This is a genomic window from Brevundimonas sp. 01N35, from assembly GCF_056399785.1.
On record NZ_JBFTRZ010000009.1, the window covers coordinates 54,540 to 110,666 of the forward strand.

51 protein-coding genes and 3 tRNA genes (2 of these 54 running past the window's edge) are annotated in these 56,127 nt (G+C 67.4%); 20 read left to right on the forward strand and 34 right to left on the reverse strand.

The genetic code is table 11. The features are described 5' to 3' along the window. On the reverse strand, positions 1-139 hold the 5' portion of the coding sequence (locus tag AC1DJ5_RS10825) for an MFS transporter (protein ID WP_441455508.1). The gene continues 1,205 nt to the left of window position 1, outside the view; 139 of the gene's 1,344 nt are visible here — the first part of the coding sequence; it begins with the start codon at positions 137-139; its stop codon lies beyond the left edge, outside the window. A 211-nt stretch (positions 140-350) separates the two neighbouring features. Between AC1DJ5_RS10825 and cyoA the strand changes: the two genes are divergently transcribed. The 7 genes from cyoA to AC1DJ5_RS10860 all read left to right on the forward strand — a co-directional run bounded on the left by cyoA (position 351) and on the right by AC1DJ5_RS10860 (position 7,253). Continuing rightward, positions 351-1,556, forward strand: a complete 1,206-nt coding sequence (gene cyoA / locus AC1DJ5_RS10830) for a ubiquinol oxidase subunit II (protein WP_477020589.1) — start codon at positions 351-353, stop codon at positions 1,554-1,556. Positions 1,557-1,569: 13 nt separating this feature from the next. Then, on the forward strand, positions 1,570-3,591 hold the full coding sequence (gene cyoB / locus AC1DJ5_RS10835; RefSeq protein ID WP_477020590.1) for a cytochrome o ubiquinol oxidase subunit I: 2,022 nt from the start codon (positions 1,570-1,572) through the stop codon (positions 3,589-3,591). Then, positions 3,588-4,235 carry a cytochrome o ubiquinol oxidase subunit III gene (cyoC, locus tag AC1DJ5_RS10840; RefSeq protein ID WP_441455512.1) on the forward strand — a complete coding sequence of 216 codons (648 nt, stop codon included), beginning with the start codon at positions 3,588-3,590 and terminating at the stop codon, positions 4,233-4,235. The genes cyoB and cyoC overlap by 4 nt, the downstream gene beginning before the upstream one ends. Beyond that, a complete protein-coding gene (gene cyoD, locus AC1DJ5_RS10845; RefSeq protein WP_477020591.1) occupies positions 4,232-4,609 on the forward strand; it encodes a cytochrome o ubiquinol oxidase subunit IV in 378 nt (125 codons plus the stop codon). Before cyoC ends, cyoD begins: the two co-directional genes overlap by 4 nt. Before the next feature lie 69 nt (positions 4,610-4,678). Continuing rightward, positions 4,679-5,392 carry an SURF1 family protein gene (locus tag AC1DJ5_RS10850; RefSeq protein ID WP_477020592.1) on the forward strand — a complete coding sequence of 238 codons (714 nt, stop codon included), beginning with the start codon at positions 4,679-4,681 and terminating at the stop codon, positions 5,390-5,392. Beyond that, positions 5,389-6,720 carry an ATP-binding protein gene (locus tag AC1DJ5_RS10855; RefSeq protein WP_477020593.1) on the forward strand — a complete coding sequence of 444 codons (1,332 nt, stop codon included), beginning with the start codon at positions 5,389-5,391 and terminating at the stop codon, positions 6,718-6,720. The genes AC1DJ5_RS10850 and AC1DJ5_RS10855 overlap by 4 nt, the downstream gene beginning before the upstream one ends. After that, the gene (locus AC1DJ5_RS10860) at positions 6,717-7,253 is read left to right on the forward strand and encodes a response regulator transcription factor (RefSeq protein WP_477020594.1); all 537 of its coding nucleotides are present in this window, start codon (positions 6,717-6,719) and stop codon (positions 7,251-7,253) included. Before AC1DJ5_RS10855 ends, AC1DJ5_RS10860 begins: the two co-directional genes overlap by 4 nt. A 60-nt stretch (positions 7,254-7,313) precedes the next feature. Here AC1DJ5_RS10860 and AC1DJ5_RS10865 read toward each other — a convergent pair. After that, positions 7,314-7,389, reverse strand: a tRNA-Lys gene (locus AC1DJ5_RS10865). Positions 7,390-7,584: 195 nt separating this feature from the next. On the opposite strand from AC1DJ5_RS10865, the gene AC1DJ5_RS10870 reads away from it, so the two are divergent. Further along, the gene (locus AC1DJ5_RS10870; protein ID WP_477020595.1) at positions 7,585-8,994 is read left to right on the forward strand and encodes an amino acid permease; all 1,410 of its coding nucleotides are present in this window, start codon (positions 7,585-7,587) and stop codon (positions 8,992-8,994) included. After that, positions 8,995-9,348, forward strand: a complete 354-nt coding sequence (locus AC1DJ5_RS10875; RefSeq protein WP_477020596.1) for an Hpt domain-containing protein — start codon at positions 8,995-8,997, stop codon at positions 9,346-9,348. It begins immediately after the preceding gene. Positions 9,349-9,380: 32 nt separating this feature from the next. Here AC1DJ5_RS10875 and AC1DJ5_RS10880 read toward each other — a convergent pair whose 3' ends face one another. Both AC1DJ5_RS10880 and AC1DJ5_RS10885 read right to left on the reverse strand, forming a co-directional pair. Beyond that, on the reverse strand, positions 9,381-9,713 hold the full coding sequence (locus tag AC1DJ5_RS10880) for a chorismate mutase (RefSeq protein ID WP_477020597.1): 333 nt from the start codon (positions 9,711-9,713) through the stop codon (positions 9,381-9,383). 4 nt (positions 9,714-9,717) lie between these two features. Further along, positions 9,718-10,545: a ferredoxin--NADP reductase gene (locus tag AC1DJ5_RS10885; RefSeq protein ID WP_477020598.1), complete on the reverse strand. Its 828-nt coding sequence runs from the start codon at positions 10,543-10,545 to the stop codon at positions 9,718-9,720. 70 nt (positions 10,546-10,615) lie between these two features. Between AC1DJ5_RS10885 and AC1DJ5_RS10890 the strand changes: the two genes are divergently transcribed. Together AC1DJ5_RS10890 and AC1DJ5_RS10895 are read left to right on the forward strand one after the other, a co-directional pair. Then, entirely contained in the window at positions 10,616-12,934 is a 2,319-nt protein-coding gene (locus AC1DJ5_RS10890; protein ID WP_477020599.1) for a S9 family peptidase, read from the forward strand. A 239-nt stretch (positions 12,935-13,173) separates the two neighbouring features. Further along, positions 13,174-14,490: an amidase gene (locus AC1DJ5_RS10895; protein WP_477020636.1), complete on the forward strand. Its 1,317-nt coding sequence runs from the start codon at positions 13,174-13,176 to the stop codon at positions 14,488-14,490. Positions 14,491-14,846: 356 nt separating this feature from the next. On the opposite strand, the gene AC1DJ5_RS10900 is transcribed toward AC1DJ5_RS10895, so the two are convergent. Together AC1DJ5_RS10900 and AC1DJ5_RS10905 are read right to left on the reverse strand one after the other, a co-directional pair. Then, on the reverse strand, positions 14,847-16,298 hold the full coding sequence (locus tag AC1DJ5_RS10900) for an amidohydrolase (protein WP_477020600.1): 1,452 nt from the start codon (positions 16,296-16,298) through the stop codon (positions 14,847-14,849). 85 nt (positions 16,299-16,383) lie between these two features. Continuing rightward, positions 16,384-19,476 (reverse strand): TonB-dependent receptor domain-containing protein, encoded by a 3,093-nt coding sequence (locus AC1DJ5_RS10905; protein ID WP_477020601.1) that lies wholly within the window; start codon positions 19,474-19,476, stop codon positions 16,384-16,386. Between the two features lie 359 nt (positions 19,477-19,835). Between AC1DJ5_RS10905 and ggt the strand changes: the two genes are divergently transcribed. Both ggt and AC1DJ5_RS10915 read left to right on the forward strand, forming a co-directional pair. Beyond that, the gene (ggt, locus tag AC1DJ5_RS10910; protein WP_441455527.1) at positions 19,836-21,575 is read left to right on the forward strand and encodes a gamma-glutamyltransferase; all 1,740 of its coding nucleotides are present in this window, start codon (positions 19,836-19,838) and stop codon (positions 21,573-21,575) included. A 34-nt stretch (positions 21,576-21,609) separates the two neighbouring features. Next, on the forward strand, positions 21,610-24,078 hold the full coding sequence (locus AC1DJ5_RS10915) for a zinc-dependent metalloprotease (RefSeq protein ID WP_477020602.1): 2,469 nt from the start codon (positions 21,610-21,612) through the stop codon (positions 24,076-24,078). 175 nt (positions 24,079-24,253) lie between these two features. Here the strand turns inward: AC1DJ5_RS10915 and AC1DJ5_RS10920 are convergent, their stop codons facing one another. The 19 genes from AC1DJ5_RS10920 to AC1DJ5_RS11010 form a co-directional block, all read right to left on the reverse strand. Next, positions 24,254-25,381, reverse strand: a complete 1,128-nt coding sequence (locus AC1DJ5_RS10920) for a P1 family peptidase (RefSeq protein WP_477020603.1) — start codon at positions 25,379-25,381, stop codon at positions 24,254-24,256. Then, positions 25,378-27,006, reverse strand: coding sequence for an ABC transporter ATP-binding protein (locus tag AC1DJ5_RS10925; protein ID WP_441455532.1), 1,629 nt, complete (start codon positions 27,004-27,006; stop codon positions 25,378-25,380). The genes AC1DJ5_RS10920 and AC1DJ5_RS10925 overlap by 4 nt, the downstream gene beginning before the upstream one ends. 2 nt (positions 27,007-27,008) lie before the next feature. Then, complete coding sequence (locus AC1DJ5_RS10930; RefSeq protein WP_441455533.1) at positions 27,009-27,869, reverse strand: ABC transporter permease; 861 nt, start codon at positions 27,867-27,869, stop codon at positions 27,009-27,011. Continuing rightward, the gene (locus tag AC1DJ5_RS10935; protein ID WP_441455535.1) at positions 27,866-30,436 is read right to left on the reverse strand and encodes an ABC transporter substrate-binding protein; all 2,571 of its coding nucleotides are present in this window, start codon (positions 30,434-30,436) and stop codon (positions 27,866-27,868) included. The genes AC1DJ5_RS10930 and AC1DJ5_RS10935 overlap by 4 nt, the downstream gene beginning before the upstream one ends. 64 nt (positions 30,437-30,500) lie before the next feature. Beyond that, positions 30,501-31,820: an omega-aminotransferase AptA gene (gene aptA / locus AC1DJ5_RS10940; protein ID WP_477020604.1), complete on the reverse strand. Its 1,320-nt coding sequence runs from the start codon at positions 31,818-31,820 to the stop codon at positions 30,501-30,503. A 185-nt stretch (positions 31,821-32,005) separates the two neighbouring features. Continuing rightward, a complete protein-coding gene (locus AC1DJ5_RS10945) occupies positions 32,006-34,201 on the reverse strand; it encodes a TonB-dependent receptor (RefSeq protein WP_477020605.1) in 2,196 nt (731 codons plus the stop codon). Positions 34,202-34,493: 292 nt separating this feature from the next. Further along, positions 34,494-35,063, reverse strand: a complete 570-nt coding sequence (locus AC1DJ5_RS10950; RefSeq protein WP_477020606.1) for a cupin domain-containing protein — start codon at positions 35,061-35,063, stop codon at positions 34,494-34,496. A 5-nt stretch (positions 35,064-35,068) separates the two neighbouring features. Continuing rightward, positions 35,069-35,776: a M20/M25/M40 family metallo-hydrolase gene (locus tag AC1DJ5_RS10955; protein ID WP_477020607.1), complete on the reverse strand. Its 708-nt coding sequence runs from the start codon at positions 35,774-35,776 to the stop codon at positions 35,069-35,071. 10 nt (positions 35,777-35,786) lie between these two features. After that, positions 35,787-36,356, reverse strand: a complete 570-nt coding sequence (locus AC1DJ5_RS10960) for a M20/M25/M40 family metallo-hydrolase (protein WP_477020608.1) — start codon at positions 36,354-36,356, stop codon at positions 35,787-35,789. A 10-nt stretch (positions 36,357-36,366) separates the two neighbouring features. Next, entirely contained in the window at positions 36,367-37,488 is a 1,122-nt protein-coding gene (gene leuB, locus AC1DJ5_RS10965; RefSeq protein WP_441455543.1) for a 3-isopropylmalate dehydrogenase, read from the reverse strand. Beyond that, positions 37,472-38,236, reverse strand: a complete 765-nt coding sequence (locus tag AC1DJ5_RS10970) for a glucose 1-dehydrogenase (protein ID WP_477020609.1) — start codon at positions 38,234-38,236, stop codon at positions 37,472-37,474. The genes leuB and AC1DJ5_RS10970 overlap by 17 nt, the downstream gene beginning before the upstream one ends. A gap of 12 nt (positions 38,237-38,248) precedes the next feature. Next, the gene (locus tag AC1DJ5_RS10975) at positions 38,249-39,697 is read right to left on the reverse strand and encodes an aldehyde dehydrogenase family protein (RefSeq protein ID WP_477020610.1); all 1,449 of its coding nucleotides are present in this window, start codon (positions 39,695-39,697) and stop codon (positions 38,249-38,251) included. Positions 39,698-39,944: 247 nt separating this feature from the next. Continuing rightward, positions 39,945-40,034: transfer RNA gene (locus tag AC1DJ5_RS10980), tRNA-Ser, on the reverse strand. 95 nt (positions 40,035-40,129) lie between these two features. After that, on the reverse strand, positions 40,130-41,086 hold the full coding sequence (locus AC1DJ5_RS10985) for an NUDIX hydrolase (protein WP_441455548.1): 957 nt from the start codon (positions 41,084-41,086) through the stop codon (positions 40,130-40,132). A gap of 7 nt (positions 41,087-41,093) precedes the next feature. Further along, positions 41,094-41,687, reverse strand: a complete 594-nt coding sequence (locus AC1DJ5_RS10990; protein ID WP_477020637.1) for a YfbR-like 5'-deoxynucleotidase — start codon at positions 41,685-41,687, stop codon at positions 41,094-41,096. 156 nt (positions 41,688-41,843) lie between these two features. Continuing rightward, positions 41,844-42,734 carry a methyltransferase type 11 gene (locus tag AC1DJ5_RS10995; protein ID WP_441455550.1) on the reverse strand — a complete coding sequence of 297 codons (891 nt, stop codon included), beginning with the start codon at positions 42,732-42,734 and terminating at the stop codon, positions 41,844-41,846. Between the two features lie 93 nt (positions 42,735-42,827). Continuing rightward, a complete protein-coding gene (locus AC1DJ5_RS11000; RefSeq protein WP_477020611.1) occupies positions 42,828-43,688 on the reverse strand; it encodes an AAA family ATPase in 861 nt (286 codons plus the stop codon). A gap of 62 nt (positions 43,689-43,750) precedes the next feature. Then, positions 43,751-43,957, reverse strand: coding sequence for a hypothetical protein (locus tag AC1DJ5_RS11005; protein WP_441455552.1), 207 nt, complete (start codon positions 43,955-43,957; stop codon positions 43,751-43,753). Then, positions 43,954-44,388: a hypothetical protein gene (locus tag AC1DJ5_RS11010; RefSeq protein WP_441455554.1), complete on the reverse strand. Its 435-nt coding sequence runs from the start codon at positions 44,386-44,388 to the stop codon at positions 43,954-43,956. Before AC1DJ5_RS11010 ends, AC1DJ5_RS11005 begins: the two co-directional genes overlap by 4 nt. Positions 44,389-44,555: 167 nt before the next feature. On the opposite strand from AC1DJ5_RS11010, the gene flbT reads away from it, so the two are divergent. Then, positions 44,556-44,981, forward strand: a complete 426-nt coding sequence (flbT, locus tag AC1DJ5_RS11015) for a flagellar biosynthesis repressor FlbT (RefSeq protein WP_477020612.1) — start codon at positions 44,556-44,558, stop codon at positions 44,979-44,981. Next, entirely contained in the window at positions 44,941-45,303 is a 363-nt protein-coding gene (gene flaF / locus AC1DJ5_RS11020; RefSeq protein ID WP_477020613.1) for a flagellar biosynthesis regulator FlaF, read from the forward strand. Before flbT ends, flaF begins: the two co-directional genes overlap by 41 nt. Before the next feature lie 296 nt (positions 45,304-45,599). On the opposite strand, the gene AC1DJ5_RS11025 is transcribed toward flaF, so the two are convergent. From AC1DJ5_RS11025 to AC1DJ5_RS11055, 7 genes are all read right to left on the reverse strand, one after another. Continuing rightward, positions 45,600-46,376, reverse strand: coding sequence for an exopolysaccharide biosynthesis protein (locus tag AC1DJ5_RS11025; RefSeq protein ID WP_441455557.1), 777 nt, complete (start codon positions 46,374-46,376; stop codon positions 45,600-45,602). A gap of 80 nt (positions 46,377-46,456) precedes the next feature. After that, entirely contained in the window at positions 46,457-46,645 is a 189-nt protein-coding gene (locus tag AC1DJ5_RS11030) for a DUF3008 family protein (RefSeq protein ID WP_441455558.1), read from the reverse strand. Positions 46,646-46,696: 51 nt separating this feature from the next. Then, complete coding sequence (locus AC1DJ5_RS11035) at positions 46,697-47,863, reverse strand: isovaleryl-CoA dehydrogenase (RefSeq protein WP_477020614.1); 1,167 nt, start codon at positions 47,861-47,863, stop codon at positions 46,697-46,699. A 42-nt stretch (positions 47,864-47,905) separates the two neighbouring features. Next, positions 47,906-48,757 carry a lysozyme gene (locus AC1DJ5_RS11040; protein WP_477020615.1) on the reverse strand — a complete coding sequence of 284 codons (852 nt, stop codon included), beginning with the start codon at positions 48,755-48,757 and terminating at the stop codon, positions 47,906-47,908. Positions 48,758-48,785: 28 nt separating this feature from the next. After that, positions 48,786-50,201 (reverse strand): magnesium transporter, encoded by a 1,416-nt coding sequence (gene mgtE / locus AC1DJ5_RS11045; protein WP_441455562.1) that lies wholly within the window; start codon positions 50,199-50,201, stop codon positions 48,786-48,788. A 60-nt stretch (positions 50,202-50,261) separates the two neighbouring features. Continuing rightward, a tRNA-Leu gene (locus AC1DJ5_RS11050) sits at positions 50,262-50,346 on the reverse strand. A 235-nt stretch (positions 50,347-50,581) separates the two neighbouring features. Continuing rightward, on the reverse strand, positions 50,582-50,884 hold the full coding sequence (locus AC1DJ5_RS11055) for a FliM/FliN family flagellar motor switch protein (protein ID WP_477020616.1): 303 nt from the start codon (positions 50,882-50,884) through the stop codon (positions 50,582-50,584). Between the two features lie 11 nt (positions 50,885-50,895). Here AC1DJ5_RS11055 and lipB point away from each other — a divergent pair, with 11 nt between their 5' ends. Next, entirely contained in the window at positions 50,896-51,612 is a 717-nt protein-coding gene (lipB, locus tag AC1DJ5_RS11060) for a lipoyl(octanoyl) transferase LipB (protein ID WP_477020617.1), read from the forward strand. A gap of 8 nt (positions 51,613-51,620) precedes the next feature. Here the strand turns inward: lipB and AC1DJ5_RS11065 are convergent, their stop codons facing one another. Next, positions 51,621-52,004: a DUF805 domain-containing protein gene (locus tag AC1DJ5_RS11065; RefSeq protein WP_477020618.1), complete on the reverse strand. Its 384-nt coding sequence runs from the start codon at positions 52,002-52,004 to the stop codon at positions 51,621-51,623. Beyond that, the gene (locus AC1DJ5_RS11070) at positions 52,004-52,549 is read right to left on the reverse strand and encodes a DUF805 domain-containing protein (RefSeq protein ID WP_477020619.1); all 546 of its coding nucleotides are present in this window, start codon (positions 52,547-52,549) and stop codon (positions 52,004-52,006) included. Before AC1DJ5_RS11070 ends, AC1DJ5_RS11065 begins: the two co-directional genes overlap by 1 nt. A 195-nt stretch (positions 52,550-52,744) precedes the next feature. On the opposite strand from AC1DJ5_RS11070, the gene AC1DJ5_RS11075 reads away from it, so the two are divergent. The 4 genes from AC1DJ5_RS11075 to AC1DJ5_RS11090 all read left to right on the forward strand — a co-directional run. Further along, positions 52,745-54,223 (forward strand): hypothetical protein, encoded by a 1,479-nt coding sequence (locus AC1DJ5_RS11075; protein WP_441455570.1) that lies wholly within the window; start codon positions 52,745-52,747, stop codon positions 54,221-54,223. A 136-nt stretch (positions 54,224-54,359) separates the two neighbouring features. Next, positions 54,360-54,851, forward strand: a complete 492-nt coding sequence (gene msrB / locus AC1DJ5_RS11080) for a peptide-methionine (R)-S-oxide reductase MsrB (protein ID WP_441455572.1) — start codon at positions 54,360-54,362, stop codon at positions 54,849-54,851. Positions 54,852-54,900: 49 nt separating this feature from the next. Further along, complete coding sequence (locus tag AC1DJ5_RS11085; RefSeq protein WP_477020620.1) at positions 54,901-55,488, forward strand: hypothetical protein; 588 nt, start codon at positions 54,901-54,903, stop codon at positions 55,486-55,488. Between the two features lie 127 nt (positions 55,489-55,615). Continuing rightward, a protein-coding gene (locus tag AC1DJ5_RS11090) for a DedA family protein (protein ID WP_477020621.1) crosses the window boundary here: on the forward strand, positions 55,616-56,127 show its 5' portion. It continues 145 nt past the right edge of the window; only the first 512 of its 657 coding nucleotides appear in the window; its start codon is at positions 55,616-55,618; the stop codon falls past the right edge of the window.

Here is a 56,127-nt window from a genome sequence, read left to right on the forward strand (position 1 = left end):
AGTCGAAGAATTCCGAGGTGCGACCGATGATCACCCCGATAGCGATTTCTCCGGCGTCGATTTTGCCGTTTCGCGCGTTGATCTGGCTGGCGTCCCGCTCGAGGGACTCTGAAGAAGGCGCGCCGCTGGTGGCGTTCATGACCGATGACGTTCCCTGGACCCGAGCGCGACACGCGCGCCCACACGGTAAGAATGGCGAAAGCCGTGATTTGCTCCCTAACGTCTGCGGACGGGATAGGACGGATTGTCCAATGTCGGGTTTGGGCCTGCGGCGCTACGGGCCAAGCACGATGACCGTGCCAGAGCCATCTTCTTCGACTGGAACCGACGTGCGCCGCCTGCGACCTCTCTTGCTGTTGCCCCTATTGGCCCTGTTGCCGGGCTGTGAAGCCGTGGTGCTTTCGCCCGCCGGGGATATCGCCGCGCAGCAGCGCGATCTGCTGCTGGTGTCGGTGGCGCTGATGTTGATCATCATCCTTCCGGTGATGGCGCTGACCGTCTTCTTCGCCTGGAAATATCGCGTCTCCAATAAGGAGACTCGCTACGAGCCGGACTGGGACCACTCGACCCATCTGGAGTTGGTGATCTGGGCCGTGCCGCTGCTGATCATCATCTGCCTGGGAGCCGTCACCTGGTCGGGCACCCACCTGCTGGACCCCTATCGGCCGCTGGACCGGCTGAACAAGGGACAGGCCGTGGTCGCCGAGGTCGAGCCGCTGCAGGTCAACGTCGTCGCCCTCGACTGGAAATGGCTGTTCATCTACCCGGAGTACGGCATCGCCACGGTCAATGAGATGGCCGCGCCGGTGGACCGGCCGATCCGTTTCCACATCACTTCGTCGGCGGTGATGAACTCCTTCTACATTCCCGCCCTGGCCGGCCAGATCTACGCCATGCCGGGGATGGAGACGAAGCTGCACGCCGTCATCAACCGCCCAGGCGACTATGTCGGCTTCTCGGCCAACTATTCCGGCGACGGCTTCTCCAACATGCGCTTCGCCTTCCACGGGCTGGATCAGGCCGGCTTCGACCAGTGGGTCGCGGGCGTGCGCGCCGCCGGTCAGGGGTTGGACCGCGAGACCTATCTGGAGCTTGAAAAGCCCAGCGAGAAGGTCCCCGTCCTCCATTACGGTTCGGTCGATCAGGGCCTCTTCGACGCCGTGCTGAACATGTGCGTCGAGCCGGGCAAGATGTGCATGGGCGAGATGATGGCCATCGACAAGAAGGGCGGCCTGGGCTTGACCGCCGTCCACGCCACCCTGCCGCTGGCTTACGACAAATACGCCCGACGCGGCGACGCCGCCTTCGGCTCAGGCGAGTCCTACGTCATGGCGATCTGCACTCCGCTGGAGGCCGAGAAGGCCGCCGTCGACGCCGCCCGCCGCCGTCAGGAACTGGCTGTGCAGATGACCCGATCGACCTCGGCCGCCCAGATGCTGGGCGCGGGCCTGCCGCGCCCCGGCCAGTCCGCCCTGACCGAAATCGCAGAAGCCGCCCGTCCCTCCTTGACCCCTGCGCCGACCGTCGCCGACGCAACGCCCGCGTCGCAATCCTGAGCGCCTGACCGACATGTCCATAGACCATATCGCATCCCTGATCTTCGGCCGGCTGGACTGGAACGCCCTGCCGCTTCATGAACCCATTCTGGTCGCCACCTTCGCTGTCGTCGTGCTGGGCGGGCTGGCCATGCTGGGCCTGATCACCCGCTACAAGCTGTGGGGCTATCTGTGGACCGAGTGGTTCACGACGGTGGACCATAAGAAGATCGGGATCATGTACATGATCCTGGGCACGGTGATGCTGCTGCGCGGCTTCGCCGACGCCATCATGATGCGGCTCCAGCAGGCCATGGCTTTCGGCGGGTCCGAGGGCTATCTGAACGCCCACCACTATGATCAGATCTTCACCGCCCACGGCGTGATCATGATCTTCTTTGTGGCCATGCCGATGATCACCGGCCTGATGAACTACATCGTGCCGCTGCAGATCGGGGCGCGGGACGTCTCCTTCCCCTTCCTGAACAATTTCAGCTTCTGGATGACGACGGCGGGCGCTGTACTGGTCATGGCCTCGCTGTTCATCGGCGAGTTCGCGCGCACCGGATGGCTGGCCTATCCGCCGCTGTCCGGCATCGGATACAGTCCCAGCGTCGGCGTGGACTATTACATATGGGCGCTGCAGATCGCGGGGGTAGGGACCACCCTGTCCGGCATCAACCTGATCGCGACCATCGTGAAGATGCGCGCGCCGGGCATGGGCCTGATGAAGATGCCCGTCTTCACCTGGACCTCGCTGTGCGCCAACGTCCTGATCGTGGCGTCCTTCCCGGTGCTGACGGCCGTTCTGGCCCTGCTGACTGCAGACCGTTATCTCGGCACCAACTTCTTCACGAACGACTTCGGCGGCAATCCGATGATGTACGTGAACCTGATCTGGATCTGGGGCCACCCGGAAGTCTACATCCTGATCCTGCCGCTGTTCGGCGTGTTCTCGGAAGTCACCTCGACCTTCTCGGGCAAGAAGCTCTTCGGCTACACCTCCATGGTCTATGCGACGGTGATGATCACCATCCTGTCCTACCTGGTGTGGCTGCACCACTTCTTCACCATGGGCTCGGGCGCCAGCGTGAACTCCTTCTTCGGGATCACGACGATGATCATCTCGATCCCGACAGGGGCCAAGCTGTTCAACTGGCTGTTCACCATGTACCGCGGCCGCATCCGCTTCGAGCTGCCGATGATGTGGACGGTCGCCTTCATGCTGACCTTCGTGATCGGCGGCATGACGGGGGTGATGCTGGCGGTGCCGCCGGCCGACTTCGTCCTGCACAACAGCCTGTTCCTGATCGCTCACTTCCACAACGTCATCATCGGCGGCGTGTTGTTCGGCCTGTTCGCCGCCATCAACTTCTGGTGGCCCAAGGCCTTCGGCTTCCGGCTGGAGAAGAAGTGGGGCCTGGTCAGCTTTTGGTGCTGGGTGATCGGCTTCTGGGTCGCCTTCGCTCCGCTCTATGTCCTGGGCTTCATGGGCGTGACGCGGCGAATGCGGGTCTTCGATGATCCGTCCTACCAGATCTGGTTCGTCATCGCGGCGATCGGCGTGGGCATCATCGCCGTCGGCATCCTGGCCATGCTGATCCAGTTCGCCGTCAGCATCATCAATCGCGACAAGCTGCGCGACGAGACGGGCGACCCCTGGCACGGCCGCACCCTGGAGTGGTCGACGTCTTCGCCGCCGCCAGACTACAACTTCGCCCGGACGCCGATCATCCACGACAGCGACGCCTGGTGGGACATGAAGGCGCGCGGCTATGAGCGCCCGCTCGAGGGCTTCAAACCCATTCACATGCCCAAGAACACGGGGGCGGGGGTCATCCTGGCCGGCCTGTCGACGGTCATGGGCTTCGCCCTGATCTGGCACATGTGGTGGCTGGCGGCGCTGGGCTTCTTCGCCCTCATCGCCTACGCCATCTTCCACACCTTCAACTACAAGCGCGACTACTACATCCCGGCCGAGATGGTTCAGGCGACCGAGGACGCGCACAACGAGGCCCTGGCGGCCGCAGCGGTTTCGCAGGGGGTGATCCGATGAGCCACGTAGCTTCCCTGCACCCTGACTATATCGACGCGTCCGGGCGGCCGATCTACCACCACCCGGTCGAGGACCCGCACCTCGCGGAAGGCCACAGCACCATGCTGGGGTTCTGGCTGTACCTGATGAGCGACAGCCTGATCTTCGCCATGCTGTTCGCCGTCTATGGCGTCATCGGCGCCAACTATGCGGCCGGCCCCGCGCCCAAGGATCTGTTCGACCTGCCGCTGGTGGCGCTGAACACGTCCATGCTGCTGCTGTCGTCGATCACCTATGGCTTCGCCATGCTGGCCATGGTGAAGAACCGCACGGCCCAGATGCAGACCTGGCTGGCGATCACGGGCGTCTTCGGCCTCTGCTTCCTGGGAATCGAGCTCTATGAGTTCGCCCACATGATCCATCTGGGCGCCACGCCCCAGCGCAGCGGCTTCCTGTCAGCCTTCTTCGTTCTGGTCGGCACCCACGGCCTGCACGTCACCTTCGGCATCATCTGGTTGGTGACGCTGATGATGCAGGTGGCGCGCAAGGGGCTGATCCCGGCCAACCGGCGCCGGCTGATGTGCCTCAGCCTGTTCTGGCACTTCCTGGACGTCATCTGGATCGGCGTCTTCACCTTCGTCTATCTGTTCGGGATGCTGCGATGACCGCCGAGGCTCACAACGACCATGTCGTCGATCATCACGACACCGAGGATCACGATCACGGCTCGTTCAAGACCTACATGATCGGTTTCCTGCTGTCGGTCGTGCTGACGGCGATCCCGTTCTGGCTGGTCATGACCGGAGCGCTGGCGCCTATGGCGACCGGTCTGATCATCACCGCCTTCGCCGTGATCCAGATCGTGGTGCACATGATCTTCTTCCTGCACATGAACCATAAGTCCGAGGGCGGATGGAACATGCTGGCGCTGATGTTCACCCTCGTCATCGTGGTGATCGCCGTGGCCGGTTCGGTGTGGGTCATGTACCACCTGAACACCAATATGATGCCCAATCACGACATGAGCACCATGGGCTGAGCCGCGCCGAGCCGCAGGGGGGACAAAGCCATAGAACCGTCGTCGCGACCTGCACGGCCGCCGCGTTCGATGACCGCGTTGATCCTCGGCGCGGTGATGTTCGCTGTCCTGTTCGCGGGCTTCTCGGCGCTGGGCGTCTGGCAGGTGCAGCGGCTGGCCTGGAAGCAGGAGCTGATCCGGCTGGTCGACGCCCGCATCCACGCCGCGCCCGTCGCCGCGCCGCTGCCGGACCAGATCATCACGCGTCAGGCGGATCAGTATCGCAGGGTCGTCGTCAGCGGCCGTTTCGATCATCAGCGCGAGGCTTTGGTGAAGGCGGTGACGGACCTCGGCCCTGGGTACTGGGTGCTGACCCCGCTGAAGACGGATCGCGGCTTCACCGTCCTGATCAACCGGGGCTTCGTCCCGCCGGAACGCCAAGCGCCGACGGATCGCGCAAGCGGTCAGGTCGAGGGCGAGGCGACGGTCGTCGGCCTGCTGCGCCTGACCGAGCCGGACGGCGGCTTCCTGCGCGCCAACGATCCGGCGGGCGACCGCTGGTTCTCGCGCGACGTGGCGGCCATTGCCAAGGCGAAGGGATTGCCGGGGCCGGTTACACCCTACTTCATCGACGCCGACGCCACGCCCAATCCGGGCGGCTGGCCGCGAGGCGGGCTGACGGTGGTGCGCTTCGCCAACAGCCACCTGATCTACGCCCTGACCTGGTTCGGTCTGGCCCTGATGGCGGCGGCGGGCTTCGTCCTGTTCTGGCGCGAGGAACAGCGACGGAGGGCGGCGCGATGAGCGTGATCCGCGTCGCGCGCAGCCTGTTGGGTCTGGACGACCGGGCCGAAGCTGCGGTGTCGCCGGGCGCGGCCGGGCGGCGCAACATGCTGCTGCTGATCCAGTTGCGCTGGCTGGCGGTGATCGGTCAGGTCGTGACCATCGCGGTGGTCCACTGGGGGCTGAAGATCCCTCTGCCGCTGGGGATGCTGCTGCTGGCCCCGACCGCCCTGGCGCTGATGAACCTGGCCAGCGCCCCGGTCACCCTGCGCCGTCAGAGCGTGACCGATCCCGAACTGCTGCTGGCCCTGTTCGTTGATGTGGCCGCCCTGACCTGGCTGCTCTTCTTCAGCGGAGGGGCGAGCAACCCGTTCGCAGCCCTCTATCTGATGCAGATCGTGTTGGCGGCGGTCTTGCTGCGGCCGCCCTACGCCTGGGGCTTTGTGCTGGTGACCAGCGCCTGTCTGGGTCTGCTGGCGCTCTGGCACCAGCCGCTGTTGTTGCCGCCGGGCGCCGACGCGCGGTTGGGGCTGATCCAGGCCGGCGCCCTGGTCAACTTCATCCTGATCGCCGTGCTGCTGGTCGCCTTCGTCACGCGAACGACCCAGAACGTGCGGGCGCGCGACGCCTATCTGGCCGACGCCCGGCAGCAGGCGGCGGAACAGGATCACATCGTCCGCATGGGTCTGCTGGCCTCGGGCGCCGCGCACGAACTGGGCACGCCGCTGGCCTCGCTGTCGGTCATCCTCAGCGACTGGAAGCGGATGCCGGACCTGACCAGAGACGCCGATCTGACCGCCGACATCATCGAGATGCAGGCCGAAGTCGAACGCTGCAAGACCATAGTCACCGGCATCCTGATGTCGGCGGGCGAGGCGAGGGGCGAGGCGCCGACCATTACCACCTTGGGCGGCTTCCTGTCCGAGATCGTCGCCGACTGGGGCGACAAGTCGGGCGAGGCCATGGCGGTGTCGCTGACCGGCCCGTCGCCGCGTGATCCCCGCATCATCGCCGACCCGGCCCTGAAGCAGGTCTTCAGCGCCCTGCTGGACAACGCCCATGAAGCCGGGGCCGCACACCTTGCGGTCGAGGCGGCGCTGGACGAGGACCTGCTGTCGGTCGCCTTCAACGACGACGGGCCGGGCTTCGCGCCGGAGATCCTTGAACGGGTCGGACAGCCCTATCAGTCCACCAAGGGCCGAGCGGGGGCGGGGCTGGGCCTGTTCCTGCTGGTCAATGTGCTGCGCAAGATGGGCGGAACGGTCGTCGCGACCAACCGACGCGGCGGCGGCGCCTGCGTCCGCCTGACCTTGCCTCTGGAGGCCTTGGCTCCAAAAGGACCGATATGACCGACGCGCTCCGACAGTTGCTGATCGTCGAGGACGACGAGGCCTTCGCCAAGACCCTGCGCCGGTCGTTCGAACGGCGCGGCTATGCTGTGGTGTCGGCGCGCAGCCACGAACAACTGGTCGATCTGCTGGCCATCCATCATCCGCAATACGCCGTGGTGGACCTGAAGCTGGGGGCTGCGTCGGGTCTGACTTGCGTGCAGACGCTCCACGCCTTCGACCCCGAACTGAACATCGTCGTCCTGACCGGTTTCGCCAGCATCGCCACGGCGGTCGAGGCCATCAAGCTGGGCGCTCGGCACTATCTGGCCAAGCCCGCCGGCACGGACGAGATCGAGGCCGCCTTCGCCCGGCAGGACGGCGATCCCGACGCGGCCCTGAGCGCCCGCCCGACCTCGATCAAGACGCTGGAGTGGGAGCGGATTCACGAGGTGCTGGCCGAGACCGACTTCAACATCTCCGAGACCGCCCGCCGCCTGGGCATGCACCGCCGCACCCTGGCTCGAAAACTGGAGAAGCGTCAGGTCACCTGACCACGCACGCGATCATCGGCCCCGAAGGGCTGAGTATCTGTCATGTGCTTGAGAAGACGATGGTGGGTGATCACAGGTTCGAACTGTGGACCCGCTGATTAAGAGTCAGCTGCTCTACCAACTGAGCTAATCACCCGTACCGTCGTCTGCGCCCTTGGTGTGGCGCCGGTCCTTCGCTGCGACCCGTTGGGTTGCCCGAAGGGCCGTCCTATTACTCAGGATGCCGGGGGGGCGCAAGGGCTGATCGCGGCATTTTATAAAGTTTGTGACGCGCGCTAAGGTCGCGGTCGGAATCAGCCGCCGACAGACGCGGCCTTGGGGAAATCTACATATGGCGTTCTGGAACCGTCGGCGGTCGATCGATGCGATGCTAGCCCCGCACACAGGCCCTGCGCTGAAGAAGACGCTGAGTTGGCCGCACCTGATGGCGCTGGGCGTCGGCGCCATCGTCGGCACCGGCATCCTGACCCTGATCGGCGTCGGCGCCGGTCTGGCGGGGCCGGCGGTTCTGATCAGCTTCGCCCTTGCCGGCCTGGTTTGCGCCTGCGCGGCCCTGGCCTACGCCGAGCTATCCACGGTCATGCCCGCCTCGGGCAGCGCCTACACCTATTCCTACGCCGTGCTGGGCGAGGCCTTCGCCTGGGTCGTGGGGTGGAGCCTGATCCTCGAGTATTCGCTGGTCGTCTCGGCGGTGGCCGTGGGCTGGTCGGGTTACGCCATTCCCTTCCTGCACGGTCTGGGTCTGGACCTGCCGCTGGCCCTGACGGTCGGCCCGCACGTCGAGGGCGGTCTGATCAACCTGCCGGCGGTCTTCATCATCGCCGTGGTGACCGGCCTGCTGCTGCTGGGCACGCGCGAGAGCGCGACGCTGAACGTCGTGCTGGTGGTGGTCAAGATTTCGGCCCTGGTCGCCTTTGTGGCCATCGCCCTGCCGCGCTTTGACGCCGCCAACTTCACGCCCTTCATGCCGCACGGCTTCGGCGCGCCCTTCGTTCAGACAGGGGTGATGGCGGCGGCGGCCATCATCTTCTTCGCCTTCTACGGTTTTGACGCCATCGCCACGGCGGCCGAAGAGACCAAGAAGCCCGAGCGCGACCTGGCTATCGGCATCATCGGCTCCATGGTGATCTGCACCATCCTCTATATCGTCGTCGCGGCGGCGGCCATCGGCGCGGCGCCGGTGGCTTCCTTCTCAGACAGCCCCGAACCTCTGGCCCTGATCATGCGCGGCCTGGGCCAGGGCGTGGCGGCCCAGTGGATCGCGGCGGCCGCAGTGGTCGCCCTGCCGACCGTCCTGCTGGCCTTCCTGTTCGGCCAGAGCCGCATCTTCCTGGGCATGGCCCGCGACGGCCTGCTGCCTAACCGGCTGGCGAAGATCTCGACGCGCGGCGTGCCCGCCGTGGTCACCATCTTCACCGCCATCGTCGTCGCCATCCTGGCGGGCATCATGCGGCTGGACGAACTGGCGTCGCTGGCCAATGCCGGCACCCTGATGGCCTTCTTCGCCGTCGGGGTCAGCCTGATTGTCCTGCGTCTGCGCGAGCCGGGCCGCCGGCGTCCGTTCAAGACGCCCCTGTGGTGGCTGGTGGGCGGCATCGCCATCGTCGGCTGCATCATCTTCTTCTTCAGCCTGAAGACCTCGACCCAGCTCTATTTCCTGCTGTGGAACCTGTTCGGTCTGGCCATCTACCTGCTGTGGTCGTCGAAGAACGCGCGTCTGGCCAAGAGCCCGGAGGCCTGATTGGCGCGGCGTGATCTGACGGGGGCGGTGGATTTCACCGTCCTCGAGACCATGACCGGCGGCATGGACGACATCACCGAGGAGGTGCTGGGCCTGTTCGCCCAGCAGGCCGCCCTGTGGTCGTCCCTGCTGGACGCCTCGTCAGAGGGCTGGCGCGATGCCGTCCACACCATACGCGGGGCGAGCGCCGGCATCGGCGCGCGCGATCTGGCAGCGCTCTGCGCCGAGGTCGAGCACGGGGAGCAGGCGTCGGCCCCGGCGGGTCTGGAGCGGGTCAGGACGGCGCTCGACGCGGCCCTGACCGACGTCGCCGCCTATCGCCACGAACTGATGCTGAGAAGCCTGAAGGGGTGAGATTTTCCTTCTCCCGCAAGGGGAGAAGGGATTTACCCCCGCGTCTGGTCGTATTTGACGAACTCGTGGGCGATGCAGCGGTCGATCAGTAGGCGCCAGACCGGCTCGGCGATGTCCGCCGACAGGCCGGCGGGCTTGGCGGCAGCCAGCACCTTGGCCACCACGTCGTCGATGCGGGCCTGGTCGAAGACGGCGTCGCGGTTCGGCTTGATGCGGGCGGCGGCGTCCATGTAGCGCTGGCGTTCGGCCAGCAGGGTCACCAGCGCCCGGTCCAGGGCGTCGACGCCCTGACGCACATCGACCATGGTCTGGCAATCCTCGGGCGCCTTGCGCTCGTCGATGGATACGGCGGCGGGAGAAGTCATCAGGTCAGCCGACAAAGGCGCGCTCCAGAACATAGTCGCCGGGTTCGGCGTTCGAGCCTTCTTTCAGGCCGTAGGATTCCAGCAGTTCGCCGGTCTCCTTGATCATCGCCATCGAGCCGCACAGCATGACGCGGTCGCTGTTGGGCGAGAAGCCGATGGGCAGTTGCAGGTCGGCGAAGACGTCGCCCGATTTGATGCGGTCGGTGATCCGGCCATGGGTCTCGAACCGCTCGCGGGTCACCGTCGGATAATAGGTCAACTGGGCCTTGGCCTCGTCGCCGATCAGCGGGTCCTCGTGAATCTCGTGGGTGAAGAAGTCGCGGTAGGCCAGGTCGGCGACATTGCGCACCGTGTGGCAGACGATGACCTGTTTGAAGCGCGAATAGGTGTCGGGGTCACGCGCCACCGACAGCCAGGGGGCCAGGCCGGTGCCCGTGCCGATCAGCCACAGACGCTCGCCGCCGGTCAGGGCGTCCAGCACCAATGTGCCGGTCGGCTTCTTGCCCATCAGGACGCTATCGCCCGGCTGGATCTTCTGCAGGCGCGAGGTCAGGGGGCCATCGGCGACCTTGATCGAGAAGAACTCCAGCTCTTCGGCCCAGAAGGGGCTGGCGATGGAGTAGGCGCGCAGGACAGGCTTTGCCCCCGGTCCTTCTTCGGCTTCGCCCGGCAGGCCGATCATGACGAATTCGCCCGAGCGGAAACGGAAATCCTCGGGTCGTTTCAGGGCGAAGCTGAACAACTGGTCGGTCCAGTGGCGGACCCACAGGACTTCCAGATTGTGGAAAGGGCTGGCCTTGACGGGAGGCGCGGCGAGGGGAGCGTCGGTCATGGCGCCTAACTAGGCGGTCGGAGCGGTTTGCGAAAGGCTCGCGGGCGTCGCAGGGGCGCGAGAATTACAGATGACGACAGAAGATTCCGCCTCTAGCTTCGCCGCTATGCGCACATTACTTCTCGCCTCGACGATCCTGATGGCCGCGACTTCGGCCTTCGCCCAATCCGCACCGCAGCCGGCAGCCCCGCTCGCCGCGACCGCGCCGGCGTCCTCGATTCTGACGGTCGAGCGGGTCTTCGCCAATCCGTCCCTGTCCGGGCCGGTGGCGCGCGGCGTCAGCCTGTCGCCGGACGGCGAACTGGTCGCCTTCCTGCGTTCGCGGCCCGACGACGTGGACGTGCTGGACCTGTGGGCCGCGCCGGTCGCCGGCGGCGAGCCGTTCAAACTGATCGACGCTCGCGCCCTGGTCCCTGACGCAGGCGAGCTGTCCGAGGCCGAGAAGGCGCGGCGCGAGCGGATGCGGATTTCGCAGCGCGGCGTGGTTGAATATTCGTGGGACGAGCAGGGCCGCTACATCCTGGCCCCGCTGGAAGGCGACGTCTTCCTGGCCAACCGCGCCGACGGCAGCGTGCGTCGCCTGACCCAGACGGCGGCGGATGAGATCGACGCCAAGGTCTCGCCCAAGGGCGCCTATGTCAGCTTCGTGCGCGATCAGGATCTGGTCATCCTCAACCTGGCCTCGGGCGCCGAGCAGGCGATCACGACGGACGGCGACGGCCTGATCACCTGGGCCACGGCCGAGTTCATCGCCCAGGAAGAACTGGACCGCGACACCGGCTACTGGTGGAGCCCGGACGAGCGTTTCATCGCCCTGCAACGCACCGACGAGACGCAGGTGGATATCATTCCGCGCCTGGACATCACCGGCGGCGGCGCCTCGGTGACGCAGCAGCGCTATCCCCGCGCGGGCCGTCCCAACGCCGTGGTCGAGCTGTATGTTCAGGACGTGCAGGCGGGCCGTCGGGTCAAGGTCGACCTGGGCGCCAACGCCGACGTCTATCTGGCGCGCGTCGACTGGGCCAAGGACGGGCGGACCCTGTTCGTCCAGCGCCTGTCGCGCGACCAGAAGACCCTGGACCTGCTGAGCGTCGATCCCGTGACCGGCGTCAGCCGCGTCATCGCCAGCCAGCGCTCGGACGCCTGGGTGCCGCTGAGCCACGACTTCAAGGCGCTGAAGAACGGCGACTTTATCTGGTCGTCGGAAGAGAGCGGCTGGAAACACCTTTATGTCTACAACAAGGACGGCCGTCGTCTGCGCGCGATCACGCGCGGCGACTATCCGGTCAAGGCGCTGGAAGGCGTCAACGAGGCGACGGGCGAGGTCTTCTTCACCGCCTCCATGCGCGACGGGAAGGAATATCCCATCGAGCAGCAACTGTTCCGCGCCAGCCTGAAGCGGCCGGTCGCGCCGGTCGAGATCACCCCGCGCGGCGGCTGGTGGAGCGCCTCGGTCAACGGCACCGGCACGGCCTATGTCGGCAATTACACTGACGTGAACACGCCGCCGCAGTCGGCCCTCTATGGGATCGACGGCAAGCGCGTGCGCTGGATCGAGGAGAACAAACTCCAGCCCGGCCATCCCTTCTGGCCCTATGCCCAGCGCCAGCAGAAGCCGACCTTCGGCACGCTGCAAAGCCACGGCCAGAGCCTGATGTGGCAGATGACGACGCCGCCGGACTTTGATCCGTCCAAGACCTATCCGGTCGTCATGCAGGTTTACGGCGGCCCCTCGGCCGGCGGGGTGAAGAACGGCTGGCAGGGCGCGACCAACCAGCTTCTGACCGAGGCGGGATACATCATCTTCCGCCTGGACAACCGTGGCGAGGGCGACCGTTCGGCCGCCTTCAAACAGGCCCTCTATCTGAAGATGGGCCAGCCCGAGATCGAGGATCAGGTCATCGCCGCCGACTATTTGCGGTCGCTGCCCTACGTCGACGACAGCCGCATCGCCATGATGGGCTGGTCCTACGGCGGCTTCATGAGCCTGATGGCCCTGACCGAGCCCAAGATGGGTCTGGCCTCGGCCCTGGCCGGCGCTCCGCCGACGCAATGGGGCCTCTACGACACGGCCTATACCGAGCGCTACATGTCAACGCCGCAGGCCAATGTGGAAGGCTATGCCGCGTCCGACGTTCTGGGCCGCCTCGACCATCTGACCGGACGTCTGCTGCTGCTGCACGGCATGGCCGACGACAACGTCATCTTCGAAAACACCACGCGGGTGCTGAACGCGCTGCAGGAAAAGAGCATCCCCTTCGAGACCATGCTCTATCCGGGTCAGCGTCACGGCGTGCGCGGCAACGAAAGGCAGCTTCACCTGTGGCGCACCTATCTGGACTTCCTCGACCGCACGATTGGCACGCGGGCGCCCGCAAAGGCGGACTGATCGTCGCCGCCGTCAGCGCCCTGGCGCTGACGGCCTGCGCCACGCCGAACGGCGACGGCACCTGGACCCTCGAGGGCGACAACGGAGGCCGGATATTCCAGCCTCCGACCGCTGCTGCGGTCGTTGACGGCCTCTACCCCTCGCATGCCGCCCTGACCGGGGCGATAGAGGTGACGTTGAGCGCCGATCAGACCGTGCCGGGGCCGCCCGCGGCGGTCATTGTCGTCGCGCCGTCGCTGATGGAGGGAAAGGCGCCGCGCCCACGCGGCCCCCTCAGAGGCCTCCCTGTTCTCCTGAAGGACAATATCGAGACCCGCGACATGCCTACCACGGCGGGTTCCCTGGCCCTGGCCGACAACGCGCCGGGCCGCGACGCGCCGCTGGTCGCGCGGCTGCGAGACGCGGGCGCGGTGATCCTGGGCAAGACCAATCTTTCGGAGTGGGCCAACATCCGCTCGTCGCAGTCCATCAGCGGCTGGAGCGCGGTCGGCGGCCAGACGCGCAATCCCCATGACCCGGAGCGGACGCCCTGTGGGTCATCCTCGGGCAGCGCCGTGGCGGTGGCCATCGGCCTGGCCCCGGTCGCCATCGGCACGGAGACGGATGGGTCGATCACCTGTCCGGCGTCGGTCAACGGCGTGGTCGGGTTCAAGCCGACCGTGGGCCTGGTCAGTCGCACCCACGTCATTCCGATCAGCCACTCTCAGGACACTGCCGGCCCCATTGCCAGGACGGTCGAGGACGCGGCTATCGTCCTGACCGTCCTCGCCGGGTCCGACCTCGCCGACCCGGCCACGGTCGAGGCGGATGCTCGCAAGGTCGATTATCGCGCCGCCCTCGACGCCGGCAGCCTGAGCGGCGCGCGGATCGGCGTCATGCGTTTCCTGCTGCCGAACTATTCCGAGGAGACGCGGGCGGAGTTCGACAAGGCGCTGGCCGCCCTGCGCGCCGCCGGGGCCGAAGTCGTCGAGATCGAGCAGGGACCGGCCGACATGCGCGCCATCGGCGGCTGGGAGCTGACGGTCCTGCTGACCGAGTTGAAGCACGATCTGAACGCCTATCTGGCCTCGACCGACCCGATGCAGGTGAAGACCCGGACGCTGGCCGACGTCATCGCCTTCAACGCCGCCGAACCGCGCGAGACGGTGCTGTTCGGGCAGGATCTGTTCGAACGGGCGCAGGCGACCGGCGGCCTGACCGAACCCGCCTATGTCGAGGCGCGGGCGAAGTCGCTGCGGGCGGCGGGGCCGGACGGCATCGACCGGATGATGGCCGAACACCGCGTCGTCGCCCTGATCGCGCCGACGACCTCGCGGGCCTGGACCAACGATCCCAAGGACGATGACGATATGAAGGGCTCGGCCAGTCGGCTGGCGGCGGTGGCGGGCTATCCGCACCTGACGGTGCCGATGGGCTTGGACCGGGGCATGCCGGTGGGTCTCAGCTTCCTCGGCGGCCAGTGGGACGACGCCCGCATCCTGTCGCTGGGCTACGCCTATGAGCAAGTCACCCATGCGCGCCGGGCGCCGCCGAGGTCAGAGGCTTCGGGCGGCTAGAAAAACAGAGTCCAATTCGTCTGAATCGTCTGAAATCCCCTCTGCAGTGCTGACGGAGGGGCATGATGACGCACGGGCGGAAGGCGGCGGGCAAAAGCGCTTGCGGAAGGGCGCAAGGCCGCGAATTCACTGAGATTGGGGCGCGGCATTAGGATGGCGACCCCAATTCGGAGCGCTCAGCCTGTCTTCTTCTCCCGTCATTCTCGGGCTTGGCCCGAGACTCCATAGACTCGAGGTTTGAGCTCAAGGCGCGCGGGCGGCGAGCCAAGGTTGAGTGTCTGGATCCCCGGGACAAGCCCGGGGATGACGGCAAGAAGGAAATGGCCCTGGGGACGAGCCCGTGGGCCAGGACGGATCTAGTCGCGGTAGTTGAGCGCCGGGGTGCGATCGCCCAGCAGGGCTTCGTATTTGAAGTCGGGACCACGGCGGCGTTCGAACTCGGTTTTGGCCGTAGCGACGGTCTCAGGGCTCTGGAACAGTTCGGCGGTGGTCAGGGCCAGGGTCTTGGCCGCGAGATGCGCGCCCTTCAGGCCGATGGTCGAACCAGCGGCCACTACGTTCTGCCAGCTGTGGCCAGCCGAACCCGGAACGAAGGTGGCGGTGGACAGGCCCACCGTCGGCACGACCCAGCTGACATCCGACACATCGGTCGAGCCGCCGAAGTCGCCGCCGATCACCGCCGGTTCGATCTCGCCGACGCTGGACAGCGCCGGCTTGGACGGCAGGGTCTTCTGGATCTCGGTGGCCAGAGCGATTTCCTCGGGCGTCCAGGTGATGCCGCCGACCGCGCGCAGGTTGCGGTCCATGACCTTCATCAGGGTCTCGTTCGGCAGCATGGAATAGACGCCGCCGATGGCTTCGAACTCGACCCGGGTGCCGGTGCCCATGGCCGCGCCCTCGGCGGCCTTTTTCACACGCTCCAGCACGTCGCGGACGATGGTCGGGTCGGTGTGGCGGACGTAGTAGTAGCTCTCGGCGAAGGCGGGAACGACGTTCGGCGCCTTGCCGCCGTCGGTGATGGCGTAGTGGATGCGGGTGCGGTCAGGGATGTGCTCGCGCATCAGGTTGACCATGGCGTTCATGGCCTCGACCGCGTCCAGGGCCGAGCGGCCGCGATCCGGCGCGGCGGCGGCGTGGGACGAGACGCCGTAGAAGCGGAACTTGCCGCTGACGTTGGCCATGGTGTCGCCCTGGCGGGCGCTGTTGACGTTGCCCGGGTGCCAGTGGACGGCGACGTTGACGTCGTTGAACAGGCCGTCGCGGACCATATAGACCTTGCCCGAGCCGCCTTCTTCGGCGGGCGTGCCATAGACGCGCAGTTCGCCCTTGATGTTGTTGGCGACCATCCAGTCCTTGACTGCGATGGCGGCATGAACCGAGGCGGCGCCGAACAGGTTGTGGCCGCAGCCGTGGCCGGCGTGACCGCCCGCCGATTCCTGCACCGGGTTCATCGTCTGCGACAGGCCGGGCAGGGCGTCATACTCGGCCAGGACGGCGACGACCGGGCCGGCGCCGTTCTTGAAACTGGCGATGAAGGCGGTGGGCTCATGGGCCACGCCGGGCGTGACCGTGAACCCCGCCTGGGTCAGCTGGCCTTGCAGCAGGGCCGTGCTCTGCGTTTCCTGATAGCCCAGCTCTGCGAACTTCCAGATTTCGAGCGCGGCGGTGTCCAGGGCGGCCTGGTTGTGATCGACCGTGGCGGTGATCTGGGCGCGGGCCTGAGGCGACAGTTCGGCGGCGGCGACTGGGGCGGCAAGGCCAGCCAGGGCAGCGGCGACGGCGAGGACGCGCATCGAGACGGATTTCATCGGGAACTCCACAAACAGGCATCAAGATAGAAAGAAGGGCGGAAGACGATCGCTCGCCTTCCGCCCCGATTAGAAGCAAGGACCGTTAGAACGACTTGCGGATGTTGGCGTACCAGTAGCGGCCGTAGGGCTGATAAACGGTGCCCAGGTAGCCGTCGGAGGCCAGCGGCGGGGCTTCGTTGGTCAGGTTGCGGACGCCGAGGCGTACGGCGGTTCCGCCCAGAAGGCCGTCGTTGAACTCATACTCGCCATAGAGGTTGGCCGTGATCTGCGAATCGACGGTCCAGATCTCGCCGACCGAGTTGGTCAGGCCGTCCTGCTTAACGCTGCCGGTATAGGCGGTGTAGGCGCCGACCGTGACGTTCTCGTAGCGCCAGGTGGCCGAGGCCGACCACTTCCATTCGGGCCGGCCGCCGGCGCGGATCAGGTCGCCGGCGCTGCCGCTGAAGGCGACGGCCGCGTCGATGTCGCCCTTGGCCTTGGCGTCCATCAGAGCCTGAACGGCCGGCGACGGCTCCAGATGATATTTCAGCAGGTGCGAGGCGTTCAGGTTGACGCTGAAGTCGCCGATGTTGGTTCCGCGCAGGTTCCACATGACGCCCAGGTCGATGCCTTCGACTTCCTGCGGCTGCAGGTTGTCGTAGAGATCCTTGACGTAGAGGATCTCGCCGGCGGCCTGCATGCCGGTGCCGGCGAAGATGGCGACGTCTTCCGGCGTCGGCGCAGCGCGGACCACGTTCGGGTTGGAGCTGCCCTGCTTACGCAGCAGGTAGTCCAGCGTCAGGGCGTTCTGGCCGCGGAACACGCCGACCATGCCGGTCTGCTTCACGTTCCACCAGTCGATGGTGAAGGTGAAGTTGCCCAGTTGGGCGGGCGTGAAGTCGGGCTGGATCACCGTGCCGAACGACAGGGTTTCCGACTCTTCCGGCTTCAGGTTCGGGTTGCCGGCGCGCTGTTCGGCGACGTTGCGACGGATGCGGGCGGTGTTGACCGAGCTTGCGTCCGAGAAGCCGGGGGTGATGGTGGGGCTGACGCACTTGTTGAGGCCCGTGATCGCGCCGCGACGGGTCAGGGCCTCGCAGTAGGCCCAGTCGGTGCTCGAATTGGAACGGGTCACCACGGTGGCGTTGATCTGTTCCAGGTTCGGGGCGCGGAAGCCCTGAGCCCACGAGCCGCGCAGGCGCAGACCTTCGGCCAGGTCCCAGGCCACGGCGACCTTGGGCTTGGCGATGTCGCCGAAGTCCGAATAGTGCTCGTAGCGGCCGGCGATCTGGGCTTCCAGATTGTGCACGAACGGGATGTTCATCTCCGGCGAGACGATCGGCACAGCCAGCTCGGCGTAGGCCGAATAGACAGTGCGGTCGCCCGTGGTGTCCGGGTTCAACGAGCCGTTGATCAGGTCGCCGTAAACCGCGCCAGAGACGTCCGTGAAGGTGATGGTTCCGTCGATGCGCTGGTCGCGGTCGTCCAGCTGAGTCTCGCGGCGGGCCTCGACCCCGGCAGCCATGCCGAGGTCGCCGCCCGGCAGGGCGAAGAGGTCAGGGCGCGAAACCTTGAAGTCCCAAAGGGCCAGAGTGGTTTCGGTGTAGCGGCGCATCTTGACGCGGATGGCGTCCAGCGCGGCCTTGTTGCTGGGCGTGCCGTCGCCGAAGCTGAGGTTGTTCAGGTCGCCGCCGTTGAACGGATTGTAGGCGTCGGGCGTCGACAGGGCGAGCTGCTTTTGCAGGGCGGTGGTCGAGACGTTGTCGCTGATATCCAGGGCGCTGGCCTCGGAGTAGACCAGGGCGCTTTCCCAGTCCCAACCGGCGAACTCGCCGCGCAGGCCGCCCAGGGCGCGATACTGCTTGTTGGTGACGTTGACCTCGATCGGGCCGAGGTCGTCGAAGCGATAGCCGCTGAGCTGAAGATCCACGCCGCCGGCCGGTGCGGTGATTCCAGGCAGGCGGTTCGGGTTGACCGATCCGTTAGCGAAGGTGATCGGGCCGAACGGGTTGTAATAGCTGGCCTTGGGGATGGTCAGGATGATCGAGGACAGGGTGCTGATGGGCGCCTGCCAGGCCGTGGTTTCAGCCTGGTAATAGCCCAGCTCGCCGAAGGCCTCGATGCTGTCGTTCAGCTTGTACTTGCCGTTCAGGAACACGTTCAGGCGTTCGACCTCGGGCATGACGGTCAGGCCCTGGGCCGCCGAGTCCGAGTAGAGGCGCGCATCGGTGCTCGTGGCGGACTTGAGGCACAGGCCGTTGGCCGCCGGCGCCGAGCAGCCCGTGAAGCTGGACGGCTGCATGGTGAAGGCGGTGACATTGGCGCCGCCGGGAGTCAGTTTCACCGTGCCGCCCGTCGGACGGAACAGGCCCCAGGGCGTCAGCGACGAGCGGCCGTTCAGGGTGGTGTTGTTCTCATAGCCCGTTCCGGCGAACAGCGGGCGCTTGTCCAGCGACGTCGTGTAGTCCTGATCCAGGGTCGAAAGCTCGGTGCGTTGGTCGTAGTTCACGAAGACCGACAGATTACCCCGACCGTCGAAGAAGTCGCGGCCGCCATAGGCGCTGAGATTGGTCTCGCGCATGCCGGTGCCCTCGGCGCCGCCATACTGGGCCGAGACGGTCAGGCCGTTCAGGTCGTCGCGCAGGACGGTGTTGATCACCCCGGCCACGGCGTCGGCGCCGTAGATGGCGGCGGCGCCGTCACGCAGGACTTCCAGACGCTTCAGGCCGGTCACCGGAATGGCGTTGGTGTTGTAGGTCAGGACCGGGACCAGATGCTCGTTGGCCTGGCTGGTCGGGTGGCCGACGACGCGACGGCCGTTCAGCAGCACCAGGGTGTTGCCGATGCCGAGGCCGCGCAGGTTGACCGAGCCGGTGTCGCCGCGCGCCGAGTTCGAGCTGGCGGGCAGGTAGGCGGAGTTGAAGGTGACGTCGCCCATCTGCGGGATCGAACGGATCAGGTCGTCGCCCGAGACGGCGGCCGAGGCCAGAATCTGTTCCTCGCCGACTACGGTCACGGGCAGGGCGGCGGTCACTTTGGCGCCGCGAATCTGCGAGCCGACGACGACAATTTCGTCGACCTGGGTGGCGTCTTGCTGCGGCGCGTCCTGGGCGGCCGCGGCTGTGGCGGCGCCGAACAGCGCCGTGGTGGCCAACATGGCCGTCTTCAAGCTTCGACGAGCGAAGGCTGCACGCATGGTCATTTCATCCCCAGTTATTGATCATCGAGCCCGAAGTCCCCTCGATGCTCGTCCGGCGGCGGCCGGTGTTTGATTTTTGGAAAGGCGATTTCGCGATCCGCCGGTCGTCTCTTGGATTCGACGGCGCCCGGAGATTCCACCCCGTTTAGAACTAGAAACGGACACAATGACCACGTCAACCGTGGCAGAAAAAATATTGCCGTTATTTGAATATTGGACCCAATAATCACCTGAAATCACCCTTGTTGTTGCGGTTTGGGCAATGCTATCGCTCTCGCTTCGATATTTACGGTGGGCGGAGACGGAATCTCGTTTCTGAGCGTCCGCCGGTCGAGTTCAAATATGACGGGGTGGCGATGCGTTCTCATATGACGGTTCTGGCGGTCGCCTCAGCGGCCCTATTGATGGCGATGCCGGTGATGGCGCAGCAGGCGCCGGTTCAGACGCGCCCCGCGGTCGGCAGCGGCGGCGACATCGTCAACTACGGCCAGATCCACAGCCCGACCGTTGGTCGCGGCGGCATGGTGGTGAGCCAGAGCGCCATCGCGACCCAGGTCGGCGTCGATATTCTGAAACAGGGCGGCAACGCCGTGGACGCCGCCGTGGCCGTGGCCTTCGCCGAAGCCGTGGCCTTGCCGCGCGCCGGCAATATCGGCGGCGGCGGCTATATGATCGTGCACATGGCCGCGACGGCGGATCGCCCGGCCCAGGACGTCGCCATCAACTATTACGGCACGGCTCCGCGCGCGACGACGCCGGACCTGCTGCTGGACGACAACGGCAAATTCGACCGGCGCGCGCCCTCGGGCTTCCGCAATGTCGCCGTGCCCGGCACCGTCGCGGGCATGTGGGAGGCGCACAAACGCTTCGGCGCCCTGACCTGGGCCCAGGTCGTGGCCCCTGCGGTCAAGCTGGCCCAGGACGGCGTGATCCTGTCGGACGGCGAGGCCGACGCCACCGCAGGCCGCGCGACCGTTCTGGCGACCGACGCCGGCGCGCGCGAAGCCTATCTGAAGGCGGACGGCACGCCTTATCGCGCGGGCGACCTGTTCAAGCAGCCGCAGTTGGCCTGGAGCCTGCGCCAGGTGCAGCAGGGCGGAGCCGACGCCTTCTATCGTGGGGAACTGGCCAAGAAGATCGTCGCCGGCGTCCGCGCCGGCGGCGGGATTATGGACGAGAAGGATCTTGCCGATTACCGCGCCGATGTCTCGGCGCCGATCTGGTCGACCTATCGCGACCATCGCATCGCCTACATGCCGCCGACCGCCTCGGGCGTCAGCGTCGCGGAGGGGCTGAACCTGCTGGAGCATTTCCCCATGCGCGACCTGCGCTGGGGCAGCGTCGACAGCCTGCACCTGATCTCGGAAGCGATGAAGATCGTCTCGTCGGACCGTCGCCTGATCGGCGGCGCGCCGCAGTGGACGACGCCGGCGCGCGGCCTGGCCAGCAAGGAATTCGCCGCCGAGCGGGTCAAGCTGATCGCGATGGACCGTTCGCTGGACGCCGCCGATATCCCCGAAGGCAACCCCTATCCGTATGAGAGCCAGGACACGACCCACTATTCGGTGGCCGACGCCCACGGCAATGCGGTGGCGAACACCTACACCCTGTCCAACTCCTACGGCGCGCACGTCGCGGCGCCGGGGACGGGGGTGCTGCTGAACAACTCGCTCGACAACTTCTCGTGGGGCACGCGGGGCGAGCCGAACTCGCCGGCGCCGGGCAAGCGTCTGGGCTCGACCATCACGCCGATGATCGTCTTCGACGACGAGAAGCCCTGGCTGGTCACCGGCACGCCGGGCGGCGGCTATATCATCGCCACCATGGTGCAACTGATCGTCAACGTCATCGACCACCAGTTGAACATCGCCGAGGCCGCCATGCGTCCGCGCCTCAATCAGGCCGGCGGCGACAGCCCGCTGGAACTGGAGGGCGGCTTCTCGCCCGACGTTGAACGCCTGCTGACGGCGCGCGGCCACACGGTCCGCCCGTCCATGACAATGGGCAGCACCCAGTCCATCATGATCGAAGGCGACCGATTCCTCGGCGCCGCCGACACGCGTCGGCCCGACGCCCTGGCGCTCGGCGTCCAGTAAGCGTTTCAGTCTCAGTCATCCGCGGGGGCGGCCCATGTTGCGCAAGGTTCTGTTGGCGAGCGTCGCCGGCCTGGTTCTGATCGCGGGCGCCGCGCCCGTGATGGCCGAGGCGGGGGCCTCGCGTCCCGCGGCGACGGCGGCCTTCCAGGAAGGCCTGTTCGGGGTTCGGCTGGATCGCGAAAAGGGCAAGGTTCTGGTGCGCCTGCCTGCGCCCGGCGAAGGCGGCGTGCTGGGCCGCTATCTCTACCAGCCCGGCCTGTCGGCGGGGCTGGGCATGGACGGCGTCGGGCTGGACCGCTCGGGTCTGGGCCAGACCCAGATCGTCGCCTTCCAGAAGGTGGGCAACCGCGTTCTGGCCCGGTTCGAGAACACCCGCTTCCGCGCCGTCGGCGCCGGGGCGGATCAGCAGAATGCGGTGGCCGCATCCTTCGCCCCCTCGGTGATCTGGGCCGCTGACGTGGCCGAGACTCACCCCGACGGTTCGGTGACAGTGGACCTGTCCGGTTTCCTCGAGCGCGACGCGGTCAACGCGGCCGGACGTTTGAAACGCGGCCGGCAGGGGACCTTCAAGCCGGCGCCGACCCTGGGCTATCTGGACCTCGACCAGACCCTGGTCTTCCCCGACAATGTCGAGTTCCAGACCGTCCAGACCTTCACCAGCGACGAGCCGGGCATGGAGCTGTCGCGCGTCGCGCCCGACGCCCGCTCGGTCACCATCGCCGTGCGCCACTCCTTCATCCGCCTGCCGGACGAGGGCTTTATCACAGCGCCGCACGATCCGCGCGCGGGGGCCTCGGCCCAGGTGCTGGTGACGGACTTCGCCGCCGATCTGGATCAGCCGGTGGTCAGCCGTCTGGCGCGTCGCTTCCGGCTGGAGAAGACCGATCCGACCGCCGTCCGTTCGCCGGTCAAGAAGCCCATCGTCTTCTACGTCGACCGTGCGGCGCCTCCGGCCATTCAGCAGGCTCTCGTTGAAGGCGGCAACTGGTGGGCCCAAGCCTTTGATCGGGCCGGTTACATCGACGCCTTCCGGGTCGAGCTTCTGCCCGAGGGGGCGCATCCGATGGATGCGCGCTACAACATCGTCTCCTGGGTCCACCGCGAGACGCGCGGCTGGTCCACCGGCACCAGCGTCAACGATCCCCGCACCGGCGAGATCGTGCGGGGCGTGGTGCAACTGGGCTCGCTGCGCGACCGGCAGGACAAGATGATCTTCGAAGGCCTGGTCGGCGCCGACAAGAGCGGCACCGGCGGCGAGGACGACCCGGACCGTCTGGCCTATCAGCGCCTGCGCCACCTCGCGGCGCACGAGATCGGCCACGCTCTCGGGTTCGCCCACAATTTCGCGGCGAGCACCTTCGCCGACCGAGCCTCGGTGATGGATTACCCCGCCCCCTGGGTGATCGCGGACGGCGACCGGCTGGACTTCAGTCGGGCCTATACGACCGGCGTCGGCGCCTGGGACGACTTCGTCATCGACTGGCTGTATGGCGCGACCAAGCCGGGGCAGGACCAGGCGGCGCGACGCGCGGCCCTGATCGCCGACGGGCAGGCGCGCGGCTATCGCTTCGTCGCGGATTCCGACACCCGGCCGCTGGGCGGCGCCCAGCCCTATGCCGCCATGTGGGACAACGGGACCGACCCGGTCGCCGAGTTCGCCAACGTCATGGCGGTGCGCAAGATCGCCCTGGACCGCTTCGGCCTGGGCAACATTCCCGATGGCGCGGCCGCGGCCGACCTGCAGCGCGTGATCGTGCCCATCTACCTCTATCACCGCTATCAGACGACGGCGGTGGCGCGGCTGATCGCCGGGGTCGACTATCGCTATGCCGTCAAGGGCGACGGGACCGAGACGGCCCTGGTCGTCCCCGCCGACCGTCAGCGCGCGGCGCTGGACGCCCTGATGCAGGCCCTGTCGCCCGAGGTGCTCGACCTGCGCGATCCGCTGATTGACCTGCTGTCCTCGGCCCAGTCGGGCAATACCGACCGCCAGACCGAGATCGAACTGTTCACCGGCAAGACGGACGCCGTGTTCGACCCGTCCTCGGCGGCCGCGACCGCGTCCGAGGTGGTGTTCGAATCCCTGCTGGCCCCCGAGCGCCTGAATCGTCTGGTGGAGCAGCAACGCCGCGATGCGGGTCAGTTGGGCCTGCCCGAGGTGCTGGACCGTGTGTCGTCGACGCTTGGTAACGGCGTCGGCCTCAGCCCGCGCCAGATGGAACTGCGCCGCGCCGTGCGCGCCCGCTACGCCGCCGATCTGGCCACCCTGATTCAAGGCAAGGACCTGTCGTCCACGGCTCAGGGCGTGGTGCGCGACGGCGCGCGTCGTTTCGGCGAACAACTGAAACGCTGCCGCGGCGACCGACTGGAAACGGCGCAGTGCGCCTATCTGGCCGAACTGCTGACCGGCCCGGTCGAGGGACTGAAGGCGCTGACCGAAGGCGAACGGGCGGTTCAGCCCATTCCCCCCGGCGCCCCGATCGGCAGCGACGACTGGCTGTAAAATGCGATCAACCCTTCTCCCCTCCGGGGGAGAAGGTGGGCCGCGTTAGCGGGTCGGATGAGGGGGAGTTTTGCTGCCTCTCGACCTTCGGCCATTAAGGTACTGCCGACCCCCCCTCATCCGTCATGCTGCGCATGCTGCCTTCTCCCCCGAGGGGAGAAGGGTCGGGGCTGGCTTAAAGCTCCCGCCAGGTCTGGCCGGTCCGACCCTCGTAGTTGGTAGCGTGATAGACGCCGCGCGCGATGGCGCGGGCCAGGACGTCGGCGGCGACATTGCCCAGTTGGGCCACTGCGATCTGGCGCATGGCCGGGTCGGTGATCTGCTTCTTGCCAGTAGACAGGCAGAACAGGGTATCGCCGTCGAACGGCGCGTGGCTGGGGCGGATGGCGCGGGCCATGCCGTCCTGGGCCATGATGGCCAGCCGCTGACACTCCACCCGCGTCAGGGCCACGTCGGTGGCGATGCAGGCGATGGTGGTGTTCTCGCGCGGGCGAGCGCGGCCTTTCGACAGGCCCCAGTCCTCGGCCGAGGCCGCCAGCCCTGCCGAGCCCAGACCGCCGAACTCGTCGCCGATCTCGAACGGCGCGGCCCAGAAGGTCTTGCCGTTGGGGGCGACCACGGCCCCGACGCTGTTGACAGCGACGATGGCCCCGACCGTCCAGCCATTGGCCATCAGGGCCGAGGCCGAGCCGATGCCGCCCTTCAGCGCGCCGGCTTCTGCGCCATAGCCGGCCCCGGCGGTGCCCAGATCGAAGCGGTCGCCTGCGGCCTCCAACGCTTCGACGGCCAGACGGCGATAGGGCGGGTCCATCTCCCACTTCTTGTTCCCGCCATTGGCCAGATCATAGAGGCAGGCGGTCGGGATGATGGGCGAGGGCGGCACGCCGGGCGCGCCCCCCATGCCGTAGCCGCGCCCGCGCATCCCCATCCAGGCGGCGATGCCGTCGCCCGAGGCCAGGCCGTAAACCGAGCCGCCCGACAGGACGATGGCGTCCACCTCCTGCACCAGATTTTCGGGCTTTAGCACGTCGGTTTCGCGTCCGGCGGGACCACCGCCGCGCACGTCCACGGCGGCCACGGCGGGCTTTTCGGCCAGGATGACGGTGACGCCGGTGCGGACGCCCGCGTCATGGGCCTGACCGATCTTGATGCCTTCGACATCTGTGATCAGGTTCAGCGGGCCGGTGCGGCCGCTGGCGCGCGGCGCGGCGGCTTGCTCGGTGTTGGGGGCGGCAGAAGCCGCGCCAGCGGCCGAGGCGACGCCGCCGATCAGGGCCGAGCCCAGCAGGGTTCTGCGGTTCATCGAACGGTCTCCTTATGCGCGGCGTCGAGCGCGCCGATATTTCGGGCCAGATCCGGCGTCGCCGCCAGTAGTTTCTGCGTATAGGGGTGCGAAGGGGCGGCGAAGACGGCGGCGGTGTCGCCCTGTTCCACGATCCGCCCGGCCTGCATGACCAGCAGCCGGTCGGTGACGGCGCGCACCACGGTCAGGTCGTGGGAGACGAACAGATAGGACACGCCCAGGCGGCTGGACAGGTCAGCCAGCAGGTCGAGGATCTGCGCCCGGATCGACACGTCCAGCGCCGACACTGCCTCGTCCAGGGCGATGACCGCCGGGTCGGTGATCAGGGCGCGGGCGATGGCGATGCGCTGGCGCTGACCGCCCGAGAATTCATGCGGATACTTGTCGCCGGCCGAGGCGGGCAGGCCGACCTGTTCCAGCATCTGATCGACGCGACGACGGGCCTCGGCGGGCGAGGGCTGTTGGTCCAGCAGATGGAAGTTTTCTGCGACCAGCCGCGCCACGGTCCAGCGTGGATCGAAGCTGCCGTAGGGGTCCTGGAACACCACCTGAATGTCGCGACGGATGGCCTTCAGCGCCGCGCCCTTGGCCGACGTGATGTCGCGGCCGCGGACTAGAACCCGGCCCGCTTGCGGCGTCTCCAGCGCCAGGACGGCGCGCAGCAGGGTGGACTTGCCGCAGCCGCTCTCGCCGACCAGACCGACGCTCTCGCCCGGCTGGATCGACAGGCTGACTTCGTCCACGGCGCGGAAGGCGTCCGCCTTGCCGAACAGGCGCCGCGCGCCGGCGTATTCGCGCACCAGTCCCTCGACCTGCAACACCGGCGCGGCGTCGTGCTGGACGGCGGCTTTGCGCGTCGGGGCGTGGGTCGCATTGGCCAGCAGCCGCTGCGAATAGGGGTGGGTCATGCCGGTGAAGATGCGGCGGGTATCGCCCTCTTCGACCAGTTCGCCGTCCTTCATCACCGCCACCCGGTCGGCGGTCTCGGCCACCACAGCGAGGTCGTGGGTGATCAGGATCAGGCCCATGCCGTCCTCGCGCACCAGCCGCTTCAGCAGCTCCAGCACCTGGGCTTGCGTCGTCACGTCCAGCGCCGTCGTCGCCTCGTCCGCGATCAGCAGCTTGGGCGTCAGGGCGATGGCGATGGCGATGGCGACGCGCTGTCTCTGGCCGCCCGACAACTCGTGCGGGAAGCGGCCCAGCGGGAAGCGTTCGGCGGGCAGTCCGACCCGGTCCAGCACGGCGCGGGCGACGGCGAGGGCTTGCTTGCGCGACGCGCCCTTATGCAGGCGCACCGTCTCGGCGACCTGATCGCCGATGGTCATCACGGGGTTCAGGGCCGTCATCGGCTCCTGGAAGATGATGCCGACGTCGCGGCCACGCACCTTTTGCAAGGCGGCGTCGGACGCGCCTGAGATGAGCTGGCCGTTCAGGCGGATCTCGCCGGTCATCGTCGCGCGCGGCGGCGTCAGGCCCAGTACCGCCAGCGCGGTCATGGACTTGCCCGAGCCGCTTTCGCCGACCAGGCCGAGGATTTCGCCGGGGGCGACGGACAGGCTGACGTTCTTGAGGATCGGCACCCGACCGATCGACAGGTTGAGGTCGCGGATGCTCAGGACGCTCATGGTCAACGCTCCCGCCGCACGCGCGGGTCGAACAGGTCGCGCAGGCCGTCGCCGGTCAGGCTGAGGCCGAGCACGGTCACGAAGATGGCCACGCCGGGCATGACGGCCAGCCAGGGGGCGAAGCCGATCATGGTCTGGGCCTCGGCCAGCATCCGGCCCCAACTCGGCATGGGCGGCTGGGCGCCGAGACCGACGTAGGAGAGCCCGGCCTCGGCGACGATGCCGACGGCGAACTGGATCGCCGCCTGCACGACCAGCAGGCTCATCAGATTGGGCAGGATGTGCTGGATGGAGATCAGGGCCTTGGACTTGCCCGCCGTGCGCGCCGCCAGGACGTATTCGCGCGTCCACAGGCCCATGGCCGCGCCGCGCGCGACGCGGGTGAAGACGGGGATGTTGAACAGGCCGATGGCGATGATGGCGTTGATCGCGCCGGGGCCGAAGACGGCGGTGATCATCACCGCCAGCAGCAGGGCGGGGAAGGCGAAGATCAGGTCGTTGCCGCGCATCACCAGCTCATCGACCCAGCCGCCACGCGCCGCCGCGGTCAGGCCCAGCGGCACGCCGACCCCCGCGCCGATGCCGACGGCGATCAGAGCCACGGCCAACGAGTTCTGCGCCCCGACCATGATCATCGACAGGACGTCGCGGCCGAAATGATCGGTGCCGAACGGGTGGGCCGTCGAGGGGGCGGTCAGCTTGGCGGCGATGTTCACCGCTTCGACGTCATAGGGGGTCCAGACGAAGGCGATCAGGGCGGTCAGCACCACCACGGCGGTCAGGGCACCGCCGACGACCAGCGACAGCGGCCAGCGGGAAAGCGGCTTGGCGGCCAAGGCGAGAGGAACGGGGGCGTCGGTCATGCGCGGCGTCCCCTCAGGCGCGGATCGGCGAACAGATAGGCCAGGTCGATCAGGAAGCTGACCAGAACCACGGCGAAGACCAGCACCACCACCACGCCCTGCACCACGATCAGGTCGCGCTGGGTGATGGCCTGGAAGACCAGTCGACCTAGACCGGGCAGGGAGAAGACGTTCTCGATGATGATGCCGCCCGCCAGCAGGAAGGGAAACTGCAGCCCCAGAATGGTCAGGACGGGAATCCAGGCGTTCCTCAGGGCGTGTCGCCACAGGGCCTGATTGACCGACAGACCCTTGGCGCGGGCGGTGCGGACATAGTCCTCGTTCATCGTGTCGAGCAGGGCGGTGCGCAGGACGCGGGCCAGAATGGCGGCCTGCGGTGCGGCCAGGGCTACAGCGGGCAGGATCAGGGCCTTGAAGGCGGGCCAGAAGCCTTGACCCCAGCCCGGGAAGCCGCCGGCTGAGAACCAGCCGAGGTTCACCGAGAACAGCAGGATCAGCAGCATGGCGATCCAGAAATTGGGCAGGGCGACGCCCACCTGGGTCACGCCGATCAGGCCGGTGTCGACCGCCGTGCCGCGTCGGCTGGCGGCCATGACGCCGACGGGCAGGGCGACGGCCAGCGACAGGATCGTCGCCATCAAGGCCAGCGGCGCGGAGACCGCCAACCGCTCGGCGATCAGGCCGCCGACCGGCACCTGATAGGTGTAGCTGGTCCCGAACTGGCCGGTCAGAAGATCGCCGAGCCAGGCGAGGTAGCGTTCGACGCCGGAGCCCTCCAACCCCATCTGCTGACGCAGGGCGGCGATGGACTCAGGGCTGGCGTTCAGCCCCATCATGTAGCTGGCGGGGTCGCCGGGCACGACCTGCAGCAGCAGGAAGATGACGACCGTGGCGGCCAGCAGCGTCAGGGCGTGGCCGCCTAGCTTGCGCGACAGCCAACTGATCCCGAAACGCCAGCCGACGAAGGCCAGCAGCGCCGCGCCCGCGATTACGGACATCCAGCCCCAGGGCAGGCCGCCGCCAGTTCGCTCGGCGGTCGTTGCACCGGCTGCGCCCGCGCCGGTGAAGTAGGCGCCCGACACGACATTGGCGGCGATGGGGGCGTTGATCCACAGGCCGTTCAGGTCCGCCTTCCACACGCCGATGCGCGAGGACTGGAACAGGAAGCCGTTGACCGCATCCTCGGTGATGCGGCGTTGCAGATCGCCCAGCAGGCGCAGCCGCGTCGGTTCGTCCGGGGCCGCCTGAACCTGAGCCAGCAGGGCGTCGAAGGCCGGGCTGTCGTAGCCGAAGTAATAGTCCTTGCGGCCATAGATGTCGTAATCCATCGGCTCGACATGCTCGACGATGGTCAGGTCGAACTGGCGGCGCTTGAACACCTGATCCAGCCACTGGGCCCATTCCAGATTCTCGATCTTCACGCGGATGCCGGCCTGGGCCAGTTGCGAGGCCAGGACCTCGCCGCTGCGTCGGGCATAGGGGCGGGGCGGCAGGCGCAGCGTCACGTCGATGCCGTCGGGATAGCCCGCCTCGTCCAGCAATTGCCGCGCCTTGGCGACATTGTGCGGATAGGCGCCGGTCAGGTCGACATAGCCCGGCGCCTGCCGCGAATAGTGGCTGCCGATGGGCTGGCCGAAGCCGAACATGGCCCCCTGGATCAGAGCGTCTCGGTCGATGGCGTAGGACAGGGCGCGGCGCACCCGCACGTCGTTGAACGGTGCCTTGGTGTTGTTGATCCCCAGAATGACCTTGCCCTCGGACGCGCCGACGACGACGCGGAAGCGCGGGTCGCGCTGGAACTGAGCCACGTTTTCCGGCGCGGGATAGTTGGGAAAGGCGTCGACATCGCCGGCGCTGACGGCGGCGAAGGCGGCGGTCGGGTCGCTGATGAAGCGGAAAACGACAGTGTTCAGGCGCGGGGCGGCGCCCCAGTAGCCGGGCCAGCGGTTCAGGGTCAGCTGGCTGCCGCGCTGCCAGCTGTCAAAGCGGAAGGGGCCGGTGCCGATGGGGGCGACCGCGTTGGTCGCCGCGCTCTTCGGCGAGACCATGACCGCGTCGCCCCAGGCCAGGACATAGGGCAGGGTCGCCATCGGCCGGGACAGGTGGATGCGCAGGGTCGCCGGATCGACGACCTCGACGCTCTGGATCGGCGCGAACAGGGCCTTCTGGGCGTTGGTCGACCCCTCGGCCGTGATCCGGTCCAGTGAGAACTTGGCGGTCGAGGCGTCGAACGGCGAACCGTCCTGGAAGGTCACGCCGCGCCGCAGGTGGAAGGTCCAGCTGAGGCCGTCGGGCGCGGCTTCCCACGATTCCGCCAGGGCCGGGGCCACGGCGCCGTTCTGGGTCAGCCTGGTCAGGCCCTCGAAGACGTTGCCATAGACGACCTCGTCCACCGCCGCCGCCGCGCCCGAGGTCGGGTCGAGGTTCGGCGGCTCCAGGGGCAGGCCCAGCACTAGACGGTCGCGGACGGGCGCCGCAGTGGCGTTCTGCGCGGGCGCGAAGACCGTCAGGCCGACCAGCAGCGCAGCCGCCAGCAGGGTGCGACCCAGCCATGTCTTACGCCCCACACTCCGCTTCACGCAGTCCTGCCTCCCGTTTGAAGATTCAGCATCGCCCAAAACGCGCGCGGCGTCAGGGCGTGTTTCGCAGAATGTCGGCCAGCCGTCCGATCAGTTCGTCGATCTGTTCGCGGCTGATGATCAGCGGCGGCGACAGGGCGATGACGTCGCCGGTGACGCGGATCAGCGCCCCTTCGTCAAAGGCCCGGTGGAAGACCTCGGTGGCGCGGGCGCCGGGCGCGTCGGGGCGCGGGGCCAGCTCGATGGCGGCGACCATGCCCAGATTGCGAATGTCGATGACGTGGGGCAGGCCCTTCAGGCCGTGCACCGCCTCTTCCCAATAGGGCGCCATGTCTGTGGCGCGCTGGAACAGGCCTTCGTCCTCGTAGACGTCGAGCGTCGCCAGACCGGCGGCGGCGGCCAGCGGGTGGCCGGAATAGGTGTAGCCGTGGAAGAACTCGATCCCCGGCGCAGTCGCCTGATTGACCACGGCCTCATAGATTTCGCCGCGCACCCCGACCGCGCCCATCGGCACCGCGCCGTTGGTCAGGCCCTTGGCGCAGACCAGGATGTCGGGGATGACGCCCAGGGTCTCGGACGCCGTGGCCCCGCCGACGCGGCCGAAGCCGGTGATGACTTCGTCGAAGATCAGCAGGATGCCGTGGCGGGTGGCGATCTCGCGCAGCCGCTCCAGATAGCCGACAGGCGGCACGATCACGCCCGCCGACCCCGACAGAGGCTCGACGATGACGGCGGCGATGGTCTCGGCCCCGTGCGACCAGATCAGGGATTCCAGTTCATCAGCCAGATGCGCGCCCCAGGTCGGCTGGCCGCGCGAGAAGGCGGCTTCGTCCAGGTTCAGCGTGTGCGACAGGTGATCGACGCCGGGCAGGGTGGGGAAGCCGCGCCGGTTGTTCTCGAGCCCGCCCACGGAAATGCCGCCGAAGCCGACGCCGTGATAGCCCTTTTGCCGCCCGACCAGACGGGTGCGTTCGGGATGGCCGCGCGCCTGCTGATAGGCGAGGGCGATCTTCAGGGCGGTGTCGACGCCCTCGGAGCCCGAGCCGGCGAAGAAGACATGGTCGATGTCGGCGGGGAACAGCATCCCCAGTCGCGCGGCCAACTCGAACGCCAGCGGATGGCCGAGTTGGAAGGTCGGGGCGTAGTCCAGGACCTCGGCCTGATGCTGGATGGCCTCGACGATGGGCCGGCGGGCGTGGCCGGCGTTGACGCACCACAGGCCGGCCGTGCCGTCGAGGATCGGACGCCCCTCGGGCGTGAAGTAGTGCATGTCCTTGGCCGAGGCCAGCAGCCGCGGATGCGCCTTGAAACTGCGGTTCGCGGTGAACGGCATCCAGAAGGGATCGAGGTCGTTGGCGGCCCGAGCGGTCATGCATGCATCCTTTCAGAACGCCCCAGTAGCGGATGAATGGCGGGGGAAGGGAAGTCTGTTATTCGCACGCCTTAAGTGACTGATTTCTCGTCTTTATGAGGGTCCGCGATCAGGATCGTGGGCGCCTCGATCAAGGGGCGGGCCTGGAAGGCGGACGCGCCGCCTTCCAGGCCCCGGAGCCTTCCTCAATACTGCAGGCTGAGGCGCGCGCCGATGGTGCGGGGCCGACCCGGTTGGGCGATGTCGGCGCTGGTGAAGAAGTTGCGCGTCAGGTCGTATTCCTGATCGAACAGGTTGCGCGCCCAGAAGGTGACGGACCAGTTGGCGGCCTCGGGGCCGACGGTCACGCTGGCGTTGGCCAGCCAGTAGGCCTCGACGTCGTATTTGGCGCCCAGCCACGAGGGATAGTCGTCGCGATAGCTGTAGTTGGCCTCGGCCGTGACGGCGAAGCCGCTGACAGTCCAGTCGTAACTGGCCGACCCGGCGTAGCTCCATTTCGGGAACAGGATCGGATCGCCGGCCTTGTCGACGTAGATGGCCATGTTCGCCGCGCGCGAGGCCGGGACGTCCAGCGCTTCATACTGGTCGTATTCGCCCCTCTTGTAGCTGAGCGACTGGCTGATCCGCAGGCCCTGGACCGGCTTCACCACTGCTTCCAGTTCGGCGCCCCAGATGTGCGAGGACGGGACGTTGGTGAAGCGGCCGACCGGTCCGTTCTGGCCCCAGACCGCCGACAGCACCTGCTGGTCGGTGTAGTCGTAGTAGTAGGCCGCGCCGTTGATCTGGACCGCCCGCGACGGATCGGCCTTGAAGCCAACTTCGTAGGCCCAGAGGATTTCCGGGTTGAAGGGCTGGATCGAGCTGGAGTTGCCCGTGTTGTAGGTGGTGAAACCGCCCGATTTGGCCCCGCGGCTGGCGGAGCCGTACAGCAGGAGGTTGTCGATCGGCTTGAACTCCAGCGCCGCCTTGCCGGTCAGGGGCGTCATCTTGGTCGAGACCGTGGTCGGCGGCAGGGCGGTGGCGCCGCCGAAGGCCGTGCCGAAGCCGTCCAGATCGCGCGTTTCCTCCTCGTAGCGCAGGCCGCCGATCAGCTTTATGCGCTGGCTGAAGGCGTACTCCGCCTGACCGAAGGCGCTGATTGACTCGACCTTCTGATCATAGGTCACCTGACCGTAGGTGCCGTAGATGTCGATGAAGTCCGAGAAGTAGCGCTCGTGCAGGTCCTGCTTCGAATAATAGAGGCCGGCGACCCAGGTCAGGGGGCTGTCATTGTCCGAAGCCAGGCGGATTTCCTGCGAGATCACGTCCACGTCGCTGCCGAAGAAGGTGTCGGCCTCGACTGAGGATGACGCATCCCAGTCGCCGTATTCGCTGCGTTTCAGCGTTTCATAGCTGCTGATGCTGGTCAGGTTCATATCCTTGAGCGCCAGATTGGCGTTCAGCGACGTGCCCCAGGAGGAGTTGTCCCGACCCGGCTTGGCCTTCACGTCGCGCCCGATCGAGGCGGCGAAGCGCGGCGACAGGCCCCAGCCGGTATGGGAGTGATCCTTGTCGGCGGGAATCAGGACGCCCGTTCCGCCGCGCGTCCTCAGGTCGCTGAACAGATAGAGGGCCTGGTTCTCGGACTTGTCGACGCCGCCGTGGACGTCGAGCAGCAGGGACAGGGTCTCGTTCGGATCCCAGGCCAGCAGGGCGCGGGCGCCGGTGCGGTCGGCGTCGCCGATGCTCTCGCCGGTGACGCGGTTATGCTGCCAGGCCCCGCCCTGTTCGGTCGAGACGGCCAGACGGCCGCGCAGGGTCGATGCCAGCGGGCCGGAGACAAAGCCCTCGGCGCGGAACTGCTCCTGGCTGCCCCATTCCGTGATCAGACCGGCGGCCAGTTCCTCGGTCGGGCGTTTGGTGACGAAGCTGATCGCCCCGCCGGTGGTGTTGCGGCCATAGAGGGTGCCTTGCGGTCCGCGCAGCACCTCGACCCGGTCGATGTCGAAGATCAGTCCCTGGGTCATGACCGGGACCGGATAGGCCACCTCGTTCACATAGACGCCCACGGTGGGCGAGTTGTTCGAGGCGTAGTCCTGAAACCCCACGCCGCGCATGCGGAACTGGGCCGCGCCGCCGCCGAAGGCGGGTTCGACCTCGAGGTTGGGCGTGGCGTTCTGAAGCTGATTGACGTTGGTGACGCCCTGCCGGATCAGGCTCTCGCCGCTGAGCACGCTGAGGGCGATGCCCACGTCCTGGGCCGCCTGTTCGCGGCGCTGGGCGGTGACGATGACTTCGTCGACCGTCGTGGCCCGCTCGGGCGGCGCCTGCTGCGCCATGGCGGTGGTGGAGCACAGGGCCGCGAGCGCCCCGGCGGATACGCTGACCAACAGACGATTCATCGCTTCATCCCTCCCAATGAAGCCGCACGGATCGTTCTGAGCGATCTCGTTACGGCCGTGAGCGGGACGAAGGGCCCGCCACCCCTGCATACTCCTCAGGTCCAGGACGTTGTGCAATGCAGCAAGCTTTGCAGCGTCTCGACCATCCTCCCGGTGTCATCCAAGTGTCACGCATGAAGTAGCTGGCGAAATGGGGCGGTCGGCAAGACTGTTTCTTCAACGGACCAATTCACTGACAAGTCGAGGAATTATATTTTTCTCGCTCAGTATTCCGATCAATCGCAACGCAGCGTCAGAAGGTCGGCGGCGTGCAGGCGCTGATGACGACGCAGGGGACATCGCCGATGTTGCGGAATCGGTGCGGCAGGGTGCTGGCGAACAGGTAGCCGTCGCCCGCCTTCAGCACACGCGACTGGCCGTCGACGGTGACTTCCAGGCGGCCGGAAATGATCAGGCCGCCTTCCTCGCCCTCGTGGGACAGCATGACCCGCCCGCTGTCGGAGCCGGGCTGATAGGTCTCGTGGAGGATCTGCAGGCTGCTGTCCTGACCCGAGCCAAGCTGGCGATACGAGACCTCGCCGCGCGAGATGTCGGTCAGTTCGTCGTGGCGATAGAAGTGCTTGGTCGGACTTTCGAACTCGGAGCTGAAGAACTCGCCCAGCGAGACGCCCGCCGCGTCCAGCAGCCGTTTCAGCGAGCCGACCGAGGGGCTGGTGCGGCCGCTTTCGACCAGGCTGACCGTGCTGGACGGCACGCCCGCCTTTCGCGCCAGGGCGCGTTGCGACAGGCCCAGTCGGTCCCGCAGCGCCCGCAGGCGCGGGCCGATGATGTTGTCGCCGTCATCTGCATCGCCGCGCGCCATCTGCGTCATCCTCGCTTGCGGGTCAGCAGGCCATAGGCCGCGCGGGCCATGACCTTGGCCGAGTTGGTCATGTCCTCGATCCCCACCCATTCGTCGGGCTGGTGCGCCAGGTCGAGCACGCCGGGGCCATAGGCGATGCAGTCCTTCAGCTTGCCGATGCGGTCGATGTGCTTCTGGTCATAGGTGCCGGGCGAGCAGACGAACTGGGCCTTGCGCCCCAGAACGGTCTCGATGGCGGCGGCGGTGGTGCTGGCCACCGGCCCGTCGCGGTCGGCCATGCTGGGCGCCACTTCGAACAGGTCGCGCATTTCGTAGCGGAAGCCGTGGCGCTGGGCCGCCAGCCCGTCGAGGATGGATTTCACCTCGCCCTTCACGTCGTCCAGCGTCTCCTCGATCAGGAAGCGGCGGTCGATGATCATGCGGCTGGAATCCGCGACGCAAGGCGCGGGCAGGCCGTCGAAGCCCTCGGCCTGGCCGCCGTGGACGGAGTTGATGTTCATGGTCGACTGGCGCGCGCCCTCGGGCACGACCGGCATGTCCGAATGACGGCCCGCCATGGCCGGATAGAGCTTGTCCTCGAAGGCCTGCATCACCGCATTCATGTGACGGATGGCGGAATCGCCGAGGAAGGGCATGGAGCCGTGGGCGATGCGGCCCTTGGTCTCGATCTCGGCCCACCAGACGCCGCGGTGGCCGATGCAGACCCGGTCCACGTTCAGCGGCTCAGGGATGATGACGTGATCGACGCGGGGGGGGGGAGAACCAGCCGCGCTCGGCCAGATAGGCGACGCCGCCGTAACCGCCGGATTCCTCGTCCACCGTGCCGGAAATCTCCAGCGCGCCGGGCAGGGGCAGGCCGGAATCGATCAGGGCCTCGACCGCGATGATGGAGGCGGCCAGGCCCCCCTTCATGTCGCAGGCGCCCCGGCCATAGACGCGGCCGTCCTTCACTACGCCTGCGAAGGGATCGACGGTCCAGCCGGCGCCGACCTCGACCACGTCGATATGGCTGTTGAAGTGGACGCAGGGGCCGGGCTCGGACCCCGTCCAGCGGGCGATGATATTGGTGCGGGGATAGGCGTCGCTGTCGCCCGGCGAGCCTTCGCCACGCACGTATTCGACGACGAAGCCGCGCTTCTTCAGCCGCTCGCCGATGTATTCGGCGCAAGGGCGATAGGCCTCGCCGGGCGGATTGACGGTGGGAAAGCGGATCAGGTCCTGGGTCAGGGCGACCAGTTCGTCGGTGCGCCCGTCGATCAGGTCCATGACGGTCTGCATTGTGGGGGCGCTCATCGGTCGAACCTCACGCGAACTCTGCGTCCAACGCGGCCAGCACCGCGTCGGTCATCTGAAGGGTGGAAACGGGGGCGACGCCTTGCGCCGCAATGTCAGGGGTGCGCACGCCGCTGGACACGACCTGCCGGACGGCGCGCTCCAGCGCATCGGCCAGATCGGCGCGGTCGAACGACCAGCGCAGGCATAGGGCGAAGGACAGGATGGTCGCGATGGGGTTGGCGACGCCCTGGCCCGCGATGTCCGGCGCCGAGCCGTGGATCGGCTCATACAGGCCCCGGCTGCGCCCGCCCTGCCCAAGGCCGGACAGGGAGGCCGAGGGCAGCAGGCCCAGCGACCCGGTCAGGGCCGCCGCGGCGTCGGACAGGATGTCGCCGAATAGGTTGTCGGTGACGATGACGTCGAACTGGTCGGGCCGCCGGACCAACTGCATGGCGCAGTTGTCGGCGTACATGTGGCTCAACTCCACGTCGGGGTAGTCGGCCGCGACCTCGCTGGCCACCGTCCGCCACAGGGCGCCCGTCTCCATGACGTTGGCCTTGTCCACCGAGCAGACGCGGCCTTGGCGGCCGCGCGCGATCTCGAAGGCGACGCGGCAGACGCGGGCGATCTCGGCCTCGGTATAGGCCTGGGTGTCATAGGCGCGACGCTGGCCGTCGGGACCGACCTCATTGGCGCGGGGTAGGCTGAAATAGACGCCTGCGGTGGCCTCGCGCACGATCAGGATGTCGAGGCCCCGGATCAAGTCGGGCTTCAGCGCCGAGGCGTCCAGTAGTTCGTCGAAACAGACGGCGGGCCGCAGGTTGGCGTAGAGGTCCAGCGCCTGACGCAGCCGCAGAATGCCCATCTCGGGCCGCTGGGCGCGGGGCAGATGGTCCCACTTGGGTCCGCCGACCGCGCCGAACAGGACGGCGTCGGAGGCCCGGGCCTGATCCACCACGTCCTCAGCGATAGGCGCGCCCACGGCGTCGATGCTGGCCCCCCCGGCCAATCCCTCGCTCAATTCAAATCGCAGGCCGGCGTTGCGGCCGAACCAGTCGGCGACGCGCAGGGTCTCGCGGATGATCTCAGGCCCGATGCCGTCGCCGGGCAGGACCAGCAGCTTGAAGGGGCGGTCAGATGCAGCGGCCACCGTCCACCTCCATCGCCACGCCGGTGATCATCGAGGCGTCGTCCGAACAGAGGAAGGCGGCGGCGGCGCCCATGTCCTCGGGCGTCGAGAACCGGCCCAACGGAATGGAGGCCAGGAACTTGGCCCGCACCTCGGGCGTGTCCTCGCCCATGAAGGTCTTCAGCAGCGGCGTCTCGCCCGCCACCGGGTTGAGGGCGTTCACCCTGATCTGGAAGGGGGCCAGTTCGACCGCCATGGCCCGCGTCGCCGTGATGACCCAGCCCTTCGAGGCGTTGTACCAGGTCAGGTTGGGCCGTGGGCTGACCCCGCCGGTCGAGGCGATGTTGAGGATGGCGCCGAACCCTTGCGCCTTCATGCCCGGCACGAAGGTCTTCGACATCAGATAGATGGCGCGCATGTTGACGGCGGCGATGCGGTCGAAGGCTTCGTCCGACAGTTCGTCCAGCGGCTGGGGCGTGTGGCCGACGCCGGCGTTGTTGACCACGATGTCGATCCCGCCCAGCAGGCGGTTGGCCGTCTGGGCGAGGGCGGCCACGTCGGCGGCGCTGGACACGTCCACCTTCACGCCAAGATCGGCGTCGCCCAGTTCAGCCGCTAGGACGCGGGCCGCGTCGGCGTTCAGGTCCGCGACGATGACGCGGGCGCCTTCCTCGGCGAAGCGGCGTGCGATCCCGGCGCCGAAGCCGGAGGCTCCGCCCGTGACGATCGCTCGCTTGCCCTCCAGCCGCTTCGTTCTGTTCTCCCCCAAGACGCCTACTCCCTAGCCGTGATGGGCCGCGACGGTCTTGAGGGTGGTGAAGGCGTAGAGCGCCTCGAACCCCTTTTCGCGACCGTGGCCCGACTTGCCGACGCCGCCGAAGGGCAGTTCGACCCCGCCCGCCGCGCCGTAGTTGTTGATGAAGACCTGTCCGGCCCGCAGCCGTTTCGCCAGCCGCATCTGCCGCCCGCCATCGTTCGTCCAGACCCCGGCGACCAGGCCGTAGTCGGTGCCGTTGGCGATGGCGACCGCATCCGCCTCGGTCTCGAACGGGATGACGACGACGGCGGGGCCGAAGATTTCTTCCTGCGCCAGGGCATGATCCGGGGCCACGCCCGCGAACAGGGTGGGGCGCACATAGTGGCCGCCCGCGGGGGCGTCGGCGGCGATCTCGCCCTGAGCCACGATCAGGCCGGCTTGGGCGCCAAGGTCCAGATAGCGGTCGACCATGGCCTTCTGCTTGGCTGAGATCAGCGGCCCGACGTCGAGGTCGTCGATGGCGGCGCCGACCTTGAGCGCGCGATAGCGTTCCGACATCCGCGCGACCACCTCGTCATAGACGCCGCGCTGAACCAGCACGCGCGAGCCGGCCGAACAGGTCTGGCCCGCGTTCTGGACCCCGGCGTTGACGAGGAAGGGCAGGGCCTTGTCCAGATCGGCGTCGTCGAACACCAACTGAGGCGACTTGCCGCCCAGCTCCAGCGTCACCGGCACGGCGTTGACCGCCGCCGCCTGCTGGATGGCCACGCCCACGCCGGTCGAGCCGGTGAAGGACAGATGATTGACCCCCGGATGCGTCGCCAAGGCCGCGCCCGCCTCGGCGCCCGTGCCGGTGACGACGTTCAGGGCGCCTGCGGGCAGACCGCAGTCCTCGGCGATATGCGCAAAGGCCAGGGCCGTCAGCGAGGCCTGCTCGGCGGGCTTCAGCACCGCCGCATTGCCGACCGCCAGGGCCGCCACCACGGACCGGCCGATGATCTGCATCGGATAGTTCCAGGGGATGATGTGGCCCGTCACGCCATACGGCTCGCGCAGGGTGTAGACCGTATAGCCGTCGAGGAAGGGGATGGTCTCGCCGTGCAGCTTGTCCGCCGCCCCGCCGTAGAACTCCAGATACCGCGCCAGGGCGACCACATCGGCGCGCGCCTGTTTCAGCGGCTTGCCGACGTCCAGCGCCTCCAACTGCGCCAGCATGTCGATGCGCGCCTCGACCTCGCGGCCCATGCGCGCCAGCACCCGCCCGCGTTCAGCCGCCGTCATCCGGCCCCACGGACCGTCCAGCGCCGCGCGCGCAGCTTGAACCGCCGCGTCGATGTCCTCGGCCCCGCCTGCCGCCAGCGCACCCAGGGTTTCGCCCGTCGAGGGGTTCTCTATGGGGAGTGTTCGTTCTTCCGTCGCCGCGCGCCACTCGCCGCCGATGAAGACCTGATCCGTAGGAAAGGGCGCGACCATCAATCCGTGCTCACCATCATCGCGCGCAGCAGCGAACGCTCGACGGCCAGTGGGCACAATTATCGATTACGCAACAAGCCCTTTATGGCCGCGGCGCAAGTGACTGATTTGTCGTTCTGACCGATCGATATTCTGAGCGACCTGGCCGTTCATGATCATGATCGGCGGGCTGACATCGCGCCCAGCGGTCGCTGGCCCGAAGGCCTGTCCTAGTCGCTATCGATGCGTTGAAATGGCCAAAGGCCGGTGGCGGAGAGGGTGGGATTCGAACCCACGGTAGGCTTCCACCTACGCCGCATTTCGAGTGCGGTACATTCGACCACTCTGCCACCTCTCCGCGGGGCCGATATTCGCTTGGTCGAGCGAGGGGCTTCTCTAGTCAAAGGCGGCGCTGGCCGCAAGCGATTCGAGACGAGAAAATCGATAAAAGTTTCAGCGCTGTCCGGGCAGGGTCAGGCCGGGTGCGGGGCCGCCCAGGGGATCGGCTCCGGCGAAGCGGAACAGCTCGGCGGGACGGCCGCCGGTGTCGCTGGAAAACACGCCCGTGGCCTGGACCAGACCGGCGCGTTCGACGCCGCGACGGAAGTTCTGCTTGTGCAGGGAGAGGCCCGCCACGGCCTCGGCGGCGGCCTGCAAGGCGGACAGGGTGAAGGTGTCGGGTGTCAGGTCGAACAGGACCGGGCGGTACTTCAACTTCGAGCGCAGGCGCCCCAGGGCGGTGGCGACGATGCGGCGGTGGTCGGAGGCCATCGGCAGGTCGGACATGGCTGGCGGCGCCGGGCGGTCATGGTCGCGAGCGGACTCGGCGACGAGGCCGGCCTCGTAGAGCAACTCATAGCGTTCCAGCACCCGTTCCTCGTTCCAGCGGCGCTCGGGCGTCAGGGCGAACAGGGTCTCGGCGCGACCCAGGCGACGGGCGTCGCCGTCGGCCCAGGCGCGCAGGGCGGGCTCCAGCGTCTTCATCACGGGGGGTTGGCCGTCGCGCCAGTCCTCCCAGGGAAAGATGTCGAAGACGGGGGTCCAGGCGGCGTCCAGCCCGGGGGCTTCGGGGGCGTCGGCGGTCAGGGCCAGGTAGCCGACCGAGACCTCGCGCGCGCGCTCGGGGCCGGGGGTGGCGCGGGGCGAGGCGCGGCCCGCGTCGCCGAAGGTGTAGAGCTGTTCGACAAAGCCGAGGGGAAAGCCCGTCTGCTCGGTGACGAAGGCGCGTAGGGCGAGCTCAAACGTGCGGTCGCGCGCCGGGTCGAAGGGGCCAAAGGGAAGAGCCGGGGCGCCGTCGGCGGCGTGGGTGGTCAGGACCACGGCCTGACCGGCGCGCAGGGCGATGACCACGGCCGACAGGCCGATCCGCACGCCCTGTTCGTTGCCCTGGATCGCCCCCCCTTGCGTCATGCAGTCCCTATTCCGTGTGCCAGGCGTCGGCGCCGGGCAGGATGCCGACAGCTTCGGCCAGAACGCGGTAGCGGTCCAGATAGCGTTGCTGCGCCACCGAGGCGGGCAGGGGGTCGATAATCAGGTCGTAACCGGCGGGCGGCGTGCCGAAGATCTGCAGCGACTCGCGCTTGTTGAACCCGGCCAGCTGCGTCGCCTCGTAGAAGGCGCAGGCGCGGTCGGCCTTCTTGATCAGGGTCTTGATCGTCTGCGGCGTCTTGGGCGGCAGTTGGAATCGGACGTGGATGGCGGCTTCCAGCCGGGCCTCGAAGTCCTTGTAGCCGGCGCCCAGCGCCGACTTGAACGGCGAGATCATGTCGCCGATCACGTATTCCGAGGCGTCGTGCAGCAGGGCGGCGAGGCGCCATTTCGGCTCCAGCCCCGGCTTGATATGGGCCGCGATCTCTTCGACCACCAGCGAGTGCTGGGCGACCGAGAAGGCGTGCTCGCCGATGGTCTGGCCGTTCCAGCGGGCGACGCGGGCCAGGCCGTGGGCGATGTCCTCGATCTCGATGTCGAACGGCGACGGATCGAGCAGGTCCAGGCGACGGCCCGACAGCATCCTCTGCCAGGCACGCGGGGGCTTGGGCGTCTTCGGCTTGGGCTTGGGCGCCAGGTCTTCGTAGTCTTCGGGCAAGTTCGGAATCCTGCGCATGGGGCAGGTGAGGTGACGCATCCCGAACGCCCGATCAAGGGCAAGCGTTGCGATTCGTGGGGGTTAATCCCCGACGTTCAGCGTCACCAGAGCCCTGGCGGCGTCGAACACCCGGTTTTCGTTACGATCCTTGCCGCGCACGGTGGCCACGATGATCGGCCCGCCCGACGGGCCGCGCGCTTCATAGCCCACGATGCGCCAGCCGGTCGTGGAGGACTGGTCGGCGGTCATCCGGAAGGTGGCGCGGACGGCCTCGCCCGGCGCGCTGGTGCGAATTCGGGCCCCGCCATTACGGGCGTCGATGGAGACCGTCGCCTTGTCGGAGGCGAGGTTCACCTGGCTGTTCCGGTCGTCGGCGCGGATGGTGATGCCGCCGATCTTGATATTGGCGCGGTCGCCATCGGCGTCGATCCGCATGCCGGGCAGGCGCACCGAAGCCTTGTCGCCCTGAGCGTCCACCCGCAGGCCGGGCGCGCTGACGTGGGCGGAATCGCCCGCGGCGTCCGCCATCGCTTCTGCCTGTGCGGCCGCGACTTCGGGGCGCTGAGCGTCGCCCTCGGCCTTGGCGGCGTCGGCGTCGGCGTCGGCCGCATCGGCGCGCGCGCTGTCTTCCGAGCCTCTGACCTCGGCCATGGCTTCAGGCAGGGCGGCAGCCAGACGGTTCTCGAACGCCTTCAGCGTGTCATGGACCGAGGCCCCGTTCAGCGGCACTAGATGCAGGGTGACCTCGGCGCCGCGCGGGCCGCTGTAGATGCAGGTGGCCCCATCGGCCCGGGCCGATCCCTTGCGCGTCAGCACGCCCTGGTTCTGGGGACATTGGAGCGTATCCACGACCTTCAGCACGCCGCGCGGCTCATTGCCGGACGAGGTCGTGGTGATCCGCACGCTCCCCCCGTTGTCGCAGGCGGCGGTCATCAGCGCGAGGGCGCAAATGGGCCAGAGAATCTGATGCATGGTCGGCTCCAGTTCGGGTCCGATTGTGCGCGCAAGGCGCGCCTTATCCAGTGAAATCGCGGTAATCGAAGGCGGCGGGAGCGCGGCGCGTCTTCAGGACCCGGGGCGGATGCCTTCGCGGCGGTTCAGGAAGGCGAGCCGCTCGAACAGATGCACGTCCTGTTCGTTCTTCAGCAGGGCGCCGTGCAGGGGCGGGATCAGCTTGCCGGGCGCCTTTTCACGCAGGGTGTCCGGGCTGACGTCGTCGACCAGGAGGAGCTTCAGCCAATCGAGCAATTCCGACGTCGAAGGTTTCTTCTTCAGCCCCGGCGTATCGCGGATTTCGTAGAAGGTCTTCAGCGCCTCGGCGACCAGCCGCGGCTTGATGCCGGGGAAGTGGACCTCGACGATGTCCTGCATGGTCTCGGCGTCGGGGAAGCGGATGTAGTGGAAGAAGCAACGGCGCAGGAAGGCGTCCGGCAGTTCCTTCTCGTTGTTCGAGGTGATGACGACCACGGGGCGAACCTCGGCGCGGATCGTCTCGTCCGTTTCCTGGACATAGAATTCCATGCGGTCGAGTTCCTGCAGCAGGTCGTTTGGAAACTCGATATCGGCCTTGTCGATCTCGTCGATCAGAAGGACGGGGCGAACGGGGGCGGTGAAGGCCTCCCACAGCTTGCCCTTCTTCAGATAGTTGCGGACGTCATGCACCCGCTCGTCGCCCAGTTGGCTGTCGCGCAGGCGGCTGACGGCGTCGTATTCATAAAGGCCGCTATGGGCCTTGGTCGTGGACTTGACGTGCCAGGTGATGAGCGGGGCGTTCAGCGCGCGGGCCAGCTCATAGGCCAGCACCGTCTTGCCCGTGCCGGGTTCGCCCTTGATCAGCAGCGGGCGCTCCAGCGCCACGGCGGCGTTCACCGCGACCTTCAGATCCTCGGTGGCGATATAGTCGGACGTGCCTTCGAACCGGCTCATGCGAACCCTGCTCCAATCGGGGGGAAGGGAGCAGGTAGCTTATCAGGACACGCCTGAACAGGTCAGGTGATGCGCTTGGCCGACACCGGGTCGCTGGCCGGGAAGGTCTCCTCGACGGCTTCGTCGATCAGGGCCTCCTGACGGCTTTCGGCCCCCTTCGTCTTGTCTTTCAACTGGTCCGGCTTGCCCACTTCCCGTTCCGCGTGTTTGGACGGCGGGGTGTTGGGGTCGGCGTCTTCATGGGCCTTGGTAGGATGACGCTCTGTCATGGCTTCTCCTCGCTGTCGGGGCCGTAGCCCAAGTCCTCGATGTCGTCGTCCGAGAGGCGTTTGGCCTCCCAGTGGGCCGCGCTGGCCTGAGCTCCGCGCTGGTTGCGCATCAGTCCGGCGTAAACCAACTCCACCTCGTCGGGGGCGGAGCCGATCTCCCCGTCGGCGTCGACTTCGCTGATCCGTGTTGAATCGACCCCGAGCAGGGCGTCGGCCTCGGCCTCGACGCCGTCCATGGCCAGTTCGCTGTCCAGGGCCTGATCGTTCTCGTCAAAAGGCTCCTCGTCGGCGTCGCCTTCCGCCTGGGTCACGTCCAGAACGTCGTCGGCCTCATCGAGCGAGACATCGCCCTCGCCTTCGTCGTCGAGGTGGGTCTCGTCGTATATTTCCGCCTGATCCTGGGCTTCAAAATCCGTGTCTGGATGGGCCACCGCCGCGTCTCCTTGTTCGCAAGGAGTAACGGCGCAGGTCGGCGGGCGTTCCGTGCGTCATCTCCGCGCAATGGCCGTAATCCACCGGTGAAGGGATGGTTAACCACGTCCGTTTAGGGTCCGTCAGTCGCTGACCGTCCAGGTTGGACGCGCTACGGAGAGACCCTTTGCCGCTGAAATTATCGCTCAAACCCGGCGAGAAATTCGTTCTGAACGGCGCGGTCGTTCAGAACGGCGATCGACGTGGCGTGCTGGTCCTGCAGAACAAGGCCAGCGTTCTTCGCGAGAAGGACATCATGCAGCCCGAGGACGTGAACACACCCGCACGGCGCATCTATTTCCCGGTCATGATGATGTATCTGGACGAGGCGTCGGCGCCGAATTTCTATGACGAGTTCGCCTTGCGCCTGACCGAGTTCATGGGGGCGATCCGCAACCCGGCTATCCTGACCGAGTGCGTTTCCTGTTCCAAGCATGTCCTGGCGCGGCAATACTACAAGGCCCTGATGGGCGCCCGTAAGATCGTCGAATACGAAGAACAAAGGCTGGGTAATGTCGCTCCAGGCGTACAAGACGGCGGCGACGCGGGCTGAATCTCCGCGCGAAATGGAATACCGGCTGTTCGGCCAGGTGACGCGCGCGCTGATGCACGCCGCCACCGTCGACAAGTCGGACATCGCGACCCGGATCGACGCCCTGGACTGGAACCGGAGGCTCTGGTCGACCCTGTCCACCTCGTGCAGCGATCCGTCGAACGCCATGGCTCCGTCCATGCGGGCCCAGTTCATCTCCCTGGACCTGTTCATCGGTCGCCACAGTTCGGCGGTGATGCGCGGCGAGGGCGATTTCGAGACCCTGATCGATATCAACCGCATGATCATGCAGGGGTTGGCGGGACCCGCTCAGCCGTCCTGATCACGATGGCGGGAGCGGCCTTTACGTCGCCCCGCGACCGGTCCTAGCCTGACCTTCCTGTTCAGCAGCTGAAAGGAGGTGGCCAGTGTCTCATTGTCATCAATCGCGAGCGACAGCCGCGATCCGGGCCTCTCGGGAGGCCCGGGCCTGATCCTTCGGGAAGGCAGCGGTTCGGCCGTTCACGGTCAGACAATGAAGCGCCGCTGGGGAGACCCGGCGGCGCTTTTTGTTGGCGCTACCGCCCTCCGGGTTGTTCGAGCGCATTGGCAGAGGCCGCGACCATCCTTCGCGCAGCGTCAGAGCAGGGCGCTGAACCAGTGGGCTATGCCGTGGATGACGGCCACGACGGTCGCCCAGACCAGGGTCAGATAGACGCCGCAGATCGCCGTGCCGATCAATCCGGCGATGATGAAGACCCCGTCCCTCTGGATGATGCCGAGGCCGAATATCGCCAGGGTCAGGCCGGGCAGGGCGTCGCCGAACGGCACCGGCAGCGCCATCATCAGCGCCAGAAGGATGCAGATGCCGCCGACGACCACATCGGCCGCCTCGCCCGTCAGCATCGGCCAGCGGGGCCGTGTCAGGCGTTCGGCGCGGCGCAGCAACTCTATGGTGGTTGCGCTATCGGGGCGTTTTCTGACGGCTTGCCGAACCCACCGCGGAAATCTGTAACGTCTGGCCGTTCGGCCGAAGCCTATCGAGAACTCTCCCAAAAGCGCCAAGCGGCGGAACCAGCGGGGCGCCGCGAAGTGAGCGGCCAGCAATCTGCGGTAGGAAGCGCGGGCGACAGACGCGTTCAGCAGCCAGCGCGGCAGCCACACCTCGTCGCGATGCAACGCCATTTCGGCGGCGATCAGGACGATGGGGACAGCGAAAACAGCCTTGCCCCCCGGCGGCCAGGGAAACAGCGCCATCAGCGACAGCATCAGGATGATCGCGCCGAAGCCGCGCTCGCCGAAGGCCTCGACCATTTCCCTCAGGCTCAACTTCGGGGCGTCGCCATAGCCCAGCCGCTCCAGGACGTCGGAAAACGTCCGGCTTTCGTCCGGCGGCGGCTGGGTGACGAGCGTCATTGGGCGGGACTCAAGAGCGAAGGCCCGCCAAGGTAGGGGCGGCGCCACGGCCGCGCCATCCCCCACGCCTCGTGTGCGGCTTAATGTTTCGTCACGTGTCCGGGTTTGCCCTTGCGCTTCGTGTGGGCCAACTCTTCAAGTTGCTGCTCGCTCATCGACTCCAGCATCGCTTTTGACGCGCCTTTGAGCTCTGACTTCGGCGTCTCGCCTCGCTTGGCCGACAGGGCGGCGCCGGCGGCCCTCTGTTGGGCAACGGACTTGGCGGGCATGGCGATCTCCTTTCGACTGAAAGGCAACCGTCCGCCCGCCGCCCGGTTCCGTCAGCCCAGCAACTCGCGGCCGATCAGGAAGCGGCGGATTTCGTTGGTGCCGGCGCCGATGTCGTAAAGCTTGGCGTCGCGGACCAGGCGTTCGACCGGCCATTCCCTGGTATAGCCGGCGCCGCCCAGGGCCTGGACGGCCTCCAGCGACACCTTCACCGCATTTTCCGAGGCCAACAGGATGGCGCCCGCCGCGTCATAGCGGGTGGTCTTGCCCTGGTCGCAGGCGCGGGCGACGGCATAGACATAGGCACGGGCGCTGTTCAGGGCGACGTACATGTCGGCGACCTTGGCCTGCATCAGCTGGAAGGAGCCGATGGGTTTGCCGAACTGCTTGCGCTCGCGGACGTAGGGCAGGACCACGTCCAGGGCCGCCTGCATGATGCCCAGCGGACCGCCGGACAGGACGGCGCGCTCATAGTCCAGGCCGCTCATCAGCACGCCGGCGCCGCCGCCGATCGGGCCCATGACGTTCTCTTCCGGGATCTCGCAGTCCTCGAACACCAGCTCGGCGGTATCCGAGCCGCGCATGCCCATCTTGTCCAGCTTCTTGGAGACCGAGAAGCCCTTCATGCCGCGCTCGACGATGAAGGCGGTGCAGCCCTTGGAGCCGGCCTCGGGGTCGGACTTGGCGTAAACCACCAGCGTGTCGGCCGAAGGCGCGTTGGTGATCCAGAACTTGGTGCCGTTCAGGACGTAGCGGTCGCCCTTCTTGTCGGCGCGGGTGCGCATCGACATGACGTCCGAGCCCGATCCGGCCTCTGACATGGCCAGCGAGCCGACGTGCTCGCCGCTGATCAGCTTGGGCAGGTATTTCTGCTTCTGCTCGGGCGTGCCCCAGCGGCGGATCTGATTGACGCAGAGGTTGGAGTGGGCGCCGTAGCTCAGGCCGATCGAGGCCGAGGCCCTCGACACTTCTTCCATCGCCACGACGTGTTCCAGGTAGCCCAGGCCCAGGCCGCCGAACTCTTCCTCGACGGTGATGCCGTGCAGGCCCAGTTCGCCCATCTCGGGCCACAGCTCGCGCTTGAACTCGTTCTTCTCGTCGATTTCGGCGGCGAGCGGGGCCAGTCGGTCGGCGGCCCAGCGGGCGGTGACGTCACGAATGGCGTCAGCGTTCTCGCCGAGGCCGAATTCCATGGATTGGGGCGCGAAGGGAATGCTCATGCCCGAAGGCGTAGCATCGCGCACGCGCTTCGCAAAGCGGCCTCAGACGACGCTCTTATTGTTCCGGTTGCGGGTCAGGGTCCAACCCGCCGCGCCGATGAAGATGAGGCCGAGCAGCATTAGCGCGCCGCCGATCAGCATGGACCTGTCGACCGTCTGGGACGCCGTCAGGTTTCCGCGGAAGGCGGCGATTCCCGTCGCGAAGGCCAGCAGGCCGATGCCGCCGATGAAGGCGACGGCGCCGGTTTCACCGGCGTGGGCCGCAGGGGCGGGCCGACGTTCGTGACGCAGGACCTGAACGGTGGCGGGCGCGCTGTCGTCGGCGTCGGCCGTGGCGCCGGGACCCTGAACGGGGGCGGTCAGCAGCAGGTCGAGCGGGGCGGGGCGGTCGGGCGCCGTGTCGAACAGGGCGCGCTCGGCCGAGCGGCGGCGATAAAGGGCGTCGACAGGCGGGGGCGTGCGGTCGGGCCAGCCGCTGAGGGCCTCGGCCGCCTTGGCCGTCGCGCCGTCGTTCAGCCGTTCCAGCACGTCCGAGCCCTCGAACCGCTTGAGGCCGATGGAGAGGATGAAGCTGGTCAGGGCGTCGAACTGATGCTGGTTCAGCGAAATCGCCACGCGGGTGTTGATCGCCTCGACGATCGGCATCAGGTCGTATTGCAGCAGAAGCTCGGCTTCGGCCTCAGTGATCGTCGCGCCGGTGCGCGCCGAACGGGTGTGGCCGTAGCCGATAGTCAGCGCGCCGTCGCGACGACGCACGGCCCGGGGGCGGAAGCCCTCGAAACTCTTGATCAGAAGCAGTCCCTCGCGGGACACCTTCATGCGCTGGGAGGGGGCTGCGGACACGGACTGACCCATTTCGAAACGGGCGCGCTCGCCCGCAAGGCGAAGCAGCAAGCCGTGTTCCGAAAACCCGGGTCCCGGATCAGAGCAGGACGATGGTCGCCAGGCCGAGGAAGATCAGGAAGCCGAAGAAGTCCGTCGTCGCTGTCACGAAAACAGCCGAGGAGACGGCCGGGTCGAATTCGAGCTTGGACAGGGTCAGAGGCGTCAGCACGCCGACAGTGGCTGCGACCAGCAGGTTCAGCACCATGGCGGTGGCGATCACTGCCCCGATGCGCCAGTCATGGAACCAGAAGCCCGCCGCCAGACCGATCAGGGGCGACAGCACCAGACCATTGGCCAAGCCTACCGTCATTTCGCGCCAGAAGGTGCGCGCGGCGTTGGACGAATTCAGTTCGCGCGTCGCCAGGGCGCGGACCGTGACGGTCAGGGACTGCGTGCCCGCATTGCCGCCGATGGCCGAGACGATGGGCATCAGCACGGCCAGGGCGACGATCTGCTGGATCGTGCCCTCGAAGAAGGCGATGACCCCGGCGCCGAGGACGGCGGTGAACAGATTGATGCCCAGCCACGGCACGCGGCCGCGCACGATCTCGAGCACGCCCGAGGACCGGTCTTCGTCCGAGACGCCGGCCAGGCGCAGGATGTCCTCGCGGTTCTCTTCCTGAATGATGTGAACGATGTCATCGACCGTCAGCTGGCCGACCAGGCGCCCCGAGGCGTCCACCACGGGGGTGGAGATCAGGTTATATTTCTCGAAGATGTAGGCGACTTCTTCCTGGTCGACGTCGACGGCGATCTCGTTGACCGGCTCCATCAGCTCGGTCAGGAGCGTGGTGCGCGGCGCGCGCAGCAGGCGGCTGATGGGGACGCCGCCGATCGGGTGATTCTGCGGGTCGACGACATAGATGTCGAAGAAGAGTTCGGGCAGGTCCTCGCCCTGGCGGCGGACGTGGTCGATGGTGTCGCCGACGTTCCAGAACTGCGGCGCGGCCATGACCTCGCGCTGCATCAGGCGGCCGGCGGAATCCTCGGCATAGCCCAGCGAGCTTTCGATCGCGGCGCGATCGCCCTCGGGCATGGCGGCGAGCACCTTCTCGCGCTGATCGTCCTCCAGGTCCTCGACCACGGCGGCGGCGTCGTCGGAGTCCAGCTCCTGCAGCGCCTCGGCCAGGGTCAGGTGAGGCACCCGCTCCAGTACTTCCTCGCGGATGCCGTCGTCCAGCTCGGGCAAGGTGTCCGCCAGAAGCTCGGGCGGCAGCCACTGAACCACGACGGCGCGATGCTCGGACGTCAGGAAGCCCATCAGGTCGGCGACGTCGGCGGGGTGCAGGTCTTCCAGCAGGCCGCGCAGACGCAGGCCGTCGCCGTCGTCTGCGGCGTCCACGACCTTTTCGACGAAGGACGCCGTCAGGGCATAGTCCTCGCCGAGGGCGACGTGATCTTCGGTTTCGATTTCGGGAGCAGGGGCCGGGGAGGCGGAATCCGTGTTGGTCACGTGTCTGCCTCCCCGAAAATGTCAGCCTGGTATAGCCGAGTGTCGCCCTGTCAGATCAGATGGTGCGGTCGAGAAGACTCGAACTTCCACGGGTTGCCCCACAGCGACCTCAACGCTGCGCGTCTACCAATTCCGCCACGACCGCTCGCATCGGAGGGCGGGCAATAGCGGAGAGAGAACGGAAAGAAAAGAGCGTTTTGCGGAAATAGGCGAAGTCTCGGCTTTTCCTGCCCATTTGCCGCTGAGCCGCGGGGAATCAAGCCGCGTCGGGTCGAGAAGGCGGAGCCTTCTGACCGCGGCTCGACAAAGATGTTCGGGTCGAAACCCGCAGGGCGGCGTCGGGTCGAGAAGGGCGGAGCCTTCTGACTGCCGCCCCAAAATTATGCCGCGCCGGCCATGAAGTCATAGACGTCGGCGGTGCGGGTCACGGTGATGGCGATGCGGTCGTCGCGAATTTCGATCTCGCCGCGGGCCACCGGGTGATTGTTGGCCAGGATCCAGACTTCGTCCCTTTCGGACGCGTCGAGCGGGATCACAGCGCCCCGGCCCATGCGCAGCAACTGTTGCATCGGCAGGACCGAACGGCCCAGCACGATCGAAATCTCGACATCGACGGCTTCGATCTGGCTCAAAATGGTACTCGCAATCAACGGACGACCTTGCGTCGGCGCGTCAGCAGACACATTGAAGCGTCATGCTTGCCGACCCGTTAAGCCTGACCGAACGATCTCTGATCCGCGCCGACGGCCATGCCGTCGAATGGGCGGTCTCGACCGGCTATGTCGATTACGAGCCCGCCGTCGCCGCCATGGAGGCGCGCGTCGCCGCCATCGCGGCGGGCCAGGCCGAGGAGATGGTCTGGCTGCTGGAGCATCCGCCCCTCTATACGGCGGGCGTCTCGGCCAAGGACGAGGACCTGCTGGCTCCGGACCGTTTCCCGGTCCACCGGACGGGGCGAGGGGGGCAGTTCACCTATCACGGGCCGGGCCAACGCGTGGCCTATGTGATGCTGGACCTCAACAAGCGCGGCAAGGACGTGCGCGCCTTCGTCCATGGGCTGGAGGACTGGATCATCGGCGCCCTGGATCAGTTCGGCGTCGAGGCGGGGATGCGCGAGGGTCGCGTCGGCGTCTGGGTCGAACGCAAGGGCGCGGGCTGGAGCCGCGAGGACAAGATCGCCGCCATCGGCGTCAAGGTCCGCAAATGGGTCAGCTTCCACGGCATCAGCCTGAACGTGGAGCCGGACCTCGACCATTTCGGCGGCATCGTGCCCTGCGGCATCACCGACCACGGCGTCACCAGCCTGGTCGATCTGGGCGTTCTGGCGACGATGGACGAGGCGGACGGGGCGTTGAAGGCCTCGTTCCAGCGCGTCTTTGGTCCGGTTCAGGCAGGCGAAGCGCCGCTCTGAACTATGCGTCAGGCCCTGGGCGGCGGGCCGTAGCGATTGAACGCCCTTTGACCCGGCAGCAGAGCCAGATCGACCGCCACGAGAACCAGGATGGCGGCGGCGAGCCAGTCCAGCGGCGCTTGCGGGCGAGGCCAGGCCATGGCGACGGCCAGGAGGATCGGTCCGCTCCACCAGCCCGAACGGCCGCGATCATGCAGCCGTTGCGACAGGATGCAGGCCCCGCCGTAGAGCAGCAGGGCCGCGACGGCCCAGCCGATCATGTCCCGCAGCGCCGGCGGCGTCAGAAGATCGAATCCCGCCCACAGCGCCAGCAGGACGGCGGCGCCCGCGATGAAGGCGGTTCGTCCAACGCGGCCGGAGGACGTCAGGAACAGATCGGTCAGCAGCGTCATCAGGGTTCAGTCTGGGGCAGGGCGAGGGCCGGGTCGCGGCGCTTGGGCGACGGTCCGAAACGGTTCGGCCCGGGCGTGCCGTCCTGGAAACCGAGGACGATCAGCAGGTAGAGGCTTCCGATCGTGGCCGCCACTCCCATCAGCAGGAAAAAGCCGGCGATCCACAGCCCGCGGTCAGCCAGTCGGCCGGCGGCGGTGAACGCGCCGTCGGGGGCGATACTGAGAATGTAGCTGGCGATCGTCAGGCCCATGACCAGCCGGGCGCTCTTGTCGCGGTCATGCGCGCGCTTGGCCGCCAGGGCCAGGGCGGGCCAGAGGAAGGGCAGGGCGGCGGCGGCGCTGACCATGATGCCGACGGGGTCGGTCATGCGGCGCGCTATGGCGTCGAGGCCGCCGAAGAACAGCGAGCGGTCGCCGCCGAGCACAAGCAGGGCGAGGGTTTCGCTGAACATCATGCCGGCCAACCCCATCAGGACCGTGAGCGCCCACCAGTCCATGCGACGCAGGCGGCCCTCGAAGCCGAACAGCTTGTCTTTCAATGTCATGTCGTCCCCCGACGTCCCCTCGACGCCGGAGAAAGCCAGCGTTGGCAAGGAGGATAGCGTGGCGTTCAGGGCGGCGTAAACGATGCGTCAGACGGCAAGCGGTGCGGTCAATTCGTCACGGGGCTGGAACGGGGACCTTTCTTGGGTTTAAACACGGCGAAACCGCGTTTCGACGGCCCTCTGGGAGTTTCTTTCATGCAACGTCTGCTCACCGCCTCGGCGGCTGTGCTCGCTCTGGCCCTGACGGCTGGCAGCGCCTCGGCCCAGAACTTCAGCGATCTCGCGCGGAAGGACCTTCAGGCCACGCACGACGCCCTGAAAGCCAACCATCCGGCGGCCGTCGTGCCGGGCGCCGCCAGCCAAGTCTTCCGCGGCTGGCTCGACGCCGGGCTTCAGGACGCCCTGTCCAAGGCGGCGCAGGTCAACAGCGGAGACAGCCACGCCTATCTGCTGCGCTACTACGCCAACGGCTTCCGCGACGCCAACATCGCCGCCCGCCCGACCTTTGAAGGCGCCGGGCCCTTCTTCGCCACCGGATGGCCCGGCGTCGCCACCGCCTGGCGCAATGGCGAGTATATCGTTTCCTACGTTCAGCCAGGCGTGCGCGGCGCGCCGCCGGTGGGCGCCGTGGTCAAGAGCTGCAACGTCCAGCCGATCGCCGATTTCGCCAAGGCCAAGCTGGACGGTTTTGAAGGTGATCTGACTACCGAAGCCGGCCGGGTTCGCACCGCCCCCTACCTGCTGTGGAACCGCAACAACCCGATGGTCGGCGGCGTGCCGTCTGTGTGCGAGTTCCAGGTCGGCCGCCGCGCCCGCGAATACACGCTCAGCCCGCAACCGGCGACGCCCGCGAACCTGGAAGCCGCCTATCGCGCCTCGGTCTTCACGCCGGGTGCGACCAAGCTGTCGATCGAACAGATCGACGGTCGTCCGTGGCTGCACGTCAACTCCCTTGCCGACGACGCCGGCTGGGACGCCTTCTTCGCCCAGGTCGAAGGCCAGGTCGCCGCCCTGCGCGGTTCGCAGGGCCTGGTGATCGATCTGCGCGGCGCCGACGGCGCCTCGATCAACGCCACCTCGCGCGGCTATGGCCTGGCCAACCGCCTGTGGACGCCCGAGTTCACCGTCAGCCGCCAGCCGGCAGCCGGTCAGATCACCTATCGCGCTACTCCGGCCAACCGCCAATGGTTCGCCGACACCCTGAACCGCATGCAGGCCGATCCGCGCTTCGTGCAGGAATCGGGCGCCGTGATCGAACAGACCCAGGCCATCGTCGCCGCCTTCGATTCGGCCCTGGCCGCCGGTCAGCAGACCTTCGTCATGCCGGGCCGTCCGTCGGTCGCCGATACCGGCGCCGCCAACCCGATGCAGGGGCCGGTCGTGGTTCTGGTCGACGGCGGCTGCTCGGGCGGTTGCCTGGACACGCTGGACTTGCTGACCCGCCTGCCGAACGTGCGTCTGGTCGGGTCGGCCACCGCCGTCGACTCGATCTTCATCGAGCCGACCGTGCAGCGCCTGCCGTCGAACTATGCTGATCTCAGCTATGGTCACAAGGCCTGGACGACGCGTCAGCGCGGCAACAATCAGCCCTACACCCCGGCGCAGGGCCTGGCCTTCGCCGGCAACCCGACCGATGAAGCCGCCGTGCGCGCCTGGGTCGGCACGCTCTTTTAGGGGGCCTGCCGCCCTTCGGGCTGCTTGAGGCCGTTTGAGCGGGCCTAGCGCCCCTTCGGGCTACTTGAGGCCCGTTTGGGCCGATGAATGGGGCCGGACGGTGGAAACGCCGTCCGGCCCTTACTATTTGTGGGACATGACCCAGACCGAATCCCCCGCGCCGCTACGCTCGCCTTCGGGCTATGATCTGACGCCGCCCAGCGAGAGCCAGCGCGTGGCGCTGGAAGCCGATCTGTCGCAGGAGGAAAAACGCGTCCTGCTGGCCCACGGCACCGAGGCGCCCTTCTGCGGCACCTTGCTGGGTGAGAAGCGCGCCGGGGTCTTCTGCTGCCGGGAATGCGGCCTGCCGCTGTTCCGCACGGGGACCAAGTTCGAGAGCGGCACGGGCTGGCCCAGTTTCAGCCAGCCGGTGGACGAGGCTCACGTCCGCGCCGTGCGCGACAGCAGCTATGGCATGGTCCGCGTCGAGACCCGCTGCGCCCGCTGCGACAGCCATCAGGGCCATGTCTTCCCCGACGGGCCGCCGCCGTCCGGCCTGCGTTACTGTATCAATTCCGTGGCTCTCAGCTTCGTGCCCGAGGGCCAGCCTCTGCCCGATCCGCTGGGGCGCGGCGACGGCTCCGCCTGACCTTGGCCGCATTTGGCGCTAGGGTGGTCGGAAACGGGAGTATGGGCGCATGATGATCGAACTGGTCGCCGCCGCGACGCTGATGACGGGATTCGACCCGGACGGCGTCGTCACGACCGCTCCGCGCGGCACCCAATCGGTGCCGACCGCCACGGCGGCCATGCTGGCTGAAACCACGGCGGACGCGTCGCCCAGCACGACGGTGCAGAGCGCCGCCCCGCATGGACTCAGCACCGACGAACAGATCGCCCGCTGGATCGGCGACCGCACATCGGACGCGTCGATCGCGCCCGCCGATCCCTGGGCCGAGGCCGAGCCCCGCAAGATGCACGGCGAGTTCAGCGTCGGCATGGGCACCGGCGGCTATCGCGACTATTCGGCGGCGGTGTCGCTGCCGCTGGGCGAGAACGGCGCGCTGAACCTGAGCGTCCGTCAGACCAAAAACAGCCCCTGGGGCTACGGTTACGGCTCGCTCCGGGACTATCCCTACGGCGGCTACGGTCGTCCGTTCGGCGTCATGGAGCCACCGGGCTATGAGGGAACTTATTTCCGTGCTCGCCCCTATCCGCCGCTGCGCGCCGGCGCGGTTCAGGAAACGACCAGCACCATCGGCATTTCCCTGCAGACCGGCCGTTAAAGGCCCCAAACCGGTTGGTCGAACTGAGGCGTTCGCGCCACGGCCGGCGTGTTTCGCTCGGGGCGTCCCATCGCCGCATTCCCTTCGGGCGGCGATCTCCCATATGCGTGGGAGATAGAGGACCAGTATGGATAGTTTGCTTAGTTCGGCCGCCGATTTCATCGCCAGACACCACGTCTGGGCCGGGGTCGTTCTAGGGGCTGTCACCTTCCTTGAATCCCTGGTGGTGATCGGCGCCTTCGTGCCGGCGACCGGTCTGCTGGTGGCGGCGGGGGGACTGGTGGCGGCGGGCGTTCTGGATCCCATGACCGTCGTCGTCGGCTGCGTCATCGGCGCCGTGATGGGCGACGCCATCTCCTACTGGATTGGTCGGCGGCTGGGGACGGGCGTGCTGCGCCAGCCCATGCTGCTGCCGCACCGGCGCAAGATCGCCTGGACGCGGCTGTATTGCCGTCGTTACGGCGTAGCCTCCATCTTCATCGGACGCTTCTTCGGGCCTCTGCGGGCCTTCGTGCCGGTCATGGTCGGCGTGCTGCGGATGCGCCGCCGCGTCTTCCAGTTCGCCAATGTGACATCGGCCTTCGTCTGGGTTCTGGCCATGCTGGCGCCCGGCTATCTGGCCGCCAGGGGGCTGGCGCG

What these genes read in the sequence shown, in the direction of transcription:
- cyoB (WP_477020590.1), top strand. Translation starts at nt 1,570, where the DNA reads ATGTCCATAGACCATATCGCATCCCTGATCTTCGGCCGGCTGGACTGG.
- cyoC (WP_441455512.1), top strand. Translation starts at nt 3,588, where the DNA reads ATGAGCCACGTAGCTTCCCTGCACCCTGACTATATCGACGCGTCCGGG.
- cyoD (WP_477020591.1), top strand. Translation starts at nt 4,232, where the DNA reads ATGACCGCCGAGGCTCACAACGACCATGTCGTCGATCATCACGACACC.
- AC1DJ5_RS10850 (WP_477020592.1), top strand. Translation starts at nt 4,679, where the DNA reads ATGACCGCGTTGATCCTCGGCGCGGTGATGTTCGCTGTCCTGTTCGCG.
- AC1DJ5_RS10855 (WP_477020593.1), top strand. Translation starts at nt 5,389, where the DNA reads ATGAGCGTGATCCGCGTCGCGCGCAGCCTGTTGGGTCTGGACGACCGG.
- AC1DJ5_RS10860 (WP_477020594.1), top strand. Translation starts at nt 6,717, where the DNA reads ATGACCGACGCGCTCCGACAGTTGCTGATCGTCGAGGACGACGAGGCC.
- AC1DJ5_RS10870 (WP_477020595.1), top strand. Translation starts at nt 7,585, where the DNA reads ATGGCGTTCTGGAACCGTCGGCGGTCGATCGATGCGATGCTAGCCCCG.
- AC1DJ5_RS10880 (WP_477020597.1), bottom strand. Translation starts at nt 9,713, where the DNA reads ATGACTTCTCCCGCCGCCGTATCCATCGACGAGCGCAAGGCGCCCGAG.
- AC1DJ5_RS10885 (WP_477020598.1), bottom strand. Translation starts at nt 10,545, where the DNA reads ATGACCGACGCTCCCCTCGCCGCGCCTCCCGTCAAGGCCAGCCCTTTC.
- AC1DJ5_RS10890 (WP_477020599.1), top strand. Translation starts at nt 10,616, where the DNA reads ATGACGACAGAAGATTCCGCCTCTAGCTTCGCCGCTATGCGCACATTA.
- AC1DJ5_RS10895 (WP_477020636.1), top strand. Translation starts at nt 13,174, where the DNA reads ATGGAGGGAAAGGCGCCGCGCCCACGCGGCCCCCTCAGAGGCCTCCCT.
- AC1DJ5_RS10900 (WP_477020600.1), bottom strand. Translation starts at nt 16,298, where the DNA reads ATGAAATCCGTCTCGATGCGCGTCCTCGCCGTCGCCGCTGCCCTGGCT.
- AC1DJ5_RS10905 (WP_477020601.1), bottom strand. Translation starts at nt 19,476, where the DNA reads ATGCGTGCAGCCTTCGCTCGTCGAAGCTTGAAGACGGCCATGTTGGCC.
- ggt (WP_441455527.1), top strand. Translation starts at nt 19,836, where the DNA reads ATGCGTTCTCATATGACGGTTCTGGCGGTCGCCTCAGCGGCCCTATTG.
- AC1DJ5_RS10915 (WP_477020602.1), top strand. Translation starts at nt 21,610, where the DNA reads ATGTTGCGCAAGGTTCTGTTGGCGAGCGTCGCCGGCCTGGTTCTGATC.
- AC1DJ5_RS10920 (WP_477020603.1), bottom strand. Translation starts at nt 25,381, where the DNA reads ATGAACCGCAGAACCCTGCTGGGCTCGGCCCTGATCGGCGGCGTCGCC.
- AC1DJ5_RS10925 (WP_441455532.1), bottom strand. Translation starts at nt 27,006, where the DNA reads ATGAGCGTCCTGAGCATCCGCGACCTCAACCTGTCGATCGGTCGGGTG.
- AC1DJ5_RS10930 (WP_441455533.1), bottom strand. Translation starts at nt 27,869, where the DNA reads ATGACCGACGCCCCCGTTCCTCTCGCCTTGGCCGCCAAGCCGCTTTCC.
- aptA (WP_477020604.1), bottom strand. Translation starts at nt 31,820, where the DNA reads ATGACCGCTCGGGCCGCCAACGACCTCGATCCCTTCTGGATGCCGTTC.
- AC1DJ5_RS10945 (WP_477020605.1), bottom strand. Translation starts at nt 34,201, where the DNA reads ATGAATCGTCTGTTGGTCAGCGTATCCGCCGGGGCGCTCGCGGCCCTG.
- AC1DJ5_RS10950 (WP_477020606.1), bottom strand. Translation starts at nt 35,063, where the DNA reads ATGGCGCGCGGCGATGCAGATGACGGCGACAACATCATCGGCCCGCGC.
- AC1DJ5_RS10960 (WP_477020608.1), bottom strand. Translation starts at nt 36,356, where the DNA reads ATGAGCGCCCCCACAATGCAGACCGTCATGGACCTGATCGACGGGCGC.
- AC1DJ5_RS10975 (WP_477020610.1), bottom strand. Translation starts at nt 39,697, where the DNA reads ATGGTCGCGCCCTTTCCTACGGATCAGGTCTTCATCGGCGGCGAGTGG.
- AC1DJ5_RS10985 (WP_441455548.1), bottom strand. Translation starts at nt 41,086, where the DNA reads ATGACGCAAGGGGGGGCGATCCAGGGCAACGAACAGGGCGTGCGGATC.
- AC1DJ5_RS10990 (WP_477020637.1), bottom strand. Translation starts at nt 41,687, where the DNA reads ATGCTGTCGGGCCGTCGCCTGGACCTGCTCGATCCGTCGCCGTTCGAC.
- AC1DJ5_RS10995 (WP_441455550.1), bottom strand. Translation starts at nt 42,734, where the DNA reads ATGCATCAGATTCTCTGGCCCATTTGCGCCCTCGCGCTGATGACCGCC.
- AC1DJ5_RS11000 (WP_477020611.1), bottom strand. Translation starts at nt 43,688, where the DNA reads ATGAGCCGGTTCGAAGGCACGTCCGACTATATCGCCACCGAGGATCTG.
- AC1DJ5_RS11005 (WP_441455552.1), bottom strand. Translation starts at nt 43,957, where the DNA reads ATGACAGAGCGTCATCCTACCAAGGCCCATGAAGACGCCGACCCCAAC.
- flaF (WP_477020613.1), top strand. Translation starts at nt 44,941, where the DNA reads ATGTCGCTCCAGGCGTACAAGACGGCGGCGACGCGGGCTGAATCTCCG.
- AC1DJ5_RS11025 (WP_441455557.1), bottom strand. Translation starts at nt 46,376, where the DNA reads ATGACGCTCGTCACCCAGCCGCCGCCGGACGAAAGCCGGACGTTTTCC.
- AC1DJ5_RS11030 (WP_441455558.1), bottom strand. Translation starts at nt 46,645, where the DNA reads ATGCCCGCCAAGTCCGTTGCCCAACAGAGGGCCGCCGGCGCCGCCCTG.
- AC1DJ5_RS11035 (WP_477020614.1), bottom strand. Translation starts at nt 47,863, where the DNA reads ATGAGCATTCCCTTCGCGCCCCAATCCATGGAATTCGGCCTCGGCGAG.
- lipB (WP_477020617.1), top strand. Translation starts at nt 50,896, where the DNA reads ATGCTTGCCGACCCGTTAAGCCTGACCGAACGATCTCTGATCCGCGCC.
- AC1DJ5_RS11065 (WP_477020618.1), bottom strand. Translation starts at nt 52,004, where the DNA reads ATGACGCTGCTGACCGATCTGTTCCTGACGTCCTCCGGCCGCGTTGGA.
- AC1DJ5_RS11070 (WP_477020619.1), bottom strand. Translation starts at nt 52,549, where the DNA reads ATGACATTGAAAGACAAGCTGTTCGGCTTCGAGGGCCGCCTGCGTCGC.
- AC1DJ5_RS11075 (WP_441455570.1), top strand. Translation starts at nt 52,745, where the DNA reads ATGCAACGTCTGCTCACCGCCTCGGCGGCTGTGCTCGCTCTGGCCCTG.
- msrB (WP_441455572.1), top strand. Translation starts at nt 54,360, where the DNA reads ATGACCCAGACCGAATCCCCCGCGCCGCTACGCTCGCCTTCGGGCTAT.
- AC1DJ5_RS11085 (WP_477020620.1), top strand. Translation starts at nt 54,901, where the DNA reads ATGATGATCGAACTGGTCGCCGCCGCGACGCTGATGACGGGATTCGAC.